This window comes from Paenimyroides aestuarii (assembly GCF_024628805.1).
Taxonomy (GTDB): domain Bacteria; phylum Bacteroidota; class Bacteroidia; order Flavobacteriales; family Flavobacteriaceae; genus Flavobacterium; species Flavobacterium aestuarii_A.
The window spans coordinates 403,322-460,992 of sequence record NZ_CP102382.1 but is presented as its reverse complement, the minus strand read 5'-3'; the positions used below and the strand labels follow the sequence as shown (position 1 = coordinate 460,992).

The following is a 57,671-nucleotide window of genomic DNA, read 5'->3' as shown; positions in this document are numbered from 1 at the left end:
TTGCGGATATAATCATTGTATGCAGCCATTCCCAAGCTTTTCCAATCATCTACCAAGCCTAAATCTTGTATCTTTTTGTCGTATAAATAGTATAATGCTACTAAATCGGCACGCCCTTCTTCTAAAGTAGATGCGTAGCTTTTTAGTGTTTCTTTGGGAGTGCCCACTCCAGGATTTAGTTGCCCTGATGCATGCCCAATTACTTCGTGCAAAGCCGTGTGCAATTTATCTGCCAATTCGCTGTATCGTTCCGATAATTGTATTTCATTTTCATCGAAGGCAAATTCTTTTAATTTATCACTTCCGCCTGCTTTGTTGTATGCTTCAATAATGTTTCCTAACGAAATAGATTTAGATCCATGCTCAGCACGAATCCAATCGGCATTGGGTAAATTCACTCCAATCGGTGTTGCGGGAGAGGTGTCGCCACTTTCTGCTGCCACAATAACTGTTTTATAAGAAACGCCTACCACATTTTTCTTTTTATGTTCGGGCATTAAAGGGGAATTGTCTTCAAACCACTGCGCACTTTTAGAAATCACTTCCATTTTAGCAGACATATCAAAATCTTTTATCTGCACAGTTGATTCATACGAAGCTTTGTGACCCAATGGATCGTTATACACTTCTATAAATCCATTGATATAATCGATATTTCCTTCGGTTGCTTTTACCCACGCCACGTTGTAATCGTCCCATTTTTTAAGGTCGCCAGTTTTGTAAAAATCAATCAAAATATTTAAAGCTTCGGCTTGTTCTTTATTTTCTGATACTTTTACAGCTTTTTCTAACCAAAAAACAATTTTGTTGATAGCAGCACCATACATTCCGCCACTGCGCCAAATGCGTTCTTCTATTTTGCCCGATTCTGTTCGTACCAATTTTGAATTCAATCCAAAAGAAAGGGGGCGCAAGCTATCTGGTTGCGGCATGTTGGCATAGAATTTTTCTACGTCGGCCGCATTTAATCCTTTGCCATAAAAATTTACAGCCGACCCTTGTACCAAACCTTTCGATTCGTTTAGGTTGACTTTCTTGGCATCTACATCGTTAAAAAGGATTTCCACAATGCTTGCACTTAGGTTTGTTTTGGTGTCTTTTAATAGTTTTTGAAGATACGTTTGCGGAAAACCTGGTTTTATTTTATCGTTGGAATAATGATGGTGAATACCGTTTGAAAACCAAATTCGTTTTAAATAGGTTTCAAATTTTTTCCAGTTTTCACTAGATCTATCGCCTTTGTAGTTGGTATAGATGTTTTCTAAGGCTGTGCGAATTTTTAGGTTGTATTTGTAGTTTTGATCCCAAAAAATATCGCGACCCGAATATCCTGCTTGTGCCAAATAATAGACTAGTTTTTTTTCTTTCAGGGTTAGTTTTTCCCAACCCGGAATATCGTATTTCAACACTTGCACATCGGCAAATTGCTCGGGTTGAAACTGAATGTTTTTCAAACTGTCTATCCTGCGCGTTTCATGCTGCATTTTGTCTTCTTTGTTGCAAGCAGTTATCGAAGCAACTGCCAAAGCTATTAGGGCAAATTGATTAAATTTCATAGATGAATACGTGTTAATAAAACAAATATATTAATAATTATATGGAATTTTGTTTCCATAGATAAGAAGTTTTGCTTTTGTTGAGATAGGGAAAAGCGCGAAACAATTCATAATCGTGTTGCATTTGAAAATTGTGGCTGTGCATTTCTTGATTTTTCAGGGTGATTTTGATTTGGTTGGATACACCGATGGAAACCGAAGGATTAAAAACCGATGTTTTGTTGTATTTACCTAAAAAATCATGGTGCGTGAATTGTATCTGCTGTATTTCACCATAGGGTATGAATTGATGCTTTAAGAGAATACCTTCGTTTGAAAAAGTCAGCGCGCCTGTAAATGTGCCTTTTGTAAAGTAAAATCGTTTGTAATTGGTTGCTAAATAATAGGCAATATAGCCACAAAGCAGCATATTTATGAAAAACACAATTGTTTTGAAAGTTTTGAAAGCAACAGGTGTTGCGCAAAAAAGCAGCATGCCCGCAAACAGTGCTGCAAACCATTTAGCAATGGCAGGCAATGGTTGTTTGGCGGCTGGATGGAAAAGTTGAAAACGGTACATAAAAAAAGCCTTGATAAAAATCAAAGCGTTAATTTTGCGGTAAAACGTTTTTTAAAAATTCGTTTAATTGATCAAACAAATCTTTTGGACTGTTATATAAAATATGAAAATTGCTTAGGGCAAAAAGCAGTTCGTTGGTATCGGCTTCGGCTTTTTGCAGATAAACAATTGGTTTGCGCTTTGCTTTGGCATAACCCAATTCAATACAGGAAGTTACGTTTACTTTTGTAGCTTCAATAATCATAAAATTACTAGAATCGATTTCTTTCATTGCTTTTTGCATCAATTCGGCTTCCTGACCTGCTTCAAAAGGATATTTATCAACAAAAATAAATTGCTCTACATTTGCAGAACTCATTGCCATACCCAATGCAATAATTTCTTTTCCTAACGTTTTTCTTGTTTCGGTATCAACCGAGATGTATGCTTTCATTTAATTTGGCAGTTTTTTTTTTGTAAAGGTAAGTAAATTAATAAAGAAAATTATTCTGTGGCAACACTTTCGCGGTTGCTTTCTTCATTTTTTCCTTCCTCAATCATTTCATTTATATCTTCATAGTCTTCTTTTTCGATAGGTTCCACTAAATCTTCTTGATCATTGTTTATTTTGTCGATAAAAAAAGAGCAGTATAAGGGCAAATGATCCGAACCAATAGGTTGCAATGCCTTTAGTTTTTCCACAAAAATATCGGTAGTATGAAACATTTGATCAATCGGAAAACGCAATAATTTATAATTTGCGTGAAAAGTTGATATAAAACCACGACCAATTCGGGGGTCAATCGTTTCAGAAGTTTTTCTAAACAAAACCGATGATTTTGCCCATGCCACATTATTAAAATCGCCAATAACCACCGTAGGTTTTTTGTTTTGCTTTACTTTTTTTGCAACAGCTAATAATTCGCCATCTCGTTCTTTGGCATTTTCTTCTTCGGTAGGGCTTGGCGGTGGCGGATGCACACCAAAAAACACAAATTCAAAACCGTCGTTGGTTTTAAACGCAGCTTCAATGCTCGGAATATCATCTGCCATGAAATAGTGCTTTTGGCAGTTGGTCATTTCAATTTTAGAATAAAGATGCATTCCATAAGTATTTTCTAAAGCAATTTCACAAAAATAAGGATATTGTTCTTTTAAAGGTTGCAGAGCATTTTCCCAATCTTGATTCGATTCCATGGTGAGAATAATATCAGGATTTACCTCATTAACAAGGTTTAAAAACCGATGGTATTCTTTGTTAAACTGATAAATATTGGTGGATAAAATAGAAATACTTTTAGATGAATTTTGGTTTTTAGTTTTTGTTTCGATATTATAAAGTGGGGTGTAAGGATACAACAAATACATTTCATAAATCATACAACCCATTAGCGCTGCTTGCATGATATAGAAGTTTGTAGATTTTGGCAGCAGAAACCACGCCGCAATAAAAACAAGAAGTTGCAGTACTAAAATTTGGACTTTACCAAAATCGAAAATTCTGAAAAACCAATGCTGATTTTGTATAAGAGGTACTAATGATGCAAAAACCAAAAGCGCCGAAAAACAATAAAAACCAATTTCCATTTCCTACTTTTTTACAAATTTAGAGTTTTAAAACCAAGCAGTTCATAAACATTTGTGAATACTTGCGAAGGTTTTGCTGTTAAATAAATGCGTTGGTTGCTTTGCGGATGGGTAAACGCTAAACTGTGCGCATGCAGCAACATGGTTTTCATGCCAAATTTCTCCAGCCACAATTTGTTCTGTTTGTTGCAACCATGCGGACGATCGCCAATAATTGGGTGTAAAATATGTGCCATGTGTTTGCGTATTTGGTGCATGCGTCCGGTTAATGGCTCGGCTTCAATTAAACTGTAACGAGATGTTGTGTGTTTTCCATGAGGTAAATCAATTTCGGCTTTTTCTAGTGTTTTTATTTTGGTAACAGCATCTTGCAACACACCATCATCACGATGCAAAGCATAATCAATCGTTAATTCATCGGTGCAAAATCCACGAACAATTGCCCAATATTTTTTTTCGGTTGATTTGTTGGTAAACTGTTTCACTAAATTTCTGTTGGTTTCTTTATCCAAAGCAAAAAGCAAAACGCCCGATGTTTTTCGGTCTAATCGATGCACGGGAAACACTTTCTGGCCAATTTGATCACGCACTATTTGAATGGCAAATTCTTCAGCGTTTCGGGCTATTGACGATTGATGAACCAGTAAATCGTGGGGCTTGTTAATGGCAACCAAATGCTCGTCTTGATAAATAATTTCGAGTGGATTCATATTGTAAAGTTAATTTTTATATTTTTAGGAAAAACAAACCATATGAAAAAACTACTATTATTATTTGTGCTTATTGTTCAAAATACGTTGTATGCACAAACATATTATGATGCCGATAATAACAAAATTGATAAGAAGACATTTGATAAATTCCTTGCGGGTAAAGAATATTATCATGTGGAAAACGATTCTTTGAAAGCATTTAAGTTAATGTATCTAAACAACAGAGGCGAAAAGGGTTCTTTGGGGGATACTAAAAAATTATTCCAAGAATTAAATGAAAAACTCCATTTAAAACTCGATTCCATTAAACCTTTGATTATTTATTATTATCCAGGAAAAGATCCGTGTAATTCAGGTGGTACAGCAACTCTAAAAAGTCAAAATCAGTGGGAGAAACAATTGGCTAAAAAAGTAAAAAAAATAGCAGATGTCAATACGCTCAGAATTTACAAAAATGAAGACGGCTTAAAAACAAAAGGAGTTCTTGAATGGAAAAAAGATCCAAATGCGCTGATTGAAAATTTATTTTTTAATTATCATTACGGTTGTGGAAGTTTTGTCATTATCAACAAAGAAAAATATTTAGCTGTTTTTGGAGAATACGGCCACACTCAAGTAACAGAAAGTTTAAAAGAAATCTTGAAGGAATAAAAAAATCGCCCCGAAAGGCGATTTTTCAATTATGAAGAAAGTTATTATTTTGCTTCAGCATATTTTTTTGCAACAGCATCCCAATTAATCACATTAAAAAATGCGTTAATATAATCGGGTCTGCGGTTTTGGTAGTTTAAGTAGTAGGCGTGTTCCCAAACATCTAAACCTAAAATTGGTGTGCCTTCGCAACCAATTCCCGGCATTAAAGGGTTGTCTTGGTTTGCAGTAGCACACACTTCTAATTTACCGTTTTTAACACATAACCAAGCCCATCCCGACCCAAACTGTGTTGCAGCTGCCTTTGCAAATGCATCTTTAAAAGCTTCAAAACTTCCAAAAGCTTCGTTGATAGCAGTTGCCAAATCGCCAGTTGGTTCGCCACCAGCATTTGGTGCCATAACTTCCCAAAACAAATTGTGGTTGTAAAAACCACCGCCGTTGTTGCGAAGCGCTTTATTGTTTAAATCTAGATTTTTTAAAATGTCATCAATCGATTTTCCTGCTAAATCAGTTCCTTCAATTGCTGCATTCAAATTGTTGGTGTATGCTTGGTGGTGTTTCGAGTAGTGAATTTCCATTGTTCGTGCGTCAATATGAGGCTCTAAAGCGTCATAAGAATAAGATAATTTTGGTAATTCGAAAGCCATAACTATTATTTTTTTAAAGATTAGTATTATTTTTATTCCAAATTTACGCAAAAAAACACAGCTATAAAAATTATTATAGCGGCGGTTTGTTAACATTTTTATAAATTATCTTGGAGAAAAAAGCCTTTACCATATACAATGCATCGGCAGGTGCCGGAAAAACCCATACGCTTGTAAAAGAGTATCTTAAAATTTTATTGGGATATTCGAACAAAGACGATGCCTACCGAAATATTTTGGCAATTACCTTTACCAACAAAGCGGTAAACGAAATGAAATCGCGCATTGTATCGTGTATTTACGCATTTACTTTGAACGAAATTCCTGCGAAAGAATATCAACTATTGGAACAAATTGTTGCCGAAACAACTTTTACCGAAGCATATATCCGCGAAAAATCGAAAAAGATTTTAAAGAACATTATTCATAATTATGCAGGTTTTGATATTTCTACCATTGATAAATTCACGCACAAAGTAATCCGGTCGTTTGCATTTGATTTGAATTTGCCTTTTCATTTTGAAGTTTCTTTGGATACCGAAGCATTGCTGCAAGAAGCGGTTGATGCCTTAATTGCTCAAGCTGGCGTTAATGAAGAACTAACGAAATTGTTGGTCGATTTTTCAATAAGTAAAGCCGATGACGATAAAAGCTGGGATATATCAAGGGAATTAATGGAAATTGGGCGTTTGTTGCTCAATGAAAACAACAAACAAGAGTTGGAAGCATTTGAAAATATTGATATGCAAACGTTTTTGTCGTTAAAAAATTGGTTGCATCATCAAATAGATCAACTCAGCAATCAAACCGTTTTATTGGCTACTGAAGCATTACAATTGTTAGAAACGAATGGAATCAACCTAAAATCGTTTAGCAGAGGCACATTCCCCAATTATTTACAGCGAATCAGTAATAGAGATTTTACTAATGTAAATAAAGAATTTTCTCAACCAGAACATATATCGATAAATAAAACAGCAAAAGATACAAATGCAATTGAGCAATTAATTCCCGATTTGTTGGCAATCACCAAAAAAATCTATCCATTGTTTGGAAAAATCTATTTTTACGAAGCATTTCTGAAAAATCTGGTGCCACTTTCGTTGTTGAATTCCATCAGCAATGAGATAAAACGCATTCAAAACGAACAACAGATTCTCTCCATATCACAATTCAACAAAATAATTTATGAAGAATTAAAAAATCAGCCTGCACCTTTTATTTATGAACGATTAGGCGAAAAATACCGCCATTTTTTTATTGATGAATTTCAGGATACATCCGAAATGCAATGGCAAAATTTAGTGCCTTTGATTGATAACGCGCTTTCCGGAGCAGACGATTACGGCAAAGAAGGTTCGCTAATGATTGTGGGCGATCCCAAACAAGCTATTTATCGCTGGCGTGGTGGCAAAGCAGAACAGTTTATGCAGTTGAGCGATGGCGAAAATCCGTTTTCTAATCCTTCCAAAGCTACTGTTAGTTTAGATACCAATTACCGCAGTTTTTCGGAAGTAATCGAATTCAACAACAGAATTTTCAAGTTTTTGGCAAATCAGTTTAGTAACGAAGCCTATCAAAATCTTTACGAAAACTATTCGCATCAAAACACCACAGCCAAAAAAGGCGGCTTCGTAAATATTTCGTTTCTAGATCAAAACTTATTATCGGAAGAAAACGAAGTTACAAAAACCGATTTGTATTTAGATGAGGTGCTAAAAACCATAAACAGTGTGTTGCAACAAGGTTTTTCTTTGAGCGATATTGTGGTTTTAACACGCAAAAGTAAAAATGGAGTGGAAGTTGCCAATCATTTAACCAAAAATGGAATCCGCATTTTATCATCGGAAACCTTGTTGATTAATAATGCTACCGAAGTGCAGTTGCTGCTGAATTTATTGCGTTTTTTGAAAAACAACCACGACAAAGAAGCAAAAGCACTGATTTTATATTATGTGGGCAGATTTATTGTGAACGATACACCAGTGCACGATGTGATTGTACAAGGAATGGCAATGGATAATGAAACCGATTTTCAGCGTTATCTTCAGTCGTTCGGTATCGAAATCAATTTTTCACAATTGCGAAAAAACAATCTGTATGTAGCTGTGGAATTATTAGTTGCGGCGTTTCTTCCAGCCAAAAAAACCGAAGCATATGTGCAGTATTTTTTAGATTTAATATTAGAACGAACCGTTAAAAATCAATCAACCGTAGCCGATTTTCTGAATTATTGGGAGCAGAATTATCATAAATTAAGCATTCCTTCGCCCGAAAACGAAAATGCGGTTCGATTGATGACGGTACACAAAGCCAAAGGATTAGAATTTCCAGTGGTGATTTATCCCTTTGCCGATGACGATTTCTCTAGATCGCGCGATAAAATTTGGGTTGATTTAGAAGAAAACGAGCAGTTAACCATTCCCAAAGCTTTGGTCGATTTAAAAAACGACGTGAAAATGTATGGCGCAACAGCCCAGCGATTATACGAACAAAAAAAACAAGAAGAATTGCTAGACAATTTAAACGTGTTGTACGTGGCATTGACCCGCGCCGAAGAGCAGCTCTATATCATTAGCGACTATAAACGCAACAAAGACGGGACATTAGCAAACACCTTGGCACGTTTTTTTGTGACCTTTTTAGAAGATTCAGGTCGGCTTGCTGAAAACGAGTTGCATTATCCATTTGGAAATCCTGCCAAAGTTTCTGCGGAAAAAAAGCATCAAGAAAAACCAATCATTATTCAATCGGTAGAAAAGCCTATTACTTCATCGGTGATAAAAATTGCCAAACGCGAAGCGATTATGTGGGATACCAAACAGCAGCAAGCCATTGAAAAAGGAAATTTAATCCACGAATTGCTTTCTGAGATTTTTACTGCAGATGATATCGATTTTGTAATTCAACGCGCAGTTTCAAAAGGAATGATTACTGCCACAGCAACCGATGAGATTCGTGAAACTCTTGAAAAAATTGTATTCCACGAAGCTCTTCAGCCGTTTTTTAACAAAGAATACATCATTTATAACGAGCGCACCATTTTGCATCAGTCCTATAAAAATAGCAAACCCGATCGCGTGGCAATCAACGGAAAAAAAGCATATATCATTGACTACAAAACAGGAGAAGAGCAATCGAAATATGCCCAACAAGTAAATGAATATGCCTTGGCAATCGAAGAAATGGGCTATGAAATTGCAAAAAAAGTAGTGTTGTATATTCAAGACGATTTAAAAATAATACATTTGTAACACATCAAATTTTAAACAAAACAAATCATATAATTATGTACGGAGCAATTAAAGAATTTTTGCAAAACGAAATCGACACCATTAAAGAAAATGGTTTGTATAAAAAAGAACGTATTATCACATCGCCGCAAGGAGCCGAAATTAAAATCAATACCGGCGAAACGGTTTTGAATTTTTGTGCAAACAATTATTTGGGATTATCATCACACCCAGAAGTGGTGCAAGCCGCAAAAGATGCATTAGACAGTCATGGTTTTGGGATGTCATCGGTTCGGTTTATCTGCGGCACACAAGACATTCACAAACAATTAGAAAAAGAAATCGCCGATTTTTACGGAACAGAAGACACCATTTTATACGCAGCTGCTTTTGATGCCAATGGAGGTGTTTTTGAACCGTTGTTAGGAGCCGAAGATTGTATCATTTCGGATAGTTTAAACCACGCCTCGATTATTGATGGCGTTCGTTTGTGCAAAGCAGGTCGCTACCGTTACGAAAATAATAATATGGAAGATTTGGAAAAACAATTGCAGCAAGCAGTTGCCGATGGCCGCCGTTTTAAATTAATTGTGACCGATGGCGTTTTTTCAATGGATGGATTAGTAGCTCCGTTAGATAAAATTTGCGATTTAGCAGATAAGTACGATGCAATGGTAATGGTTGATGAATGCCACGCAGCCGGCTTTATTGGTGCAACTGGCAAAGGAACTTTAGAAGCGAAAAACGTAATGGGTCGTGTAGATATTATTACCGGAACCTTAGGAAAAGCTTTAGGAGGTGCAATGGGCGGATACACCACAGCCAAAAAAGAAATTATTGATATTTTGCGTCAACGTTCTCGTCCGTATTTGTTTTCAAACTCTTTAGCGCCGTCAATTGTAGGAGCATCTCTAAAAGTTTTTGAACTATTAAAAAAAGACACCAAATTTAGAGATCAATTAGAATGGAACACCAATTACTTTAAAAAGGGAATGAAAGCAGCAGGTTTTGATATTATTGATGGCGATTCTGCAATCGTACCAGTGATGTTATACGATGCCAAATTATCCCAAGTAATGGCTGATAAATTGTTACAAAAAGGCATCTATGTAATTGGCTTTTTCTTTCCTGTGGTTCCAAAAGATAAAGCGCGTATTCGTGTGCAATTATCGGCTGCCCATACCCAAGAACATTTAGACAAAGCCATAGAAGCATTTACCCAAGTGGGCAAAGAATTAGGTGTTATCTAAAAAAATCTTATAAAAATGTTAAAGGTTTCAAGAAATTATTTTGTATATTCGTTGAAACAATTTATTTTTGTCAAAATTACGTAAAGTAGAAAATTGAATAGTTATGAAACAATTAAAAGTATTTGCAGCTGCTTTGCTATTAGCTGGTACAGCTACGCAAGCACAGAATGCTGATCAACCATGGGCGATTACCGTGGGGGTTAATGCTTTGGACGGTGGACGTTCAAGTGTTGCAACAGACTTTCCTGATCGTTTTGGTCAATATTTCCAAACAGATAACTGGAGTATTTTACCATCTGCCTCTGTATTGAACGTATCTCGTTATTTAGGTGCCAATGTATCATTTGGTATTACAGGGTCTGTAAACAAAATGAAAAAAATGGTAATGGCCGATGGTTTTGAAAACTTGCAAAGACAAGGCTCAAGAGTTATTGGTGGCGATTTTAACGGTCAAAGACGCGTAGATGGAACAGATTTAATGTACTATGGTGTTGATGGTCAATTCCGTTACAGCATTGGTGGATTAATCGGTTCTAAATGGTTTGATCCTTCAATTCATATTGGTGGTGGATATGCATTCTTAGGAAAAGCATCTTCAGGAAACGTGAACGGAGGTTTAGGTTTAACATTTTGGTTCTCTGAAAACATTGGTTTAAACTTATCATCTACCTACAAACACCAGTTTGAAGATGGACAAGATGATTTATTCAACTTTGAAAGAGGTCAAGATATTTCTGTACCAACCCATTTACAACACACAGCTGGTGTAACGTTCCGTTTTGGTGGAAAAGATACTGATAATGACGGTATCTTAGATAAATATGATGAGTGTCCGGAAGTGGCTGGTTTAAAACAATTCAAAGGTTGTCCGGATACAGATGGCGACGGTGTGGTTGATCATTTAGACCAATGTCCAGATGTATTTGGTTTAGCTGAATATAACGGATGTCCTGATACAGACGGTGATGGTATTCCAGATAACCAAGATGCTTGTTTTGATGTACCAGGTTTAGCTGAATTCAACGGATGTCCTGATACAGATGGTGACGGAATTACAGACGCACAAGACGAATGTCCAGAAGAAGCAGGTCCAAAAGCAAACAACGGTTGTCCTTGGCCAGATTCAGACGGTGACGGCGTTTTTGATAAAGACGATGAGTGTCCTGAAGTTGCTGGTCCAGCATCTAACAAAGGATGTCCTGAAGTAAAAGAAGAGCATATCAAACAATTAAATGATTACGGAAAAACAATCTTGTTCAACACAGGTAAATCAACTTTCCAGGAAAAATCATACGAAGTGTTAGATAATATGGCTAGAGTTATGAATCAGTTCCCGAATGCGAAATTTGCAATCGAAGGTCACACTGACAGCACAGGAACAGATAAGATTAACGACCCATTATCAAATGATCGTGCAAACGCAGTAAGAGAGTACTTAATTTCTAAAGGAATTTCTGCAAGCCGTTTATCTTCTCAAGGTTTTGGTTCAAAACGTCCTATCGACGATAACAGTACAGCAGCCGGTCGTGCAAACAACCGTCGTACAGAAATTAAATTAGTAAAATAATTTACTTTTAAATAATACCTTAAAACGTCTCGATTTGTCGGGACGTTTTTTTATTTTTATCAAATGGAAGCACATTGTTTTTTAGATAAATTGGCACAAGAAATTGTGCGTACCCATCAGGTTGATTTTTCATCAGTAGTTATTGTTTTGCCCAATAAAAGAGCGCGTTTGTTTTTGTTGGAAAGTTTTAAAAAAGCAGCAAATCAAACTTTTTTTGCCCCTGAAATTATCAGTATTGAAGATTTAATAGGTACTCTTTCAAAAATAAATGTTTTAAACAGCGTAGAACTTTTATTAGAATTTTATGAGGTTTATAAAGAAATAACCGCCGCAGAAGCGCAACAGGATTTTGAACAGTTCAGTAATTGGGCTAAAATGCTGTTGCAAGATTTTAATGAAATAGATCGTTATTTGCTCAAGCCATCACATGTTTTTGATTACTTAAAAGAAATCGATATCATAAACCATTGGTCGGTTAAAACCGAAGATCACACCTTGCTAATTGATCGGTATTTAACTTTTTGGAACCAATTGCCTGCATATTACAAAGCACTTCAAAAGCATCTTTTAGAAAGTAATTGCGGTTACCAAGGAATGGCCTACCGATTGGCGGTGCAAAACATCGATGCATTTATTCAGCAAAACAGTTCCAAGATGTACTATTTTGCCGGTTTTAACGCATTGAATCAAGCAGAAGAGCAAATTATTCAAAAGTTACTAAAAAATGCAATGGGCAAGGTTTTTTGGGATACCGATACACATTTTTTAAACGATTTTGACCACGGAGCTGGATATTTTGCGCGTCGTATCAAACAAAATTGGTCTTATTACAAATCGCATCCTTATGAATGGATGGTTAATGAATTTGGTCAACATAAAAACATCGAAATCATCAGCACACCCAAATCGGTTGGTCAGGCGAAAATCACGGGGCAACTGGTAGAAGAATTGCAAAAAAATAATCCAAATCTGCAAAATACGGCTGTGGTTCTTTCGGAAGAAAATTTATTAATTCCGGTTTTATACGCTTTGCCCGAAACAGTTAGCTCGCTAAATGTAACGATGGGTTACGACAGCAAATCGAACCCTGTACAGTTGTTTTTTGCCAAGTTTTTTAAAATGCACACAAACGCATTAAACCGCGGTAAAAACAAGGCTGTTTTTTACCATAAAGAGGTGTTAGATGTGTTGTCGCATCCATTAGTAGCGCATATTGCAGCTACTAAACCAATGGTTGATGAAATCAACAAACGAAATTTATCTTTCTTTGAATTTAAAAAGTTGGATGCTTCAAGCACCGCAACCGACTTGTTGCAGCTAATTGCGATGCCTTGGACAGATGCTGTGCCTGAAATTTTGGAACGTATAGAACAATTGGTTTTTAAGATTCGGTTGCATTTGCGAGAAACCAAAGACGATGTTTCCTTGGTTTTTTTATATGCTTTTCATCAAGTAATCAATCAAATTAAAAACTATCAGTTAAAATATCAAGTAATAACAAACGCACAACAATTAGTAACGATTTACAAACAAATTGCCGATTTGGCTGAGGTTTCTTTTGAAGGTGAACCTTTAGAAGGTTTGCAAATTATGGGTGTTTTGGAAAGTAGGGTGTTAGATTTTGAAAATGTAATCATCACATCGGTCAACGAAGGTAAATTTCCAGCAGGTAAATCAATGAACTCGTTTATTCCGCACGATGTAAAGGTAGAATTGGGATTGCCAACCTTTAAGGAAAAAGATGCTATTTATACCTACCATTTTTATCATTTATTATTGCGGGCAAAAAACATTTATTTGTTGTATAATTCTGACGCAGAGGGATTAGATGCCGGCGAAAAAAGTCGATTCATCACCCAATTAACTTTAGATCCACATCCTAAACATTCGGTGAAAATACACAACTATTTTGCTAAAGCACCTGAAACTGTTTCCGAACCGCTTTTTATTGAAAAATCACCTTTATTGCAAGAGCGATTGAAAGAAATTGCTTGTGGAAAAGGTTTTTCCCCATCGGCACTTGGTAATTATCTGCGCAATCCGATGCAATTTTATATGCAACGGGTGTTGGGTATTAAAGAAGTGGATGAAGTAGAAGAAAACATAGCTCTCAATACTTTAGGAACCATTATTCATGGTGCTTTAGAGAATTTATACCTTCCATTTGTGGGTAAAAAGCTATCAATAGCTATGATTGAAGGAATACTGCAAGATTCCGAAGAGGAAATCGCCAAGCAGTTTGAAATCAATTATTCCGACAATGCAGATAAACACGGAAAAAATCTTTTGGCCTTTGAAGTAGCAAAACGGAATGTATATCATTTTTTAATGCTTGAAAAATCGATGTTAGAAAACGGTGATGATGTTGCAATCATTGGGTTGGAGCAAAACTTAGAAACTATTTTAATGCATCACAAATTACCTTATACCATTAAATTATCTGGAATTGCCGATCGAATTGAAATTCGAAACAATGTGCTACGCATTATTGATTACAAAACTGGGAAAGTAGAGCAAAATCAAGTACAAATAACGGAAATCAATGGAATTGCCAGCGATGTGAAATTTGAAAAAGCCATTCAATTATTATTATACGGATTGATGTATTTTGATAAAACCAATTTGCCAATACAAGCTGGTATTTACTCTTTTAAAAATAGAAAATCGGGTTATTTACTTTTTGGTTTGAAACAAGATAGAATGGTGAACGAGTATATTACGCAAGAGTTGCTGAACGATTTTACAGATGAATTGGTGGAACTGTTAAGCGAAATTTTAAACCCAAATGTGGTATTTGAAGCAACGGAAAACTAACCGTTTTTCTTTAAAAAAGCGGATAAAATATCAAGCACCTTTTGGAATTGTTCAATGGTTGAAACATGTCCGCCAGGCACGATTTCAAGTGAAACATCAGTGTTTTCAACTTGTTCTTTTATATCTTTTATAGGAATAATGGTGTCGTTTTCGCTGGCAATCATCAATTTGGGATAAGGTCCAAAATGCAATAAAGCTTCGCGGTCCATTCGGGTTTTCATTCCTTCTAAAGCAGCAATAATGCCTTGTACGGGAGTTTGTAAAGCTTGGGTTGTAAAAACAGCTATTTCCTTTTTAAACTTTTTATGTGCTTTATCATCAAATAAATTGCGTGTGGCCATTTGTATAAACGCATCGCTGTTTTTCTTTACCACCTCAATGGCACGCCCCCGATTGATTTTTCGCTCTTCTGAATCTGCTTGTGCCGATGCGTTCAATAAGACCAATGAGCGTACATTATCAGGATACAATTCAGCAAAAGCTAAAGCAACATATCCGCCCATAGAATGCCCCACGATAGAGATTTTTCGCAAGCGAAGGTGCGAAATCAAAGCAAAAAGCATATCGGCTTGGTCTTCCATCGTATGAATGTAACCATAACATTCGCTTTTACCGTGTCCTAATAAATCAACAGTAATCACACGGTAGCGTTTCGCTAATTCCTTAGCTGTTTTTTGCCACATACTGGCATCTTCCAAAAAACCATGAACCAATACCACCGCATTACCTTTGCCGGTATCAGTGTAATGAATAGCGGTATTTTTGTAATTGAACATTGGAAAATTTTCAGCAAAAATAAGAAACTAAGCCTGAAAACTAAAATTTTATCGTTTCGAAACAAAATTGTATTTTTGCCCGAAATATAATAGAACTTATGAAAACAAAACTTTTTTATGTACTTTTTTGTACATTCTTCACGCTTTTTGCACATGCACAGCAATCAATAAAAAACGACACCATTTACAGAGAAATTCCTGTTTATAGAGAAGTAGATGTAATGGCGAAATACCGTGGTGGCTATCAAGTATTATTAAAGCAAATTGAAGATGGTACCCGAAAATGCAAGCGTGGTTCAATGAAAGGAAAAGATGCCACGCTTCTTATAGATGTGTTGGTTACAGATAAAGGAAAAGTTGCAAAAGTTGATTTTGTGAAGGCAGATGTAAGCATATGCAACGACGCAATTAAACAAATTGTGGAACAATCAAACCAATGGATACCTGCGAAAATCGGTAACAAACCGGTGAATTCGTACCTGCAACTAAATATTAATTTAAACAACGGACACGACAGCAGCGGTAAAACAGTAGTGCAACGATTGCAATAAAAAATTAAAAAAACAGGCATACTGTTTTTTTATTTAAAATATTGTTCTAAATTAGTAGAACTAATTCTAAAAATATAGAATATGAAATTAACAGCAGCCGAAGAACAACTCATGCAATATATTTGGAAGCGCGGAGATGTGGTTCTTAAAGATTTAATTGATAGTTACAACGATCCAAAGCCAGCAAAGACAACAGTGGCAACTACTGTAAAAAAATTAATTGATAAGGGTTTTGTGGGATACAACGAAATTGGCAATACTCGTTTATACTATGCAATTGTAAAGAAGGAAAACTATTTTTCTAAACAAATGAAAAATATGATTAAACAGTTTTTTGATAATTCTACCTCGCAGTTTGCTTCTTTCTTTGCAAAAGATGCTTCGTTAACAAAAGAAGAATTACAAAAACTTCGCGATTTGATAGATGATGAACTTAAAAATAAGTAGTTATGGTTTTGTATATTTTTAAATCAACATTTTTATTGTTTATTTTTTGGTTGATTTACAAAGGAAGCCTTGAAAACAAAAAATCATTAGTGTTTATAAGATATTATTTGCTTATTGCTGTTTTTACAGCATTGCTGATTCCCATGTTTCAATTTACGTTTTTCGTAACAGAAAATTCAGTAGTAAAAACGAAAGAATTTGTCTATGAAAGCATTTCAGAATTGCCAGTTGAAATAACGCAGCATTCTGCAGCAGATTTATCTGTTATTTCTCTAATTTATCTGTTGGTTTGTAGTGTTTTTTTAATGAAGTTTGTTTTCAATTTATTAAAAATCAATCAATTGAGTAAAAAGGGTGTGCTGGTTAACACCATTTATGGTAAAGTGATTACGAATCAAAAAGTAACTTCACCTTTCTCGTTTTTCAATTGTATTTATGTAAATGCAAATGAATGGAATCAAAACAAAATAAACACATCCATCTTAGTGCATGAACAAGCTCATATCACACAGAAACACACTGTTGATATTTTATTGATAGAGTTGATAAAAGTTTTATTCTGGTTTCAGCCCTTTGTCTATCAGTATAAGAAACTTATCCAAGAAAATCATGAATATTTAGCAGATGAAGCTACTTTAAAGCAAACAAACAACCTGAAGCAATATCAAGAATTAATCTTAAACTATTATAGCAAAAACGAATCAATTGTAGCGTTGAGCAGTGCTATACATTTCAAAAATTTAAAAAAACGATTTATTATGATGAAAAGCAAAACAAAAGCAAAAATTTGGATACCGGTATTTTACTCCTTTATTATTTTACTAACCTACATTGGGTTTGTGGGAATGGAGGCGCAAGCAACTGAATTAAAAAAAATGGAAGATACGCTAACCAATGTAATTGAAAACGCAGTTCAAAAACCAACTTTAAAAGAAACCTTAGAAACACCAAATGGTTCAAAGCAATCTGTTGATCAAGAAATAATCATTTTGAAATATATCAAGGGCAAAGAAAGTTCAGGATATTTTCACAACCCGAAAGACAAATTGGTGTATTACTACGTGATTAGTCCAGAACAGCAAGTTTCAATTTACAACCGTTATGGAGTTCTGCAAGAAAATAAGAATTTTACATTTCGATTAGAAGAAATTAAAGCCGAGGAGCAAACCGAAAATCGAAATAATGAATTGAATTCGGCTACTAACGCAGCTAATCAAGATGGTGAACAATTGCACAGTTTTGTAGATAAAAAAGCACAACCTAAAGAAGGCCTTCGGTCTTTCTTTGATAATTTTATGACATCTTTTAATACTGAAACGATTCATTCAAACGATTCATTAATTTCAACCAGATTAAAATTCATAGTAGAAAAAGATGGTAGTTTTTCCAATATTGTAGCAGTTGGTGGCGGCAATGAAGAAGCGTCTAACGAAGCCATTCGGGTTTTAAAAACAATGCCTAAATGGCAGCCTGCAGAACACGAAGGAAAAGTGGTGCGATCTACGTTTACCATGCCTATAAAAATTAGGTTGAATCAACAGCCGGAAGAAGCAGAGGAGTAGATGAAAAGCGGGATGTTACTTTTTGTAGTATTTTTTGTTTCTTGCAAAATCAATCAAACTAAAAACGGGTTGCCTGTGGGCAGATGGAAATACAGTACTACATCTAAAACCGAGCGCAGTGTAATTAAGGCGAAATATGATGCGAACGGTAAAGAAAAAGGCGTTTGGAAATATTACAGCAACGACACGCTTACCCGATTAGAAAAATACTATTACCCTTATTCGGTTGATGTCTTGTACCATAAAAACGGCAAAATAAGCGAAATAGGCAAAAGCTTTACTACTAAAAATTCATGGACAAAAGTAGGTACATGGTTTTTGTTTAATGAAAACGAACAGCTTATTGATTCGATAACCTTTGAAACACAAGAGGCTGTCCAAAAAGGGCAGTCTTTTTTTTATGCGGCTAATTTTTGATAGTGAAAATTTTGATGATTATTTTTAGTTGAAGAAAATTCTTGATGCTTAAAAATGAAAATTTCAATTTCAAAAATCATTTTTGAACCTCGTTTTGCGGTTTTTACAACAATTTTCTTAGAAGTCGCTCCTTTAGCCACCATTTTTCTAAAATTATGTCCAAGAGCCATCAGTAGAAATTCTAATTCTACTTTTTCTAATCCTTTGAATGTAAATCTGTTAAATTTATTATTGCTTTTGAGTTGACCAAAGACAGCTTCTACTTCTATCGGGCGTTTGCTTCGGTGTTTTAAACCTTCTTCGCTAGTTAATAATGTTTTAGCCTTGTGTTTTAATTCATTTAATCGGTGGTTGACTTCTATTTTTCGGTTGCCTTTTGCATTGAAACATTCCCCTCGAAGCGGACAATTGTTGCAGTTTTTAGCTTGATAATAAGACACTTGCGATTCGTATCCGTTGCTCGAAATTCGTTTGCCTTTGCCTATATTTTCCATTCGTTGACCCATCGGACAAACGTAAAAATCTTGTTCTTGGTTATAGAATAAATTCTGAACCAAAAACGGATTGTTTTCCATCTTCTTTTTCTGTTCTGCATGAAAATAATTATACTTCACATACGCTGTAACGCTCTTATTTTCAAGCATTTCGTAATTCTCCTCACTTCCGTATCCTGCATCGGCAACCACTTCTTTGCTTTGTTTTTTGTAAGCATTTTCAAAACCTTCCAAATGAGATTCTAAAGTGGTGGTGTCACCAGGTTTTTGATGGATAGAGATGTGTGTAATAAACTGGTTTTCAGTTGAAATCTGCGTATTATAAGCCGGTTTAAGCTGTCCGTTTTTCATGTGATCTTCCTTCATCCGCATAAAAGTAGCGTCGGGGTCGGTTTTGCTGTAAGAATTCCTATCGCCTAAAGTTTCTAGGTCTTTTTCGTATTTTTCTAATTTTGGAAGATGCTCATCCTGAAGTTTTTGTAGCTCTTTTGCCTGTTTTTTGGTAGGTTCTTTTAGTTTTTTGTTCAATTCAGATAACTTCTCTTTTAGTTCTTCGGAATTGATTTTTTTGGGCAGTTCTTCCTTGTTAAGTTCTTGATTATCTGATTGAATACTGTTTTCAATATCTGAAAGAATCGTATTGATTTTAACTTCTAATTTTTCTTTGTACTTTTCCACAGAACCCCGCCAAACGAAGGTGTATTTATTGGATTTTGCCTCAATTTTTGTGCCGTCAATATACTGAATATCAAGGCTGATGTAGCCCAATTCTACCAGCATTTTCACCACTTCGGCAAACAAATCTTTGATTTTCTCCTTCAAAATTTTCCCTCTAAATTCGTTGATGGTTCTAAAATTTGGCGTAGAATTTCCCGAAATGTACATAAAATGAATGTTTTCGGTAAGGGCTTTGGCGATTTTTCTACACGAATAAATGTTGGACAAATAGCTGTAAAACAACACTTTAATCATCATTCTCGGATGATATGCAGAGCAACCTCCGCCTAAGTAAAGATTTGTAATATCGCTGATATCCAATTGATTAACCACCGAATCCACCAACCGAACGGGGTGGTCTTCTGGAATCAAATCAAAAATATTGATAGGGAAAAGTTCTGGAGAGTTGCCTGTTTGATTTTTAAATGTTACCTTAGCCATAGTTGGGTTTTTTGTTCAACTCTAAAATACGAATTTTTTAGAGAAAACACAACAAAAAAAGGGCTGCCCAAACTTTTTGGACAGCCTCTTTTTTATCCATGAACGGTTTCTTTTGTGCCGTAATTTTGAATCAATTGTCCTTCAAATTCCAGCCATTCTTTCCAACGCTTGTCCACATTGGTTCGTTCGGTATATTTTTTAGCAAACTTTATAAAAGTGGTATAGTGTCCCGCCTCAGAAATCATTAAATCTCTATAAAATTTAGCCAACTCTTCATCTTTAATATTTTCAGAAAGCACACGGAAACGCTCACAACTTCTGGCTTCAATCATTGCAGCAAACAACAAACGGTCAATAAAAGCATCGTTTCTAGAACCGTCTTTTTTCATGAATTTATACAATTGGTTCACATAATCATCTTTTCGCTCTCGGCCCAGCGTATAACCACGTTGCTTAATGATATCATGCACCATTTTAAAATGTTCCATTTCTTCAATCGCTATTTCGGTCATTGCCGTCACCAAATCTTCGTGTTCTGAGTTGTATGTTATAATTGTAATGGCATTTGTAGCCGCTTTTTGTTCGCACCACGCATGATCGGTTAAGATTTCTTCTATATTACCTTCAGCAATATTTGCCCAACGCGGATCGGTCAATAACTTAAGTCCTAACATTTGGTAGATTTTTTTGCAAATTTACAAATTAATTAAACAGTTAGTATCTTTTAAAGATAACTTCGATATTTGCCTTATGAACAACCGTATTTTAATCATAGGTTTGGTGTGGCCTGAACCCACTTCATCTGCAGCCGGCTGGCGCATGTTGCAATTAATTGATGAGTTAAAGAAAATAGCCACCGATATTCATTTTGCTTGTGCGGCTGCTAAATCGGTAGCCTCGCATCCTTTGGCAAATGAGCAAATAGTAGAGCATTCGATTGTTTTGAACGATTCCTTGTTCAACGATTTTGTGCGGGAATTGCAACCTAGCATAGTGGTTTATGACCGATTTTTAATCGAAGAACAATTTGGTTGGCGTGTGAAGCAAGAATTGCCCCATGCATTGACGGTTTTAGACACCGAAGATTTGCATTTTGTTCGCAGAGCCCGAACAGTTGCTTATAGGAACAATACGGAAATTGATTATGATACGGCAGATTGCCACCGCGAATTGGCGGCTATTCATCGATGTGATGTGTCGCTTATTATTTCTCCATTTGAATACGATTTATTGGTTCATCAATTTCAGATTCCTAAAGTACAATTGCTGTACCTGCCTTTTATAGAGCAGCATTTGTCTGAAGCCTATTTTCAATCATTGCCCACATTTGATCAACGAAAAAATATAGTGTTTATAGGGAATTTTATCCACGAACCCAATTATGAAACGGTGCTTCAACTAAAAAAGATGTGGCCGCTTATTCGCAAGCGTTTAAAAAATGTGGAACTACATATATACGGTGCTTATCCATCACAAAAAATCAACCAACTACAAAATACATCCGAAGGGTTTATCATAAAAGGGGCAGCAGAAAATGTGAATACAACCATGCAAAATTATAGGGTTTTAGCAGCACCCATTCCTTTTGGCGCAGGTTTAAAAGGCAAGTTTATCGATGGTTTTAAAAACAATTTGCCCAATGTGACCACTTCAATAGGAAGTGAAGGCATTGCCACTGCAAATTGGGCAGGGTTTGTAGCCGATCAACCAGAAGATTTTGTAAATGCAGTTTGTGAATTGTACAATAATGAACGCATTTGGAACGAATCGGTTTTGAATGGATACCGAATCATAAATCAGTATTTTTCAAATCAAATTTGGAACGGAGTTTTAGCAACAACCCTTTTATCAATCCAAAAACAAATTTCCATCCACAGAAAAAAGCTGCCTATTCAAAAAATGTTGTGGCACCACAGTTTGCAGTCTATCAAGTACATGAGCTTATGGATTGAAACAAAAAACAAACTCCATAACAACCGTTAAAGTTTATTGCAAAGCAAGTTGGTTTTATTTAATAGCCGTATCTTTATTAAAAGAAAATTTTAATTGTTATGGAAAATCCTTTAGTAACCCAAGTGAAACAGTACATTTCGCCAACTTTTATATCAAGTTTGGCAATTAGTACCAACGAGAACGAAACAGCTATGCACAATGCTTTTGATGTAGCCATTCCTGCATTACTTCTAAAAATGCACTACAAAGGCGATGCGTATTTAAGAGCAATGTTTACCGAAGTGCAGCAAATTTTTAACAATGCAGCAAATGATTACAGCTTTAAATTTGATAAATCAGAAACCGTTCTGCAAGACTTTTTAGGAACAGATAAACATGATTTTGCGGATAAAATTTCCAGTTTTTCTAATATTTCCGATGAATCTGCTCATGCAGTTTTGAAGACTGCCTTTGTGGGAATTATTGATTATTTTCAAAATTTGGATGCCCAATTTGAACTAAGTAGTATTCAAACGGTGATTACAAATAATTTAAGTTCGCTGAAAGCGATGATTCCGGCCGGTTTGGGAATGTTAGAAACAGTAAACACTACGGTAAATGAACCAACACCTATTCATACCGAAACACGTGAACACGCCGATAGTACCATTCATAATGTGGTAAACAACAACGAAGAAAATCAGTTTAAAACAAAAGAATCTGCTTATGAAGAACCTCAAAAAGGCGGCACCGCAAACTTGTTTAAATACGCATTAATCCCTTTATTTTTAGGTGTTGTTGTAATTTTTTTTCTTTACCGCGGATGCAATCGCGAACGAACCATTGAAGAAGCAGTGATGCACAACGACAGCTTGGAGAATCATAGCGACAACTAAACATACCATTGATTTTTGCATGATTATTTAATATTTTATTGCAAGGGATAAAAAAATGCTAAAAAAGATAGTATATTTGCGATGTTTTAGTGATTATCAAAAAATTAAATATTATGAATAACGGTCAAGACAAAAGCGGAAATGCATTCAAATACAGTTTAATACCTTTAATGTTAGGTGTGGTGCTTATTTTCTTTTTATACAGAAGCTGTGGAAATTCTGTTTTTGAAGCAAAACCTTCAAAAGAAACACCAGCTGTTATTGTAGAAGACGAATTGTCGCCAGAACAACCTTTGGTTAAAAAAGATACAGCAAGTGCGCCCGCTGAAGCAGTTGCACCGGTAGCAAATGATACGGTACAAACTGCTGAATAATTAAAGATTACTTGATAAAAAAAGAGGCTGTCCAAAAAGTTTGGGCAGCCCTTTTTTAGTTGTGTTTTCTCTAAAAAATTCGTATTTTAGAGTTGAACAAAAAACCCAACTATGGCTAAGGTAACATTTAAAAATCAAACAGGCAACTCTCCAGAACTTTTCCCTATCAATATTTTTGATTTGATTCCAGAAGACCACCCCGTTCGGTTGGTGGATTCGGTGGTTAATCAATTAGATATCAGCGATATTACAAATCTTTACTTAGGCGGAGGTTGCTCTGCATATCATCCGAGAATGATGATTAAAGTGTTGTTTTACAGCTATTTGTCCAACGTTTATTCGTGTAGAAAAATCGCCAAAGCCCTTACCGAAAACATCCATTTTATGTACATTTCGGGAAATTCTACGCCAAATTTTAGAACCATCAACGAATTTAGAGGGAAAATTTTGAAGGAGAAAATCAAAGATTTGTTTGCCGAAGTGGTGAAAATGTTGGTTGAAATGGGCTATATCAGCCTTGATGTTCAGTATATTGACGGCACAAAAATAGAGGCAAAATCCAATAAATACACCTTCGTTTGGCGGGGTTCTGTGGAAAAGTACAAAGAAAAATTAGAAGTTAAAATCAATACGATTCTTTCAGATATTGAAAACAGTATTCAATCAGATAATCAAGAACTTAACAAGGAAGAACTGCCCAAAAAAATCAATTCCGAAGAACTAAAAGAGAAGTTATCTGAATTGAACAAAAAACTAAAAGAACCTACCAAAAAACAGGCAAAAGAGCTACAAAAACTTCAGGATGAGCATCTTCCAAAATTAGAAAAATACGAAAAAGACCTAGAAACTTTAGGCGATAGGAATTCTTACAGCAAAACCGACCCCGACGCTACTTTTATGCGGATGAAGGAAGATCACATGAAAAACGGACAGCTTAAACCGGCTTATAATACGCAGATTTCAACTGAAAATCAGTTTATTACCCACGTTTCCATCCATCAAAAACCGGGGGATACCACGACTTTGGAATCGCATCTCGATGGTTTTGAAAATCTCTACGGAAAACAAAGCAAAGAAGTGGTTGCCGATGCAGGATACGGAAGTGAGGAGAATTACGAAATGCTTGAAAATAAAAACGTTACAGCGTATGTGAAGTATAATTATTTTCATGCAGAACAGAAAAAGAAGATGGAAAACAATCCGTTTTTGGTTCAGAATTTATTCTATAACCAAGAACAAGATTTTTACGTTTGTCCGATGGGTCAACGAATGGAAAATGTTGGCAAAGGCAAACGAATATCGAGCAACGGGTACGAATCGCAAGTGTCTTATTATCAAGCTAAAAACTGCAACAATTGTCCGCTTCGAGGGGAATGTTTCAATGCAAAAGGTAATCGCAGAATAGAAGTCAATCACCGTTTGAATGAGCTTAAAGAAAGAGCGAGAAATTTATTAACGAGCGAAGAAGGTTTAAAACACCGAAGCAAACGCCCGATAGAAGTAGAAGCTGTCTTTGGTCAACTCAAAAGCAATAATAAATTTAACAGATTTACATTCAAAGGCTTAGAAAAAGTAGAATTAGAGTTTCTACTGATGGCTCTTGGGCATAATTTTAGAAAAATGGTGGCCAAAGAAGCGACTTCTAAGAAAATTGTTGTAAAAACCGCAAAAAGAGGTTCAAAAATGATTTTTGAAATTGAAATTTTCATTTTTAAGCATCAAGAATTTTCTTCAACTAAAAATAATCACCACAATTTTCACTATCAAAAATTAGCCGCATAAAAAAAGACTGCCTTTTTGGACAGCCTCTTTTTTAATTCTTTGAAATAATAATTGTTAACTGGTTTATTTCTGTAATTCCTTAATAAACTAAAAATGAAAAATTTAAGTGTTTTCTATTTCGTTAAAAAGTTATACTTTTACGAAAACTAAACTATATTTTGTATGAAAATAAAATACTTATTGTTAATACTTTTTTTTGTTAACACCTTCCAGCATCAAGCACAAATAAATTCTCACATTGTTATTCCTTACGCTGAGAGAATCGACACGGATCTTACAATGAATAAAAGCATTTATTCGATTGTAAATTTTAAAACACCAACATATACCATTCAAAACCAAACTATAAATAATGGAAGTAATATGGTGGCTAATGGAGCATTGGCATATGATACCGCTATTTTAAAATTTGATACAAATTTTTTACTAAATCATTATTTCCATTTTAGCGGTAGTGGTTCAGAGGCTATCTCTGTTGTACATGAGGATGATAATAACAATTTATACGCTATAATAGAAGCAAACGGCCCTGTGACAATTGATAATACTACCTATCCGATACCTGCATCGGGTTACCAATCTCTAATAATTAAAATTAATAGTAACGGACAGGTTGCTTGGGTGAAAAAGGTTGATCAAGACTTAGCGCAGTGTAAAATAAAGACAATTAATAATGAAGTATTTATTGCCGGGCGCTATATTGGAATGAGCTTAAAAATTGAAAATACAACGGTGTTAGGAAATCAAGTTCATTCACAGTTATCTGAAACATTTATTGCTAAATTTAATGCTACAAATGGTTCGCTACAATGGTTAAGATCTTCAGAAACTACATCGGGTGTTAATCAAAACAAAATGGGTACACATTTTGTTGATTTAGAATTAGATCAGAATGGTAATGCTGTTTTAATTGCTAACTTATTTTCACCGGCGGTACAATTCGGTACTACAAATGTATCTTTTGTGACCAATAATGCTAGTAATAATGCTGTTACTGTTATTGCAAAGTATAGCAATGCAGGAAATTTATCTTGGGCTAAAGCACCAACTGTAATGAATAATAGATTGTTGCTGGCTGAAGATTTAGATATTGATGCCACAAACAATATTTATATATCCGCAAACGCAACCGGTGGTGTTAATTATTGGGGAACATCAGTAAACCCTTCATTTACTACTACTGGAATGTATGGGCATTTGTTTAAATTAAATGCATCGGGAAATTTTCAATGGGCAAAGGCTAATACAAATATACAAGGCGGTTTAACAATTTATGGAATCAAATGCGTTAAAAATGACATTATAGTTACATATCGAGCATTAAATCCTCAAATTATAGATAACCAAACCATAAATATAAGTAAAACTTCTTCAATTTTAGCTGTTTTTGGTAATAATGGAGCTTTAAAAAATTATAAATTACTTGTGCCTGATAATTCTGATCCAAATCTATTTTCAATAACAAATATTCTACATTATAATTCGGCAGGTTATATTCTGTCGGGTAATCAATATGAAGATATAATTTTGGATAATTCCTATTCAATGCCAATGCCAAATCCTGCAATATTCGATAATATTTTTATTATAAAATCTGGGGAATTTGCATCATCTAAAAAAATCGTAGTTGATAAATGGAAAATATATCCGAATCCTGCTAAAGATAAAGTTTTTGTAGAGGGTGAAGAACTTTCTTTAAAATATAAAATATATGATTTAAGCGGAAGAATAGTTGATGCTAATTCATTAACTAACTCAAGAATTGATTTGTCAAATTTATCAAACGGAATTTATATAGTTGAATTAACAAATGATGAATTTACGCAAAGTATAAAGATTATAAAAGAGTAAAAGAAATCCACTTCATACATTGAAGTGGACTTTTTTTTGGGTGTTATTTAGACATTTCAGTGAAATATTTATAAAACAATGGAATGGTTTCAATACCTTTTAAATAATTGAAAATCCCGTAGTGCTCATTTGGTGAGTGTATCGCATCCGAATCTAAACCAAAGCCCATCATAATGGTTTTCGATTGTAATTCTTTTTCAAACAAAGCCACAATAGGAATGGATCCGCCCGAACGAACGGGAATCGGAGTTACGCCAAAGGTGTCGGTATATGCTTTCGATGCCGCTTGATAACCAATAGAATCAATAGGCGTAACATAACCTTGACCGCCATGATGTGGTTTAACGACCACTTTAACCGATGCCGGAGCAATGCTTTCAAAGTGTTTTTTGAACAGCTCAGTAATTTCTTCCCAATCTTGATTAGGAACCAAGCGCATTGATATTTTTGCAAACGCTTTAGAAGGAATCACTGTTTTTGCACCTTCGCCGGTATATCCACCCCAAATTCCGTTAACATCTAATGTAGGTCTTATCGAGTTACGTTCGTTGGTGGTGTAACCAGCTTCGCCGTGAATATCGTGGATATCCAATGCTTTTTTATAATCATCTAACGAAAAAGGACGTTTGCCCATTTCATCGCGTTCTTCTTGCGACAATTCTTCTACTTTGTCATAAAAACCAGGAATAGTTATGTGATTGTTCTCGTCGTGCAACGAAGCAATCATGTTGGTAAGAATGTTGATAGGGTTTGCCACCGCACCGCCGTATAAGCCCGAATGCAAATCGCGGTTTGGTCCAGTAACTTCCACTTCCACATAGCTTAAACCACGTAATCCGGTAGTGATAGAAGGTTGGGTGTTGGAAATCATTCCGGTGTCGGAAATCAAAATCACATCATTTTTTAATTTTTGTTGATTTTTTGCAACAAACCAAGCCAAAGATGCCGACCCAACTTCTTCTTCTCCTTCAATCATAAACTTCACGTTGCAAGGCAATGTGTTGGTTTGCATCATTAATTCTAATGCTTTAACGTGCATAAACATTTGCCCTTTATCGTCACATGCTCCGCGGGCAAAAATAGCTCCGTCTGGGTGTAGTTCTGTTTTTTTGATAACAGGTTCAAAAGGTGGGGAGTCCCATAATTCGATAGGGTCAGCAGGTTGTACATCATAATGACCATAAACCAAAACAGTAGGTAAATTTTCATCGATGATTTTTTCGCCATAAACAATAGGATAACCAGGCGTTTCGCAGATTTCTACTTTGTCGCAACCGGCTTTTTCTAAAAATTCTTTTACTTTATCGGCAGTGTTTAAAACATCTTGTGAGTAGGCACTATCAGCACTAACTGAAGGTATTTTTAATAAGTCAATAAGCTCATTTATAAAACGTTCCTTGTTTTGCTGAACATAATTTTTAATAAGTTCCATTATATGAATTAAATGATTTGTATTGTTTACAACAAATATAACGATAAAAATTTAATGATTTTTTGTTGCAGAATAAAAAAGCATTTGTATATTTGCACCGTCTTACAAGAACAAATAGTTCTTGCCAAACCGCGGGTGTGGTGAAATTGGTAGACACGCCAGACTTAGGATCTGGTGCCGCAAGGTGTGTAGGTTCGAGTCCTATCACCCGCACTTTTAACCCTGACTTTTATAAGTTAGGGTTTTTTATTTATAGTTTAAAATTGCTTGTTTCTATACTAAAAACAAAATCCCAAACGTTAAAGTGCTAAAAAATAATTATATGCGTTTATTTCTATTATTATTTTGCATCATAACATTCAAAGGGTTTGCTCAACAAAAGCAAAGTTTTTATTTTAATTATAACGAAAGTGAATTCTCTCTAACTGAAAAACAAAAAATTGATGACTGGATCAAACACTATCCCAATCTAACTGTTTTTAGGGTGGAAGGTTTTTGTGATTGGGTAGGAAATAATCAGTACAATAACGAACTTTCAGACAAAAGAATTCAAACTGTGTTAAACTATTTAAAAGACAAGGTTGTAATTGATAAAGCAATTACTAAAAAGTCTTTTGGAAAGCAGTTTAAGCAAAACGAAACCCAGGATTTGAATAGAAGGGTTGATGTTTACTTTACTTATGCAATAGATGAAGATGAAAAGGAAAAAAAATTGGATAAAGAACTAGATGCTGCTAAAGCGGGTGAAAAAATAAAATTAAAAAACCTGAATTTTAATGGTGGAACAGCAGTTTTTAAATCTCATTCATATCCAGTTTTAAAAGAATTGCTACAAATAATGAGATCAAACCCGAATTTGAAGATTGAAATTCAAGGGCATATTTGCTGCTATACTGAATCAGATGAGAATGATGTTTCAGCAAAAAGAGCTTTAGCTGTTTATAAATACCTTATTAAAAGCGGAATTGATAAAAAGCGATTAAAGTATAAAAGTTTTGGGGGATCACAACCTATTTATACTATTCCTGAGCAAAACGAAGAAGAACGAGAGGCTAATCGAAGAGTTGAAATTTTAATACTAGAAAAATAAAACAGCATAGCTTTTCCAAATACTTTTTAGTTACTTCGTATTTTAATTTTTTAAAATGAAATTTACTTCACACGAATACAACCTTCTTAAAAGCATCATTGGTAAGGCGCTGGAACAAAACAGTTCTTTTGCAGATAATGATAGTAAAACAAAAGTACTGAAAGATTTATACGAGCGATTAGATTCTGAAAAAATGGTCTCGGGTGTTTATCTGCACGAGTTAAATATGCAGGTTAGAATCTATCTGATTCAGAATGAATTGGCTGATGAGGTGAAAACTCAATTGGAAAATCTATCGGCAAAAATGAAACGAAAATCGCATGCCACTCGATAAGTTTATCAAAATGAAAAGTTAGTTGCGTAAATATTTTTAAACATTTCCTTTAACTACATTATCTTTGCAAAAATTGTATTTGTTGTAAATGAACACAAAGATAAAGAAAGGGCTTATATTTACCGGTATTGCTTTGGTAGCAGTGGTTGGTTTACTTTTGATTGCACCGCTGCTGTTCAAAAAGCAGATTGAACAAGCCGTGAAAGACGCTGCAAAAGAATTCGTGGTTACTCCTGTGAATTTTACCGATTTAAACGTATCGTTTTTTACCAATTTCCCGCATTTAAGTGTGTCTTTGCAGCAGTTAAGCATTCAGGCACCACCTGCTTTCGGTACTATGCAAACAGTAGAAAGCAATTCGGTTGATTTGGGAATTGATGTGTTTAGCTTGTTTTCTGACCAAATTAAATTCACAAAATTGTATGTGAATGAGGGAAAAATGAATGTAGTAACCGACAATTTGGGCAATTTTTCGTTTGCTATTTTTAAATCTTCTGAAGAGCCTTCCACTGATAGTTCTTTTTCTTTGGCATTGAACAAAATTCATGTTAAAAACACAGATGTTTTGTATCAAGACGATCCATCGAAAATTAAAATTCAAACCAAAAATACCAACATCAACGGCGATGTTCAGGTAACCGACAAATACATTCATTTGGAAACCGAAACCGATATTAAATCGCTTTTTTTTCAATTGGATAAAAGTGTTTTGGTAGATCACAAACCTTTGAAAGGTGCTATAAACACCAAAGTGCAACTCAATCCAATGGTTGTTGAATTTAAAGAAAACAAGCTGCAATTGGCGCAGTTGCCATTAAATGTGTTGGGGAAAATAGCTGTTCTTGAAAAAGGAATCGATTTTGATTTAAACGTGCAATCAAATAAAGTATCGTTAGAAAATTTGTTTTCGCTGGTTCCGCAAGAATATCAAAAATGGTATGATGGCATGGTGTTTAAAGGCACATCAACCATTCATTTATTATTCCAAGGATTGCTGCAAGAAGGCGTTTCAAAGCCCAATTTAAACATTAAGCTGGATGTTGCCAATGGAAGCATCGCAGCAAAACAATTTCAAGATGTGCCTGTAACCAATTTGCAAACAAAAGCAGTATTACATCTGCCACAATTAAACCCCGATTCCTTGGCAATTAATGTGTCTAACTTTACTTTTAATTTAGGCAAAGGTTTTGCAAAAGGCAAGGCTTTATACCGCTTTCCGATGTATGTGGATGCATCTGTAAACGCAGATTTGAATGTGTCGCAACTTTGGCAAACACTTGCTGTTTCGGGTATGCAGTTGAAAGGTGATGTGGTACTAAATGCAACAGCAAAAGGAAATTATACCACTAAAAGCAGTACCAACAAACAAGGTGTTGCAACTTCAGAAATCATTGAAATACCAGCGTTTAACATACAGGCAAATTGGCAAAAAGGCTATTTTCAATGGACTGAGATGCCTTTGGCAATCAATAATTTGAGTTTTGATTTAGAGGCTGAAAATACCAGCGGAAACTATAAACACACCAAAGTTTTTATACAGAATTTAATGGCACAAGCAGCATCGAATTTTGTAAAAGGTACCTTGAAAATAGACAATTTAATTGATTATACGACCGATACCGATTTGCAGGCAGTTGTAAATTTGGCCGATATAAAAAAGATTTTCCCGATAAAAGAAGTCGATTTTGGCGGTGAACTAAAGATTAACACCAAAGCAAAGGGCAGTTTTAATTTAGAACAAAACAAAATTCCGGTAACCCAATCCATTGTAAAAATGAAAAACGGTTACTTGCGATACAATAGTTTGCCCGATTTACCATTAGAGAAAGTAAATATAGAAACGCATATTTCATCGCCAAGCGGTTCGTTGAATGATTTGCGTGTGAACGTGTTACCTATCTCGTTTGTTTTGGCAGATGAGCCTTTTAAAATCGATGCCAATTTGTTCAATTTCAACAACCTCACTTTCGATTTGGGTACAAAAGGAAAATTAAATTTGGGCAATTTATACAAGGTTTTTGCAATTGATGGATTAAGCGTTACCGGAGAATTGGAAACCGATGTGAAACTGAAAGGAAAAGGCACTGCAAACGATCCTTCATCATTGAATAATCGCGGTTTTGTGCTGTTGAAAGATATTCACATTAAATCGGAATATTTTCCACATGATTTTGTGTTTACCGAAGGTGTTTTTAAGTTTTATAAAAAGCAAATGAAACTAGAAAATATCAAAATGAATTATGCCAAACAAACCTTTGTTTTAAATGGCGATTTAGAAAATTATATCAATTATTTTTTAACTCCGAATGCAACTTTAAAAGGAAAATTGACCGTTAGTTCGCAGTTTATCGATGTAAATTCGTTTATGTTGCCAGCAAGTTCCACTGCAAATAAAAATGCATCAGCAACCTCCAAATCGGGTGGAAGTGTGGTGTTGGTTCCAGATAAAATCGATTTTGAGCTCACCGCAAATGCCCAAAAAGTAAAATTCAACGATTTGCAATTAGATGATTTAAGCGGTGTTTTAAAAGTTTATGATCAAAAACTTGCACTGCACGAAGCAAAATTTGGTTTAATTGATACGCAGTTTTTGTTAAACGGAACATATCAACCTATTAACAGTCAAAGTGCCTTGTTTGATTTTGCGATCGATGCCCAGCAATTTGATATTCAAAAGGCATATAAACAGTTGAATTTATTCAGAGAAATGGCTCCGGCAGCAGCAAATGCTTCAGGACAGGTTTCGTTGAAGTACCAGCTACAAGGCGTTTTGAACAAAGAAATGTATCCCGATATGAAATCGATAAAAGGTTCGGGCGATTTAATTTTAGAGAATATTCAGTTCAAAGGTTTTAGGTTGTTTAATGCCGTTGCCAGCGAAACAAACACCGATGCTTTGCGCGACGCCAATGTAAAAAATGTGGTGGTGAAAACAGCCATTGCCAATAATGTGATGACTATTGAACGAACCAAATTTAAGATTGCAGGCTTTCGTCCGCGAGTAGAAGGTAAGGTTACATTAGACGGAAAAATGAATTTGGGTATGCGTTTGGGTTTGCCCCCTTTCGGAATTATTGGCATTCCAATTACGGTAAACGGCACAAGTGATGATTTAGACATTAAATTGGGCAAATACAAAGAAGAAAATCTAACCGAAGACGACGAAGATTACGAAGCGTATAAAAAATCAATCGACACCTTAAATCAACAATAATTATTAAACCCATGAAATTTATCTTATTAGCCTTATTTGCTGCCATTTCTTTTAATTTAAAAGCACAACAAACCAACGCCATGCCTTTGGGAGGATATGAAGAATTCCTAGACAACCTTTTTGAAGAGGTGACTATTCCAGATGAAATGTACAATGCCAATAAAGGTTTTATTAAAATTTCTGTTGATAGCTTGGCAAGTGCCAAACTGCTTACGATAAAGCCATACCAGAAAGAGTTTTTTGTGGAACTTCAAAAATTTATAGCAGCCAGTAAATGGACAGCCGCTGTTGAAAATGGAATGACAAAAAACAGTATTGTTCAAATTCCGTTGGCTTTTAAAGATAGCTCTAAACCTCAAAATACCAAAGCAACACCTAAAACCAGTAGTCATGAATTTTACAGCTATTTTGCGAAGAATATAAATCCGAAAATTTTTAAACAAAATGAAATTATTTGTAATGCCAAGTTTTCAGTACATAAAGATGGAAGTTTAGAATTAATTTCAATTGATGTAAACAGCGCAGTATTATTCGATGAGCTGAAAAGATTATTTGCAGGAGCTGAAAAGTGGAATCCCGAAATAAAAAACGGCATACCTGTTACCTCTATAAATAACTTTAAATTAACAGTCAGAAAATGAAACACTTAGCTACAAGCGTTTTTTTGTTTTTATCATTATTATCTTACGCTCAAGATACTACTACTATTTATTCAGAAATAATTTGGAATTATTGGCACAATCTATTGCGAATAACATGCGAATTCCATGCGAATTCCATTAAACTATTACGAAAACAAGGGATTTACTATTCAAATAAAAGTAGATAGTTTGGCAAATGCACAATTGACTTCTTTAGATCCTTACATTAGTGGTTTTTATAAAGAACTTCAAACTTTTGTGAAAGGTACGGCTTGGATTGCCACTAAAAACAATTCTCAGATATATACTTTACCTGTTAAATTAGATAAGCAAAAGATTGCAAATATGGAAAAAGCGCAGCCTAAAGAAGGAATAAATGCGTTTTATGAATCATTTATGAAGTATATTTTTTCTACTTACTATAGAAATTTTAAATATTCGTCGTACAAAATAAATTTTGAGGTTGATGATAAAGGAAAAATCTCTATTTATGAAATCACACTTGCTGATGGAGCCTTTCGTTTTGAGGTAAAACGTTTTTTAGAACGAAAAGCAGGTCTATGGATTCCAGCAAAAATTGACGGAAAACCTGTGAAATCTACTTTTACCTTACCTATTAAATTTCAGTGATTTAGTGTGTATTTTGAAAGAAAAATAAATATATTTGCAAAACATTAAATGGTTTAAAAAATGAAAACATTAAAAGGAATATCATTATTATTTATGGCTGCTGCTTTTATGGTAAGCTGTAAGCAAACATCAAACGAACAAAAAGAAAACGCTGCTGAATCAACTGAAAAAGTAGCATCAACAGAAGTTGCTGGAACTATGCAAAAAGCTACTTTTCAGGTAGAAGGTATGTCTTGTGCAGTGGGTTGTGCAAAAGTTATTGAAGGCAAATTGGCAAAAATGGACGGTGTGAAAACCGCTACTGTTGATTTTGACTCTAAAACTGCTACTGTAGAGTTCGACGATGCAAAGCAGAACACAGACGCTATTAAAAAAATGGTGGAAGAAATTGCTGATGGTGCATACAAAGTGGAGAATTTAACTGTTGCTAAAGAAGTGGCAATGGTTTTTCAAGACGATAAAACAGCACAAAAAAAATGTTGTTCTTCTAAAAAAGACGGAAAATCTTGTGGCGACAAAAAAGAAGGCAATAAGAAAAAAGACGGATGTTGCAGTAAAGACAAAAAAGATAAAAAAGCAACTACAAAGCAAAATATCATCTAAACGAACAAAACTCTTGAGCAATCAAGAGTTTTTTTGTTATTTGTTGGTCCATTCCAGCGATTCCATAATTTTTTTCATATCTTCTTCAATGTATTTTGTTGCCGGATAGATCGAATCAAAATTGGGCTTAGCATAAAAATATAAAGTACCCACAACAAAATTTTTAGTGCTGTCGGTTGCGTAAAATTGCACATTAGTGGCGGCATCGCCAATTACCCGATAAAACATTCCATATACCTTTTTTTCAGGATGTTCGTACACCGATTCTTGTATATCATCTGCTTTAATGGTATGGTTGTAGGTTAATTTTTGTGCATCTTTCAGAAGCATCGTTAAGTTGTTTTCAACTGGGCGATAATTCATATAAATACTTGCCTTCATTTTTGGGTAATCAATCTTAAAAGAACAAGCTTCTTCTGGGCTTATAACTGCCGATTGGTTTTTACTGAACTTAAAATTACAATTAGGATACACATAGCTTTCGTAAGTCGCTGTAGGATATTCTAAGCTTAAAAAACCATCGGGTTTTGGAGTAACATTTTCTGTGCAACTTGCAAAAAAAAGCGCTGTGATAGAGGCATATAAAAAAGAAATTTTTTTCATGGATTGGTTAACTTAATATTCTGTGAATAAGTGTTTTGTAAATGATAACCGCTGCAAAAGAGCATCTTGTGTTAAAAAGGTAAGTCATTCAATTTGTCGTAATCTGCAATTTTCGGAATTTCAAAATTGTTCAAACGGTCGTCGTCAGCGTGTTTCATTGCTTTTGTTTTAGAATCAATATCTTTTTTAATGGTTAAAAAGATAAATTCTGTAACCTGAATTTCGGTAGTGTGTTTGGTGGTTCCGTCTTCGGTTTGCCAATGGCGCGTACGAATTTTTCCTTCCACGTAAATTTTATCGCCTTTACTTAAATATTTTTCACACAATTCGGCCGCTTTGTTTCTAAAAACCAAATTGTGCCATTCGGTAGATGTAATTTTCTCGTTGGTGGTTTTGTTGATATAAACTTCGTTAGTTGCAATAGAAAAGCGAGCGATTGAGTTACCACCTTCAAAATAATGCATTTTCACATCGTCTCCTAAATGCCCTATTAAAGTTACTTTGTTTAAAGTTCCGTACATGATATTATTACTTATCAACCAAAAGTACTAATTTTTTTCAAGCTTAAAAAAATCTTTTAGAAAATTCCAAATCACAATAGGGTATGCATATTTGTGCAAATCGTTAAGGGAAACCTTTTGCTGGTTTGGTGCAAATGCAGCTATATCTATTTCATAAAAATTAATATGCAGTTGCTGATGTGATAGTTTGTGTTTAATGCTGTTTGCAGTCACTTTTTTTATGGTGCTGTTCGGAAATCGGTTGGATAAATCGGTAAAAAGTTTTTCTTCGTTGTTTGAAGGTGTTTCAATAAGAGGCAGTTCAAACAATTGTTGCCAAATGTCTTTTTCGGTGCGTTGCTGAATCACTATTTCATGGTTTTTTCTTAAAATAAGATAATTCAAATACCTGTTTTTAATACTGATTTTTTTGTTTTTAGTAGGAAGGATACTGGTTTCGTTTCTTAAAAAAGCCACGCAGTTTACATTAAAAATACAGGTGCTGCATTTCGGGTTTGCAGGCAAGCAAACCATCGCTCCAAAATCCATAATGGCATGATTGAATAAATCAGGCTCTTTCTTTGAAATCAATTCATTTGCTAAATTTTGAAAAATGGTGCGGTTTTTAGCAACAGCTGTGTCTTCGTAAATTCCAAAAAATCGAGCCAAAACCCTAAAAACATTACCGTCAACCACAGCTACGGTTTCTTTAAATGCAAATGAGGCAATGGCGGCGGCTGTGTAAGGTCCAATTCCTTTCAATTGAATAATATCGCTGTATTTTTCAGGAAACCGATTGTTTAAATCAAAATAAATGGTTTTAGCCGCAGCGTGTAAGTTTCGGGCACGTGAATAGTAGCCCAAACCTTGCCACAATTTCAAAACAGCATCTTCGTTTGCCGTTGCCAAATCTTTTAATGTAGGAAAATTTTCAATAAAAGCTTCATAGTACGGAGTGCCTTGTTCCACCCGAGTTTGTTGCAAAATAATTTCAGAAAGCCATATATAATAAGCGTTTGTGGTGTTTCGCCACGGCAAATCTCGTTTGTTTTTTTGATACCAATGTAGCAGTTGGTCGGTAAAATCCATGCGTATTATTTTCAGGTGTAAAGGTAGTTTTTTTAGCTGTTTTTGTAGTAAAAATCCATTTAATTTAAAATGAGTAACTTTGTGTAGAGTAGAAACAAAAAATAAAGTTATGCTAAAAATCAAGACATACAGTCAAGAGAACACACCGAATACTAATGAAAAGGAAGCAATTTTAAACTTTCTCTACAAAAATTTAGAGCAATACGGCGATCCCAAGCAAGACATTGAAAAGTGTATGAATTATGCCTTAAAAATCACACCTTCTTTTGGCGGATTTGTGGCTACGGCTACTTTAGACGATCAAATTGTTGGTGCTGTGATTGTAAACGAAACCGGTATGAAAGATTATATTCCTGAAAATATTTTGGTATATATCGCAACAGATGCCACCCAACGCGGAAAGGGTATTGGTAAACAATTAATGCAACACGCGATTGAAAAAGCCAATGGAAATATTGCCCTACACGTGGAACCAGATAATCCTGCTATAAAACTTTACGAAAAACTAGGCTTTACAAACAAGTATTTAGAAATGCGTTTAACCAAATAATTGTTATGGCAGTTATAACCTTACATAAGGAACACCTAGCTTACAACTTTGAACGTTTAGATTATTTTTTTGACTTAAAAAATATTCAATGGTCAGTGGTTACCAAAATGCTATGTGGTAATAAATTGTTTTTGAAAGAAGTGTTAAGCTTGCAACCCACGCAAGTGTGCGATTCGCGGGTAAGCAATTTAAAAGCCATAAAAGAAATCAATCCAAAGGTTGAAACCATTTATATTAAACCCACGCCCAAACGTTCGGTGGCATCGGTAGTGAAATATGCAGATATCAGCATGAATACCGATATTACTACCATAAAACTACTTTCGCAAGAAGCCCAAAAGCAAAACAAAACGCATAAAATTATTATTATGATTGAATTGGGGGAACTGCGCGAAGGAGTTATGCGTGAAAATGTGATTTCGTTTTACGATCAAGTGTTTCAGTTGAAAAATATCGAGGTGGTGGGTATTGGTACCAATCTTTCGTGTTTGTATGGCGTGTTGCCAAGCACCGATAAATTGATTCAATTGGCATTATACAAACAGCTAATCGAAGCAAAGTTCAATAAAAAAATTCAATATGTTTCAGGTGGATCATCCGTTACCATTCCATTGATTTTTCAAAACAAACTGCCATCTGGTATCAATCATTTTCGAGTGGGGGAAACCCTTTACCAAGGTACCGATGTGTATAAAGATGCACCCAGTAATTTACTGAAACAAGATGTTTTTACCCTAAAAGCAGAAATCATTGAATTAATTGAAAAACCAATGGTGCCCGAAGGTGATTTTGGAACCAATTTAGAAGGAAAATCATTTACGTTTGATGAAAAAGAAATCGGAAAAAAATCATTTCGTGCCATTTTAGATTTAGGAATTTTAGACGTAGATCAAACCAATATTTTTCCAAAAGATGGTGATATCCGCTTTTTTGGCGCGAGTTCGGATATGATTATTGTAGATTTACAAACAAATGAAAAAAACTATAAAGTAGGCGATTATTTAGAGTTTTCACTGAATTATATGGGAACATTACGCGCAATGAACTCTTCTTATATCGAAAAAGTAGTGCAATAACCCCAGAAAAAACAACCTAAATAGCTATTAGTTTAAAATTTAATGGTTTGAAATGTAGATATTATAATAAAATTAATATATTTGCAAACTCAAAAAACAGACAACAAATTAATTTACAAAGAGATAATGACTAAAGCAGACATTGTAGCTAAAATTTCAGAGAAATTAGGGCTTGAGAAAGGTGATGTGCAGGCAACTGTGGAATCTTTTATGGAGGAAGTAAAATCTTCTTTAGAAAGTGGAGATAACGTATATTTAAGAGGTTTCGGAAGCTTTATAATTAAAACTAGAGCAGAAAAAACGGGTAGAAATATATCTAAAAATACAACAATTAAAATCCCTGCTCACAACATTCCGGCTTTTAAACCAGCTAAAGTGTTTGTGGAAGGTGTTAAAACAAACACAGACGTAAAATAATTACTAACTTAAAAACTACAAGATTATGCCAAGTGGTAAAAAAAGAAAAAGACATAAGGTAGCTACGCACAAACGTAAAAAAAGAGCGAGAGCTAACCGTCACAAAAAGAAAAAGTAGTTTTAAACTACTTTTTCTTTTATTTCAAATTAAAAAGTTCTTTGAAAAATCTTTTAAATACACATTTAAAAGAAACCGGGTAATACCTGTTAATGTTTAATCCATCTGTATTTTTGGTTTCAAGTTTTTATTGTTTCAAGTTTTTAATAAACTTTAAACCGTAAACCTTTAAACTAAACTCAGCAGATAAAAATGTACCAAGTGAACAAAGAGTTAATTATTAGGTCTGGTTCCAATACGGTAGATTTTGCCTTATTAAAAGATGGAAAATTAGTAGAACTACACAGAGATAGGGAAGACGAAAAAGGCTTTTCGGTGGGCGATATCTTTATTGCCAAAATCCGCAAACCCGTTCCTGGACTAAATGCTGCATTTGTAAACGTAGGCTTCGATAAAGACGCCTTTTTGCATTACCACGATTTAGGTCCCAATCTTCCTACGCTCATGAAGTTTACAAAGCTTGTAACTTCAGGTAAACTAAATGATTTCACTCTTAAAAAACTTCCTTTTGAAACCGAAATTGATAAAAACGGCGTCATCAACGATGTGTTAAGTGCCAATCAATCAATTTTAGTGCAAATAGTTAAAGAACCCATATCCACAAAAGGGCCGCGAATAAGTTCTGAACTTTCGCTTGCAGGTCGCTATTTGGTGTTGGTTCCTTTTTCTGAACGAGTTTCTATTTCACAAAAAATAGAATCAAAACAAGAAAAAGATCGTCTTAAAAAGATGATGTTAACCATTAAACCAAAAGGATTCGGGGTTATTGTGCGAACAGTAGCCGAAGGCAAAAATGTTACCGAATTAGAAAAAGACTTGCAAAGTTTAATAGACAAATGGATATTGCTTTGCAAACGTTTAACTACAGCTCATCATCCATCAAAAGTTTTTGGCGAAGTAAACAGAGCATCAAGCATTTTGCGCGATGTTTTTAATGACACTTTTACGGGAATTTATATTGATGATGAAGAATTGTACTACCAAACGAAGGACTATCTGCAAGAAATAGCCCCTTCAAAAGTTTCCATCGTAAAGCATTATAACAACAAAGAAGTGCCGTTGTTCGAAAAGTATCATATTGAACGACAAATAAAAACTTCCTTCGGTAAAACCGTATCTATGAGCAAAGGAGCCTACCTTATTATAGAACATACCGAAGCATTACACGTTATCGATGTAAACAGTGGAAACCGCTCGAACAAAGCTCAATCACAAGAGGATACGGCTCTTGAGGTAAACATGATCGCAGCATCAGAAATTGCACGCCAGTTAAGATTGCGCGATATGGGCGGGATTATCGTTGTTGATTTTATAGACATGAGTAATCCTGAAAATCGTAAAGTATTATATGATTTCCTAAAAGAAGAAATGAGCGATGACAAAGCAAAACACAAAATCTTGCCTCCTAGTAAATTTGGATTGATTCAAATTACTAGACAACGCGTTAGACCCGAAGTTTCTATCAAAACAAAAGAAGAAAACCCTGACCACAACGGTGAAGGTGAAATAGAGGCTCCTATTTTAGTTATTGATAAAATATCGGCTGACTTAGAACGAATTATTAAAGACCACAGAAATGTGGTTTTAAATGCGCATCCATTTATTGCTGCGTATTTAACCAAAGGATTTCCATCGGTACGAAACAAATGGGTGTTGGAACACAAACGCTGGATAAAAATCATTCCACGCGATGCCTATACCTACTTAGAATACCATTTCTTTGATAAAGAAGGAAACCAAATAGAATAGTAAAAAGCCGAACAAACGTTCGGCTTTTTTTATACCCGCTTTTTAAATAGTTGTCAAAAAAACTTTGTTAAATCATTTTAATTGTTATTTTTGTTAGAAACAAAATTTTTAAAACAATATTTATGAGAAAAATTACGATGACCCTTTTAGGGTTGGTTGCGTTTTCTACAAGCGCATTGGCACAGCAAGAAGTAAAATTTGGTCCTAAAGCAGGGGTTAACTTTGCTAATTTATCAGGATTAGACAATAGTGAGATGAAAATAGGTTTCCATGTTGGAGCAGTAGCAGAGATAAAATTTAACGAAAAGTTTTCTATTCAACCAGAGGTGATTTATTCCACTCAAGGAGCAAAAACTTCTACAACAACACCATTAGGTTCTTTTGAAAGTGAGATAAAGAATGACTATATTAACGTACCCATTATGGCGAAATATTATATAGTTGATGGTTTTTCTGCTGAATTAGGGCCTTATGTTGGTTTTTTAATGAAATCAGAATCGGAAATTGGTAATCTTACTGGTGACTCTAAAGACGCTTATAAATCTGTTGATTTTGGTTTAGGTGTTGGTTTAGCTTATGACATGCCAATGGGCTTTTTTGTAGGAGCTCGTTATAATTTGGGCTTATCAAAAGCTAATGAAGATATTTCTGCAGCAAATGGAAATGTAACTTTTCAAACAAGTGATTTAAAAAACGGAGTAATCCAAGTAGGTGTTGGATACAAATTCTAACAATTACAATATTTAGTGAAAACCGCAACGATTTGTTGCGGTTTTTTTGTGGAAAAAAGTTACAGTTTATGCTTGAACTAATAGCGTTTTTATGTTATTTTGAGTAATTTTAACTTTGGTTTAAAATTTGATAAACATAAAAAAAGATCTATTCTATGAAAAAGTTATCTAAAATTACAACGGCACTTTTTTCGGCGTTTTTATTTACAAATGCAGTTAGTGCGCAAGATTTTACCTTCGGTCCCAAAGTTGGTTACAACAATGCCAAATTAGCAGGAAGCAGTTGGCAAGAATTTCACGACAACAATTCCATCAACGGATTTCATATTGGTGCGTTTGCTGAAGTTCGTTTTGACAAGTTTGCCATTCAACCCGAAGTGTATTATTCATCAGCAGGTGGTAAATGGAAAACCACTTTTGAAAACAACACCTTAGAGCATGATTTTAATTTAAGTTATGTAAACGTGCCAGTGATGCTAAAATATTATTTAACCAACGGAATCGCAATTGAAGCAGGTCCACAAGCAGGATTTTTAACCGATTCTAAAGTAAAATGGTCTGATTTAGATCCAAAAAGCCCTAATTTCAATGACTTTGATTTTTCTGTAAATGTAGGCTTAAGCGTAAACATCATTGATTTTATGATTTCTGCCCGATACAATGCAGGTTTAACCAATGTAATTGATAATCCCGATGTGGATTGGAAAAACAGGGTCATGCAGCTGTCTGTGGGCTATCGTTTTTAAACAGTAATACTCTTTCGCAAAAAATATAAATTTAACTTGTCATTCCGACGAAGGAGGGCACGAGCAATAGCGAACTGGCGAAGCAATCTTAAGGATTCTTCACTTCGTTCAGAATGACATTTTATCTTTTATTCTGAAAAAAAGTCAGCATCAATGCGCTGCATTCTTTTTCTAAAACGCCATAAATAATTTCGGTTTTAGGATGCAGTTTTCCACCCATAGTTGTAAACCCCCGTTTATTGTCTTGTGCGCCAATAACAATTTTAGAAATTTGGCTCCAATACAAAGCACCTGCACACATTTGGCAAGGTTCAACGGTTAAATACATGGTGCAATTTTTTAGATATTTGCCTCCAATAGCATGTGCTGCTGCCGTGATAGCCTGCATTTCTGCATGTGCCGTAACATCGTTTAAACTTTCGGTGAGGTTGTGGGTTTTAGCAATGATTCGATCGTTTGCAACGATTAGGGCACCAATGGGAATTTCATCTTTCTCAAAAGCTTCTTTCGCTTCTGTTAAAGCAATTTGCATGTAATATTCGTGGTTCAGCAGCATACCAATCAGTAAATTATTCGTCAAAAATAAGATATTATTGTAAATTTGCTCTATATTTTTAAAACGAATGGCTCCGATTTTACCCACTATTGAATTTCCTGCCGATTTAAAATCGAAAACAATCGAGCAACTGCAACAGTTAGCTGCTGAAATTCGCAGTTTTATTATCGATGTGGTTTCTGTAAACGGCGGTCATTTGGGGGCAAGTTTGGGAGTAGTAGAACTTACCATTGCGTTGCATTATGTGTTTGATACACCCATTGATAAATTGGTTTGGGATGTGGGACATCAGGCATATGTGCACAAAATTCTAACAGGAAGAAAAGAGCAGTTTGCTAGCAACCGACAAAAAAACGGATTGAGTGGTTTTCCTAAAATCAGTGAAAGCACATACGACGCTTTTGGCGTAGGGCATTCCTCTACATCAATATCGGCCGCGCTTGGCATGGCAATGGGCAGTAAGTTAAAAGGCAATGCACACACACAGCATATAGCCGTGATTGGCGATGCGTCTATTGCTTCGGGAATGGCATTCGAGGCGTTGAATCATGCAGGTGTTGCCAATGCGAATTTAATTGTGGTTTTAAACGATAATGCCATTGGAATTGACCCGAGCGTGGGAGCTTTAAAAAGCTATTTAATGCAAGTGAAGCAAGGTGAAAATCCAAAGGTGAACAACATGATTAAATCGTTGAATTTTAAATACGTGGGACCAATTGACGGACACGATTTAAAAGCCTTAATCCATGAATTACAACGATTAAAAAGCAAAACAGGTCCGCAGTTTCTACACATCATCACTACCAAAGGAAAAGGACTAAAACAAGCCGAAGAAAACCAGGTGGTTTATCATGCTCCCGGAAAGTTTGACAAGATTACAGGCGATTTGCTTGAAAATAAAGCGCAAAAACGCACCAAATATCAAGATGTTTTTGGATTGACATTGCTGGAATTAGCCCAACAAAATGCTAACATATTTGCCATTACCCCAGCAATGCCCACAGGGAGTTCGTTAAAACACATGATGGATGTTTTTCCGGAACGCGCCATTGACGTGGGTATTGCCGAGCAACACGCCGTTACCTTGGCAGCTGGTATTTCACTAAGCGGTTTCACTGTTTTTTGTGCCATTTATTCTACGTTTTTGCAGCGTGCATACGATCAATTGATCCACGATGTAGCATTGCAAAATATTCCAGTGGTTTTTTGTATTGATAGAGCAGGCTTGGTGGGCGAAGATGGTGCCACGCATCAGGGTGTATTTGATATTGCGTATTTACAAGCAATTCCCAATATGAAAATTCTTGCGCCAAAAGATGCAGTGGAATTGCGACAAGTGCTTTATAACCTTCAAAATAATCGATCACAGCCGGTTGCAGTTCGCTATCCGCGGGGCTATGCAACTATTCAAGAATGGAATGTTCCTTTTGAAACTATTGATTTTACTACCATTCAATCTATAAGAAAAGGAAAAAGAGCAGCGGTTTTATCCACCGGAACCATCATCGAAAATGTGTTAGAAGCCTTAAATTTTGATGATGATTATTTTTCGGTGTATCATTTCTTGCAAATTAAACCTTTGAACAAAAAAGCAATTTTAGATTTAGCAAATACCTACGAAGTATTGCTCACGATTGAAGAAGGTGTTGTAAAAGGTGGGTTTGGCAGCGTTGTGAATCAAATTGTTTCAGAAAGTAAAACCAACACGCAAGTGATCAATTTGGGAGTGCCCGATGCGTTTATAGAACATGCCACCGTTCATGAACAATGGCAACAATGTGGTTTAGATGCCGCATCTATCCAACAAATATTAAAAAAAATCAGTAATGTTTAAATTTAAAATAGTTGTTTTTTTTCTAATGATTTCGGCGATTGGTTTTTCACAACCTGCTGATACATTGTTGGTAAAGAAACCAAAAATAGATATTGATACATTTTACAGAACACAATTTTCGGTTTTTGATACGTTGGTAAAGAAAAACGATACCATTTTTATACGTCCGATCACTGTTGAACCTAAAATGGTGCTGCAAGATTCGGTTTTAACTAGTTTCTCGGCGGGCAATGTGCACCAAGTGGTTCTTTCTACCTTTGAAGTTACAAAACGCAACAAAAACAGCGATTTGGCCTATTTTTTAATCCCTAAACCAGAAGGAATGGTGTATGACCGTACACCCCGTGCCAACTCCCAAATTTTGTATGATGCGCTTTCGCCTGTTCGGTCAGAAATGAGTTTTTGGAAGAAAACAAATACGCTTGGATTAGATATCAACCAAGGAACATTTTCCAATTGGAATGCAGGTGGTTTTAGTTCCATTTCGGGTATTGTGAAAGGCGATTTTTCCCGGAATTATGAAAGAGGACGCACTATTTGGGTAAATGAATTAAAGGTGCGGTACGGATTGAATAAACAAGAAAATTTAGAACTGCGCAAAACCGACGACGTTCTAAACATTAATTCCTCGTTTGGGTATAAAACATCGGTAAAATCGAATTGGTATTATTCTGCCAAAGTTACGCTGAACACGCAAATGGCAAACGGTTATGCTTATCCCAATGTAGAAGTGCCCATTTCGCGCGCTTTTGCACCCGCTTATTTATTTGCCGGTATTGGTTCTGAGTATTCCAAAAATAATTTTAAAGCCTATATTTCGCCCTTAACATTAAAATCTACTTTGGTTTTAGATGATGCTTTGGCAAATAGTGGTGCTTTTGGTTTAGAAGGCGGAATATTTGATGCAAATGGAAATTTGTTGCAACCGGGCAAAAAATCGAGAAACGAATTGGGTTTTTTGTTTACTACCGAATGGAATAAAAACATAATGAGCAATGTGAATTTAAAGAACAATCTTACCTTATATACCGATTATTTGAATAATTTTGGAAATATAGATATCGACTGGCAATTGCAATTAGAAATGAAAATCAACAGTTTGCTAAAAGCCACTTTGGGCGGTCATTTGATTTATGATGATGACATAAAAAACAAGCGCGACGTTGATGGCGTGCAAATCACCGAAGGGCCGCGGGTGCAGTTTAAACAATTGCTAAGCGTTGGTTTGGTTTATAATTTTTAGTGTAGATTTGTTTTTTGTTGGTATTTCTAGGGTGACGATGAAGTGTGTGGAACGTTAGTATTGCTAACACAACTTGTCTTGAACATTTTGAAAGGCTTTGATGAACGGATGTGATTTTCTTTGGAAGTTGGATTGTTTTATAATTTGTAGATGATGAAAAAAATTTTTAGCATATTGCTTCTTTTGGTTTCTGTACAAGCATTTTCGCAGGCAACAGATACCATTCCAGAATTGGAACGCACCATAAAAGTTACCGATCCTTTTTATCGGGAAGACCAGTTTTATGTGGGCGTAACCCACAGTTTGCTACTAAAAAAACCCAATGGTATCAACCAAAGATCTATTTCCATAGGAACCAATTTTGGCTTTTTGAGAGATTTTCCAATCAATAAACAACGCACTTTGGCCATTGCACCGGGCGTGGGTTTTGCATTTTATAATTTGCGACACAATTTGGCTTTGGTTGATGATGCTTCGATTGCCTTTGAAATAGACGATAATCCAGATAAAAACGTTCAAAAACTCTCGTATATCGAAATACCAATCGAATTTCGCTGGCGCACTTCCAAAGTACATTCACATAAATTTTGGCGTATTTACACAGGAATTAAATACAGCTATTTACTGAATTCTACTTCAAAATATCGAGGCGATTTAGGGAATTATACCTTCAAAAATCCCCATTTTTTCTCCAAATCAAATCTTGGCGTTTATGTTTCGGCAGGTTTCAATACATGGAATTTTTATGCCTATTATGGCTTTAAACCCTTGTATGTCCAAAATATTATCGACAGTGAAAGTCATTTTAATATGTTGAATCTGGGGCTGATGTTTTATATTTTGTAAGGCTCCTTCAAAATTTTAATTAATAATTTTAAGGTATTTTAAGGTATTTTAAGGTGTTTTAAGGTGTTTTAAGGTGTTATTTTTGAAAAAAAAAGTAAAATTGTTTTGATAATTGTATTTTTTTATTAAATTTGTTTTAACAAAAAATACCTACACTTATGAATACTTCGTGAAAAATCAAGATTAAATTTCTTTTATTTAATTTACAGTAATCCTTACATTTAAACTTATGAAAAAAAAAATATTCGTAATCCTTCTAGGAATTTCGGTCAATGGAGTATCTTCCCAAACACTTGAATTCACTTATGATGCAGCAGGTAATCAGATTCAAAGAGAACTAGTTACTTTAACAGTTAATTCAGTAATGAGTACTAATAGTGTGGAAACGGAAAAGGAAGAAGATACGATGCTTCCTAAATCAAATTCCCTTAACGAAAATTCAACAGCAATCGAATTCTATCCTAATCCTGTGGTAGATTTATTAAATGTTGAATGGAAAAGTAGCTTACAAATTACACAGATAATACTTTTTGACGGCACGGGAAAGATGCTGCAGTTGAAAAAAGTTAATGAAGGGACAACGATAGAAACTTTTAATTTATCGACTTATTCTTCAGGAACGTACTATATCCGACTTTTTGATGCATTTCAGCAAAGCAAATCTTATAAAATCATAAAAAAATAAACACTATGAAACATTTTTATTTTTTGTTTGTATTGTTCGCAGTGCATTCAGCAATGGCCCAGCAGCATAATATCAGTGAAGTTGGTATACCTGTTGATGGGTTAGTGAAAGAGCCTACAATCGTTCAAAATACAGCGCTCATTGGGGATAATCAAAATTTACAGAAGCAACAATCCATTACTATTCCGACAGGTCCTATATTATCTGAAGATGTAGATTTTGTGGGTGCATCCAAAGGAGAATTTTCTGTGTCTTTGTCTGGGCAAGCTACGTATAATTTTCCAATAGAAATTCCCATTGGAATAAATGGTATCATGCCCAATATAGGAATCTCATATTCAAGTGATGCGCGTAACGGGCTTGCCGGATATGGCTGGAATATTTCGGGTTTAAGTGCTATTAGTAAAACAGGTTCTAATAAATATCTAGATGGTAAAGCTAGCACGATAACCTATGGTGATGATGATCAATTTATGTTAGATGGGCAAAGATTAATTATAAAGTCAGGCACATATGGAGTAGTTGGACAGGATGTAATTTATGAAACTGAAAATTACAGTAATTTAAAAATTTCAGGTGTTGGCACAACTTACAATCACAATCATGATTATTTTAAAATAGAATATCCCGATGGCTCAGTAGCTTATTATGGGCAAGCTTATGGTGGATTAAGTCCTTCTTCAACGAAAAATAATAACACATACGCATTAACATATATCACTAATCCCCAAAACATTATTATTAAATTTACATATATAAATGATAATGGGAACTTATTAATTTCTGGTATAAGTTATGGTTATAGAAGCTCTAACCCGTTATCCGAAATTAATATTGGAAATAGCAACAATTATATTAGCTTTTTATATAAAGATAGGGCGAGATCGGAAAATGGATACATTCATACTGATGCAACAAAATTAACTAAAATCCTTGATAAGATAACAGTAAGAGGATTTGCAGAAATGTTTAGAACTTATCAGTTAACCTATAAAACTACATCATTAGGATATGAACAATTGCAAAAAATTACAGAAACATCTGGGGATGGAACTCAGACAAAAATTCCCGTTACATTCACATATGGAGCAGATGCTGCTACAAATCTTTTAACTGAACAATCATCAGTTGACGTCACGGGTAGTGGGATTTCATTAAGTCAACTTACTGCGCGTAATACCAAGACCATACCAGGTGATTTTAGTGGTTCAGGTAAATTAGGTTACTTAATGTACCATACAACTTACAATGATAATCATCAATATACAGAAGGAGATGTACTTCGCATATTTGATCCGAGCTCAAATTCGTTATACAGCGCAGCATTTCCAACGCCATTTAATGAAGTTGTAGCAACAAAAACTTTAAATTATCAAAACATTTTATTACCAAATCAGGGATTTACTACGATTACGAAGACTAACACAGTTCCGTATGGTGGATATTTTACGTTTAACTTTGATAGTTTTATATTTATGCCTGATTATTGGGGCCAAATGGCATTGATAAGTACAAAAAATTTTAACCTTAGAGATTTCGGTCCTACAAGAGATAATTTCATTAGTGCAGATTTTAATGGCGATGGTATTTCAGATATAATCAGAACAGAACATCCAAAAAATTATGTTGATAATACCTATAATCAATACAATACTACTTTGGAAATAATTGATTTAAAAAATAATCAGATATATAACAATCAAACCCTACCTATTGGATTCAATTATCAGGTCGCAGATACAGACGGCGATGGTTATGATGAATTTATAGTTTATAGACATGGTGCCATTCTAATCCATAAGTTTAACCAAGATTTGAATAAATTAGAGCTTTCTAAATCTATTTATTCTACAACAATTTCCTATACAGCAAATGATAAAAGACCTGTTTTCTCTGGAGATTTTAATGGAGATGGAAAAATGGATTTTGTTGTGCCAAATGGTGTTAATTCAAGTACCTGGACTTTTTTTATTCAAACAGGAACCTATTTTAATACTATTGTTAAAGATTTAGGTATTTTTTATAATATTAATAAAGAAACACCATTTTCTCAAGGAGGATTCCCATCAACTGTTAGGTATGTTAATGTAGATGAATACAACTATATCTTTACAGATATAAACAATGATGGTAAAACAGATATTATTAAAACGTACGATTATTGCAAAGTAATTAATAATACTAGTAATGATTATGCTAATTCTACTCAGATGTGGGTTTGTGAAAATTTAAAATTTGGTGAAACACCTGTCGATATTAACTTTTCTGTCAATCATTACCCTATAGCTACTCCGAATAGAAGAAGTCCAATTTATACTGTTTCTAATTATAATGATAAAAATTATAAAACGGATTTAGCTGTGATAACTAATAAAAGTTTACGATCTTTCAAATACAATCGTAACAATGTGCTTACACAGCAGTTGAAATCTATAAATGAATTTGATGTAACTACTAGAATAATTTACGATGTCTATGATGAGAAAAAGAATAATCCAGCGATTGATGGAGAAGATTTAGTTTTACCTTTTGCGTCATTTGAGCAACCAATGTCAGTTTACCCTAAAGTAGATATTGATGTTGCACCAGGCCTCTATTTAGTAAAAAAAGTCACCTATGATACTCAAAGTTTTAAGTTTGGGGAAAGTGCTACCGAACGTAAACAACTTTTTTCTTATGCAGATGCAACTCTTAGCCATAACGGAAAAGGATTTTTGGGCTTTAAAGGGCGAATGGGTACTAATATTTATAGAGGAGGTCCTTACATTTCGAATTTGCAAGATCAGGTAAAAAATATAACCATTTTTGACTTAGATAATAATGGGTTGGTTAAAGAAGAATATGTTGCACATAGTATTGATTGGGCAAACTTCTTTACCACTCCGGTAAATTACCTTACTAAAAAAGTACATAGCTATAATATAACCAATTTATCAAATAAGGTTTTTAAAGCACAGAATACTCAGTCTATTATTAATGAAGGTTTAACAGGTATTCAACGTACCATAAATAGTACGTATAATGCCTATTCCAATCCACTTTCAGTAACAGAAACTGTAAATGGAGACGGAGAAACGTCTGTTTTGAATACTGTATTTACTTACAATCACAATTTAGTAAATGGTAATTATTATGTTGGTCGTCTGGCATCGAAGATACTAAAGATGAATAATATACAAACTTCAAAAGAAGTCTATACATATTCAAATCATTTACTTACCGCTATTAAAAAGCAAGCTGCAACAGGTTCTACAGAACTAACGGAAAGCAATCAGTATGATATATTTGGGAATGTTGTTCAAAAAACCATTTCTGCAAATGATATCCAACCGCGTATTGCAAGTTCTGTATATGACACTACTGGACGTTATATAGAAAAAGCTACGGATATTGAAGGATTAGAAACTACTTATGTTTACAATAAAAACAAAGGTTGGTTACTATCTCAAACTAATCCTTATGGATTAACTAGTTCTTTTGGTTATAACGCATTGGGAATGACTGTTTCAGAAACAGATTATCTCGGTAATACAACTAATTTTGCGTATAAAACCAATGCTATGAGTGGTTTGGGTTCCTCTTTTGTACGAAAAGAAACTAATTATCCTGACGGACGAAAAGAAAAAGTTTCTACAAACGGTTGGGGTAATAAAACATATGAAGGTTATACAGACATTGATGGTAATTGGGTTGGTATCTCTTACAGTTATGACTCACAAGACCGATTAGTTAAGAAAAGTGAACCTTACACAGGCACAGCTAATCTATTTACTACCTTTGAATACGACAATTACGGACGTGTTATAAAAACTGTTTTGCCTACAAGTAAAGAAATTTCAGCGACTTACAATGGTTTGTCATCTACAGTAAACGATGGTGTTAAAACTAGAACTGAAACAAAAAACGCAAATAACCAAACCAAAAAAGTAGTTGATAACGGAGAAACCATCAATTATAGCTATAATGCAAATGGTACATTGCAAAATACTAATTATGGCGGAACGGTAATCAGCTTTGAGTACGATAGTTGGGGTAGGAAAACCAAAATGACTGATCCTTCGGCAGGTATTTATACTTATCAGTACAACAGTATTGGTGACCTATTGCAAGAAACCACACCAAATGGTACTACTACCCATACTTATGACGCGACAGGTAAAATTCTGAACACCACTTATTCTGATGTAAATATCAACTATACCTATAATGCAGACAAGTTATTAGCCAATATTACTACAACAAATACAGCAGGACAGTATCAGGAAATTTTTACTTACGATGGATACAAACGTACAACTTCCAAACAATATACAACTCCTTTAGGATTTAGTTATACGTATAATTATACTTTTGACAACCTTGGACGAGCTTTAACAGAAGAAAAGAAAGTTACAGGTGCCAGCGGAACAGATGCCGTAAAAACCAAAAACGTATATAAAAATGGTTACTTATGGAAATTACAAAACGCACTTACGAATACTGATTTAAAGGTTTACAATTCTTTTAATCAAAGAGGACAAGTTACAAACTTTACATTCGCTAACGGTTTGGTAACCAACCGTTCGTATGACCAATTTGGTTATCTAACCCAAAACACAGTATCTAAAAACAGCATCGAACAGTTTGCTTTTACCAATACTTGGGATGTGCTGCGTGGTAACTTATCTGCACGTACCAACAGTTTGTTTACAGGTGGTATCAATGAAACGTTTCAATACGATACGTTTGATCGTTTAACAAACAATATTACTAAGCAAGGAGCTACTATTATTGCACAAGAAGCCAATACGTACGATGGTAAAGGACGTATTTTAAACAACAATGTGGGCGATTACAATTATGATTCTGCTAAAGCATACCAACTGCAAAATGTAGAGAACTTGAATGATTTGGCATATTATCAGAACAACCCGTTGCAGCAGGTAACCTATAATACCCATAAGGCACCGCTAACCATAAAACAGCAAGGTAAAGAAAACATTTATTTTAAATACGATGGTTTTGATAATCGCGTAGCAATGTATTATGGCAATGAAGCTGCTGATGAAGCTGCTTCTTCAAAAGTACGCTACTATTCTCCGGCAGGCGATATAGAGGTTAATTTTGATAAAACCACCAATAAATACATTGTGAATATCTATGTAGATGGCGATCCGTATTCGGCAAGTATTTTGCAGCGCAAAGAAAACAATGCTACGGCATTTTATTATTTGCACCGTGATTATTTAGGCAGTATCTTGGCTGTGACAAACAGCACGGGAGCTATTGTAGAAAAACGCCATTTTGATGCTTGGGGTAATGTATTGTTAATACAAGACGGCTTGAACAATAATCTGGATAAATTAACGTTCTTAGAAAGAGGATACACAGGACACGAACATTTGCAAGGTGTTGGTTTAATAAACATGAATGCCCGCTTGTATGACCCTAAATTGCATCGTTTCCTTGCACCGGATAATTTTATACAAGACCCAAGTAATTCACAGAGCTATAATCGTTATGGGTATGTATGGAATAACCCTTTGAGATTTACTGATCCAAGTGGTGAAATCGTATGGCTGGCTGTTATAGTAGGAGCTGTAGTAGGAGCATATCTGGGAGGCAGTGCCGCTAATGATAACTTTAATCCATTTCAATGGGATTGGAGTGCTGGGAGTACTTGGAACGGTATGCTTGGAGGTGCTATAATTGGAGCAGTAGGTGGTGCAACCGTAGGTTTTGGATTAAAATCTGTAGTTGGCCTTGGATATTCTTCTACTTTTGTAAAAATTGCAGGTTACACTGCTTTTGCAACGAGTGCTATTAGTACTTTAACCACAGCGGCAAGCTTAGTTTCAAATTTTGATAATGGTATGCGAATTTTTGCAGGTAAATTTTATATTGACGAGAATAGAGGTTTTTGGGGAGGAATGCTACAAAGTTTAAGTCGTGCTACTTGGGAAGGATTTCAAAGTTGGGCAGGTTACAATTTAGGGCATTTCAGAAACATGGTAGGTAAGGTCGATAGAGTTGATTATTTCGGAGGAGCAACATTTATTACCAATGAAAATGCTTCAAGACGAAATGGTGTTTCACTTGGTGGATTTATAAATATTAATATTCAGGGAACAATACCATCTAATGTAAGTTTTGAACAGTTTATGTTAAGTATACCGTTATATATGCACGAATACGGTCACACATTTCAAAGCGAACGTTCCGGTTTTGGGTATCTTTTTGCTTATGGAATACCAAGTTTAATAAGTGCAGCGAAAGATGAAAAAAGAGGTCATGTACATGATGACTTCGGTACAGAAACATCTGCTAATCGTTGGGCAAGAAGGTATTTTGATAAACATTATAAGGGTCTCGTAGATTGGTCGCAATACTTAAATCCTGACGGAGTTTATTATCCATTAAATTAAAAAATAATATTATGTATCGTTTTAAAATCATCTCATATTTTGTAATAATCACAGCTTTAATAAGTTGTGAATTTCCTGATAAAGAATACGTCATTTTACTAAAGAATCAGAGTAATCATGGAATAAATTCTTATGAAAACAGGTTACTAACAAAACCTATCTATCCTGATACTTTAATAGTAGAAACTAAATTTGTGTGGGATATAATCCCAGGTGAGAACTTTAGTTTTACATCAAAGAAACCTTGGGAAAAAGTTTTTGAAGGGTTACCGTCAGATACACTATCAATATTTATTTTTCATACAGATACTATTAAAAATAATACGTGGAGTTCAATTATAGATGAATATAAAGTATTAAAGCGTTATGATTTGAGTATAGAAGATATTCAGCTATTAAATTACGATATTCCATATCCGCCTACCGAAGTGATGAAAGATATGCGCATGTATCCGCCTTATGAAGAATAAAGATTTAACGTTCTTAGAAAGAGGATACACAGGACACGAACATTTGCAAGGTGTTGGTTTAATAAACATGAATGCCCGCTTGTATGACCCTAAATTGCATCGTTTCCTTGCACCGGATAATTTTATACAAGATCCAAGCAATTCACAGAATTACAACCGTTACGGATATGTAATGAATAATCCGTTAAAATTTCTCAATATCAATTTGAAAAGAGTGAAGTGCTTAGGTCTTTTTTAGAAACAATCTACTTTAAGCAAATACAGTTGGGAAGAAATTCAAGAACAAAATTTATACGATAAACGTTACAGTTTTACGTTAGATGAAATAAACGCCATGAATTGGGAAGTAGTTTACGATGGTAACTAAATTTATAAAGGAGTGGATATAGTCCGTTCCTTTAATTTTTTAAAGAACCCCAATAACAAATGCTACATACTATAAAACAAAATAAACGACGGCACAAAACCAATTAACGCACCAACGATGATCTCTACATTGGTATGTGCCCTTAAAAACAAGCGCGAACTGGCGACTAAACCAATTAAAAGCAATAAAACGGGTAAAACAAAAAACGGATTTAAGTAATAAGTAGTGGTTTGGTTTACAAAAAGCGGTATGGCACTGCACAGACTGGCCACGTGCACACTGTATTTACGTTTTAAAAGCACGCTGAAAAACAAAATGCTGTAGGAAATACAATAGCCAATAAAAAATACTTTTAAAGAGCTGTTGGAAACATCTGCCCAAATTTTAAAGATTAAAACGTTGATAATTAAGATGTTTACAAAAATAGGTGCGCTGCGTTCGCGCACATTTCGAATCATAATCGACGATTTCAGCAAACCCAACGATTTTAAAAAGAAATAAATGCAAATAGGCAGCAAAAAAGTCATTAAAAAGGCTTGTCCGGTGGCTACAAAACAATCAATAGGTAAAAAAAAGTCGGCATTTAAGAAGTAAAAACATCCTGTGATTATGGTTGGAATAAAAACAGGATGGAATAGTATAGATAGTATGTTTGCAACATGCTTCATTAAATTTTTTTGCGCATACGGGCTACCGGAATATCAAGCTGTTCGCGGTATTTTGCAACCGTTCGGCGGGCAATTGGGTATCCTTTTTCTTTTAACATTTCTGCCAATTTATCATCGGGCAATGGTTTTTGTTTGTCTTCATCTTCAATAATGTTTTGCAAAATCTTTTTAATTTCTATGGTAGAAACTTCTTCGCCTTGATCGTTCATCATTGCTTCAGAGAAAAACTCTTTAATCAGTTTGGTGCCATAAGGCGTGTCCACATATTTGCTGTTGGCAACCCGCGAAATGGTTGAAATGTCTAAGCCCACCATATCGGCAATATCTTTTAAAATCATCGGACGTATTTTAGTTTCGTCGCCGTCTAAAAAATATTCTTTTTGATATTCAATAATCGCACTCATGGTCACAAAAAGGGTTTCTTGGCGTTGTTTAATGGCATCGATGAACCATTTGGCACCGTCTAACTTTTGTTTAATGAATTGCACAGCATCTTTTTGTGCGCTTGATTTTTGATTGGTTTCTTTATAGGTTTGCAACATTTCCTGATAGTCTTTTGAAACGTGCAATTCGGGAGCATTTCGGCTGTTGAGCAATAGTTCAATTTCGCCATCATCAACCTTCACGGTAAAATCGGGAATAATATGTTCAATTGCTCTTGAACTGCCCGAAAAACTTCCGCCTGGTTTAGGGTTTAATTTTTCAATTTCATCAATAGCTTTTCGAAGTTGCGATTGGGTTACATTGTATTTTTGCAACAATTTATCGTAATGTTTTTTGGTGAAAGCCTCAAATTGATTTTCAATAATATCTTTAGCCAAATCGATCGATTCATTGGGCGTTTTGCTTTGCAACTGTAGTGATAAACACTCTTGCAAATCGCGTGCACCCACGCCGCTTGGTTCCAATTCGTGAATAATGTTTTCAAGAATTTGCTGCACTTGTTCTTCACTGGCGTAAATGCCTTGGGTGAATGCCATATCATCTACAATATCTTGAATATCGCGGCGAATATAGCCCATATCGTCCATGCTACCTATCAAGAACTCGGCAATAATTCGTTGTTCGTCGGTTAAAATAAACGTGTTTAGTTGCTCAATTAAACTTTGATGAAAACTAATTTGTGCTTCGATAGGCATGAACGTATCGTCATCGTCGTCGCTGTAATTATTGCTTTTTAATTTATAATCAGGAATTTCATCATCGCTTAAATAATCATCGATATTGATGTCATCTGTGTCGATATGCTCATTGTCGAATTCATCAAATTCATCTGAATTATCCTGAAAATCATCGGCTTCGTTGGTTTCTTCTTTGCCCGATTCTAAGGCAGGATTTTCTACCAACTCTTCTTTTAAGCGTTGTTCAAAAGCAAGCGTGGGCAATTGAATCAGTTTCATTAACTGAATTTGCTGCGGCGATAATTTCTGCGATAATTTTAATTGTAAGTTTTGCTTTAACATTTATAATGCCTCCTATCACTTTATTAATAAAAAAAGTTTGACACGAACTAATTTCATCAAAAATAACAAATAATTAGTCTTGTGTCAAACTTAAAGGGTTGTAAAAAATTGTTTTTTTATTCTTATCTTAAGAACCCCATCTCACGTATATTTTTGTGGATAGCAACAATATCTTTTGGTATTTCAGCGTGTATTAGCCAATTAACGTCGAGCCCGTTATTGATGGCTGCATTCATAAAACCGGGGTTTTCGCCGATATAGCTTCCTAATTGGTTTAAGCTTTCAGTGAATTCGTACTGTTCATCTTCGTGAAATTTTGCAATATTCATCAAAATTTTAAAAATTCGGGCTAAAGCAGGAACATAAAATTTATTTGCTTTTTGTGGCGGATATGTTTCTAATTTTTCATTCAGTTTTGGTATTAAACTGTTTAAAAGATAAAGATTTAGATAAGGATCGCCAAATTTATCTTTGGTAATTTGAACGTGTTCGGTAATCATTCCACTCATATAGCGCACATCCATTGATAAATATCCAGGTGAATAAAAATGTTTAATCGCTCGGTCTATTTCTAAAGATAATGATTCTTCTAATTTTTTTCGCTTTTCTTCAACGGTTTCTGTACTCACTAATTCAAAAAGCAAACGGTTAGCCAACGCTAAATCTTTTTTTAACAACCGAAAAATGAGTTTGTCTTTTTCGGTTGATGACAGATGTGATATAGCTTCTTTAAGTTCTTTTGGTAAAATCATTTATAATAAAATTTAAAATGGTAAGTTAATAAAAAAACGCTCAAACTTTTTTTAAGCTTGA

49 protein-coding genes, 1 tRNA gene and 2 pseudogenes (1 of these 52 cut by a window edge) are annotated in these 57,671 nt (G+C 34.8%); 35 read left to right on the top strand and 17 right to left on the bottom strand.

The window, feature by feature from the left end; genetic code table 11:
• Positions 1-1,556: the 5' portion of a dipeptidyl peptidase 3 gene (locus tag NPX36_RS02180; RefSeq protein WP_257499802.1), read on the bottom strand. The gene continues 484 nt to the left of window position 1, outside the view; the window shows 1,556 of its 2,040 coding nt (coding positions 1-1,556); it begins with the start codon at positions 1,554-1,556; its stop codon lies off the left edge, out of view.
• A 37-nt stretch (positions 1,557-1,593) separates the two neighbouring features.
• The gene (locus tag NPX36_RS02175) at positions 1,594-1,965 is read right to left on the bottom strand and encodes a hypothetical protein (protein ID WP_257499801.1); all 372 of its coding nucleotides are present in this window, start codon (positions 1,963-1,965) and stop codon (positions 1,594-1,596) included.
• 4 nt (positions 1,966-1,969) lie between these two features.
• Here NPX36_RS02175 and NPX36_RS02170 point away from each other — a divergent pair, with 4 nt between their 5' ends.
• Complete coding sequence (locus tag NPX36_RS02170; protein WP_257499800.1) at positions 1,970-2,104, top strand: hypothetical protein; 135 nt, start codon at positions 1,970-1,972, stop codon at positions 2,102-2,104.
• A 39-nt stretch (positions 2,105-2,143) separates the two neighbouring features.
• Here the strand turns inward: NPX36_RS02170 and NPX36_RS02165 are convergent, their stop codons facing one another.
• From NPX36_RS02165 to NPX36_RS02155, 3 genes are read right to left on the bottom strand one after another with little or no spacing between them, the layout of a single operon-like run.
• A complete protein-coding gene (locus NPX36_RS02165; protein WP_257499799.1) occupies positions 2,144-2,548 on the bottom strand; it encodes a hypothetical protein in 405 nt (134 codons plus the stop codon).
• A gap of 50 nt (positions 2,549-2,598) precedes the next feature.
• Complete coding sequence (locus NPX36_RS02160) at positions 2,599-3,681, bottom strand: endonuclease/exonuclease/phosphatase family protein (RefSeq protein ID WP_257499798.1); 1,083 nt, start codon at positions 3,679-3,681, stop codon at positions 2,599-2,601.
• 11 nt (positions 3,682-3,692) lie between these two features.
• The gene (locus tag NPX36_RS02155) at positions 3,693-4,391 is read right to left on the bottom strand and encodes a pseudouridine synthase (RefSeq protein ID WP_257499797.1); all 699 of its coding nucleotides are present in this window, start codon (positions 4,389-4,391) and stop codon (positions 3,693-3,695) included.
• Positions 4,392-4,433: 42 nt separating this feature from the next.
• Between NPX36_RS02155 and NPX36_RS02150 the strand changes: the two genes are divergently transcribed.
• Entirely contained in the window at positions 4,434-5,045 is a 612-nt protein-coding gene (locus NPX36_RS02150) for a hypothetical protein (RefSeq protein WP_257499796.1), read from the top strand.
• A gap of 44 nt (positions 5,046-5,089) precedes the next feature.
• Here the strand turns inward: NPX36_RS02150 and NPX36_RS02145 are convergent, their stop codons facing one another.
• Entirely contained in the window at positions 5,090-5,695 is a 606-nt protein-coding gene (locus NPX36_RS02145; RefSeq protein ID WP_257499795.1) for a superoxide dismutase, read from the bottom strand.
• Positions 5,696-5,802: 107 nt separating this feature from the next.
• Between NPX36_RS02145 and NPX36_RS02140 the strand changes: the two genes are divergently transcribed.
• The 4 genes from NPX36_RS02140 to NPX36_RS02125 all read left to right on the top strand — a co-directional run bounded on the left by NPX36_RS02140 (position 5,803) and on the right by NPX36_RS02125 (position 14,559).
• Entirely contained in the window at positions 5,803-8,949 is a 3,147-nt protein-coding gene (locus tag NPX36_RS02140) for a UvrD-helicase domain-containing protein (RefSeq protein WP_257500710.1), read from the top strand.
• 35 nt (positions 8,950-8,984) lie between these two features.
• Positions 8,985-10,178, top strand: coding sequence for a glycine C-acetyltransferase (gene kbl / locus NPX36_RS02135; protein WP_257499794.1), 1,194 nt, complete (start codon positions 8,985-8,987; stop codon positions 10,176-10,178).
• Positions 10,179-10,281: 103 nt separating this feature from the next.
• On the top strand, positions 10,282-11,745 hold the full coding sequence (locus NPX36_RS02130; protein ID WP_257499793.1) for an OmpA family protein: 1,464 nt from the start codon (positions 10,282-10,284) through the stop codon (positions 11,743-11,745).
• Positions 11,746-11,808: 63 nt separating this feature from the next.
• Entirely contained in the window at positions 11,809-14,559 is a 2,751-nt protein-coding gene (locus tag NPX36_RS02125; RefSeq protein ID WP_257499792.1) for a PD-(D/E)XK nuclease family protein, read from the top strand.
• Here NPX36_RS02125 and NPX36_RS02120 read toward each other — a convergent pair.
• Positions 14,556-15,335, bottom strand: coding sequence for an alpha/beta fold hydrolase (locus NPX36_RS02120; protein WP_257499791.1), 780 nt, complete (start codon positions 15,333-15,335; stop codon positions 14,556-14,558). The genes NPX36_RS02125 and NPX36_RS02120 overlap by 4 nt on opposite strands.
• A 98-nt stretch (positions 15,336-15,433) precedes the next feature.
• Between NPX36_RS02120 and NPX36_RS02115 the strand changes: the two genes are divergently transcribed.
• The 4 genes from NPX36_RS02115 to NPX36_RS02100 all read left to right on the top strand — a co-directional run bounded on the left by NPX36_RS02115 (position 15,434) and on the right by NPX36_RS02100 (position 18,312).
• Positions 15,434-15,886: an energy transducer TonB gene (locus NPX36_RS02115; RefSeq protein ID WP_257499790.1), complete on the top strand. Its 453-nt coding sequence runs from the start codon at positions 15,434-15,436 to the stop codon at positions 15,884-15,886.
• 81 nt (positions 15,887-15,967) lie between these two features.
• Positions 15,968-16,333: a BlaI/MecI/CopY family transcriptional regulator gene (locus tag NPX36_RS02110; protein ID WP_257499789.1), complete on the top strand. Its 366-nt coding sequence runs from the start codon at positions 15,968-15,970 to the stop codon at positions 16,331-16,333.
• Between the two features lie 2 nt (positions 16,334-16,335).
• Positions 16,336-17,895: a M56 family metallopeptidase gene (locus tag NPX36_RS02105; RefSeq protein ID WP_257499788.1), complete on the top strand. Its 1,560-nt coding sequence runs from the start codon at positions 16,336-16,338 to the stop codon at positions 17,893-17,895.
• A complete protein-coding gene (locus NPX36_RS02100) occupies positions 17,896-18,312 on the top strand; it encodes a hypothetical protein (protein WP_257499787.1) in 417 nt (138 codons plus the stop codon).
• Between the two features lie 77 nt (positions 18,313-18,389).
• Here NPX36_RS02100 and NPX36_RS02095 read toward each other — a convergent pair.
• Positions 18,390-19,964: pseudogene (locus NPX36_RS02095) on the bottom strand (IS1182 family transposase); the annotation flags it as partial.
• A 92-nt stretch (positions 19,965-20,056) separates the two neighbouring features.
• Positions 20,057-20,638: a tRNA-(ms[2]io[6]A)-hydroxylase gene (miaE, locus tag NPX36_RS02090; RefSeq protein WP_257499786.1), complete on the bottom strand. Its 582-nt coding sequence runs from the start codon at positions 20,636-20,638 to the stop codon at positions 20,057-20,059.
• Positions 20,639-20,714: 76 nt separating this feature from the next.
• On the opposite strand from miaE, the gene NPX36_RS02085 reads away from it, so the two are divergent.
• From NPX36_RS02085 to NPX36_RS02065, 5 genes and pseudogenes are all read left to right on the top strand, one after another.
• A complete protein-coding gene (locus tag NPX36_RS02085) occupies positions 20,715-21,947 on the top strand; it encodes a glycosyltransferase (protein WP_257499785.1) in 1,233 nt (410 codons plus the stop codon).
• 68 nt (positions 21,948-22,015) lie between these two features.
• Positions 22,016-22,792 carry a hypothetical protein gene (locus NPX36_RS02080; protein ID WP_257499784.1) on the top strand — a complete coding sequence of 259 codons (777 nt, stop codon included), beginning with the start codon at positions 22,016-22,018 and terminating at the stop codon, positions 22,790-22,792.
• 113 nt (positions 22,793-22,905) lie between these two features.
• Positions 22,906-23,166: a hypothetical protein gene (locus tag NPX36_RS02075; protein WP_257499783.1), complete on the top strand. Its 261-nt coding sequence runs from the start codon at positions 22,906-22,908 to the stop codon at positions 23,164-23,166.
• A gap of 111 nt (positions 23,167-23,277) precedes the next feature.
• Positions 23,278-24,852: pseudogene (locus NPX36_RS02070) on the top strand (IS1182 family transposase); the annotation flags it as partial.
• 258 nt (positions 24,853-25,110) lie between these two features.
• Entirely contained in the window at positions 25,111-26,799 is a 1,689-nt protein-coding gene (locus NPX36_RS02065) for a T9SS type A sorting domain-containing protein (protein ID WP_257499782.1), read from the top strand.
• A gap of 43 nt (positions 26,800-26,842) precedes the next feature.
• Here NPX36_RS02065 and NPX36_RS02060 read toward each other — a convergent pair whose 3' ends face one another.
• Complete coding sequence (locus tag NPX36_RS02060) at positions 26,843-28,231, bottom strand: dipeptidase (protein WP_257499781.1); 1,389 nt, start codon at positions 28,229-28,231, stop codon at positions 26,843-26,845.
• 131 nt (positions 28,232-28,362) lie between these two features.
• Between NPX36_RS02060 and NPX36_RS02055 the strand changes: the two genes are divergently transcribed.
• From NPX36_RS02055 to NPX36_RS02025, 7 genes are all read left to right on the top strand, one after another.
• Positions 28,363-28,444, top strand: a tRNA-Leu gene (locus NPX36_RS02055).
• Positions 28,445-28,553: 109 nt separating this feature from the next.
• Complete coding sequence (locus NPX36_RS02050) at positions 28,554-29,321, top strand: OmpA family protein (RefSeq protein ID WP_257499780.1); 768 nt, start codon at positions 28,554-28,556, stop codon at positions 29,319-29,321.
• A gap of 55 nt (positions 29,322-29,376) precedes the next feature.
• Positions 29,377-29,655: a hypothetical protein gene (locus NPX36_RS02045; protein WP_257499779.1), complete on the top strand. Its 279-nt coding sequence runs from the start codon at positions 29,377-29,379 to the stop codon at positions 29,653-29,655.
• A gap of 88 nt (positions 29,656-29,743) precedes the next feature.
• Positions 29,744-32,869: an AsmA family protein gene (locus NPX36_RS02040; protein WP_257499778.1), complete on the top strand. Its 3,126-nt coding sequence runs from the start codon at positions 29,744-29,746 to the stop codon at positions 32,867-32,869.
• A gap of 11 nt (positions 32,870-32,880) precedes the next feature.
• Positions 32,881-33,510: a hypothetical protein gene (locus NPX36_RS02035; RefSeq protein WP_257499777.1), complete on the top strand. Its 630-nt coding sequence runs from the start codon at positions 32,881-32,883 to the stop codon at positions 33,508-33,510.
• Between the two features lie 126 nt (positions 33,511-33,636).
• Positions 33,637-34,140, top strand: a complete 504-nt coding sequence (locus tag NPX36_RS02030) for a hypothetical protein (RefSeq protein WP_257499776.1) — start codon at positions 33,637-33,639, stop codon at positions 34,138-34,140.
• Between the two features lie 60 nt (positions 34,141-34,200).
• Positions 34,201-34,743: a heavy-metal-associated domain-containing protein gene (locus NPX36_RS02025; RefSeq protein ID WP_257499775.1), complete on the top strand. Its 543-nt coding sequence runs from the start codon at positions 34,201-34,203 to the stop codon at positions 34,741-34,743.
• Between the two features lie 36 nt (positions 34,744-34,779).
• On the opposite strand, the gene gldD is transcribed toward NPX36_RS02025, so the two are convergent.
• From gldD to mutY, 3 genes are all read right to left on the bottom strand, one after another.
• Complete coding sequence (gldD, locus tag NPX36_RS02020; RefSeq protein ID WP_257499774.1) at positions 34,780-35,346, bottom strand: gliding motility lipoprotein GldD; 567 nt, start codon at positions 35,344-35,346, stop codon at positions 34,780-34,782.
• Positions 35,347-35,417: 71 nt separating this feature from the next.
• On the bottom strand, positions 35,418-35,867 hold the full coding sequence (locus NPX36_RS02015) for a single-stranded DNA-binding protein (RefSeq protein ID WP_257499773.1): 450 nt from the start codon (positions 35,865-35,867) through the stop codon (positions 35,418-35,420).
• 27 nt (positions 35,868-35,894) lie between these two features.
• On the bottom strand, positions 35,895-36,935 hold the full coding sequence (gene mutY / locus NPX36_RS02010; RefSeq protein WP_257499772.1) for an A/G-specific adenine glycosylase: 1,041 nt from the start codon (positions 36,933-36,935) through the stop codon (positions 35,895-35,897).
• 109 nt (positions 36,936-37,044) lie between these two features.
• On the opposite strand from mutY, the gene NPX36_RS02005 reads away from it, so the two are divergent.
• The 6 genes from NPX36_RS02005 to NPX36_RS01980 all read left to right on the top strand — a co-directional run bounded on the left by NPX36_RS02005 (position 37,045) and on the right by NPX36_RS01980 (position 42,322).
• Positions 37,045-37,485, top strand: a complete 441-nt coding sequence (locus NPX36_RS02005) for a GNAT family N-acetyltransferase (protein WP_257499771.1) — start codon at positions 37,045-37,047, stop codon at positions 37,483-37,485.
• 5 nt (positions 37,486-37,490) lie between these two features.
• Entirely contained in the window at positions 37,491-38,561 is a 1,071-nt protein-coding gene (locus tag NPX36_RS02000) for an alanine racemase (protein ID WP_257499770.1), read from the top strand.
• Positions 38,562-38,642: 81 nt separating this feature from the next.
• A complete protein-coding gene (locus NPX36_RS01995) occupies positions 38,643-38,978 on the top strand; it encodes an HU family DNA-binding protein (protein WP_257499769.1) in 336 nt (111 codons plus the stop codon).
• Between the two features lie 319 nt (positions 38,979-39,297).
• Positions 39,298-40,845, top strand: coding sequence for a ribonuclease E/G (locus tag NPX36_RS01990; protein WP_257499768.1), 1,548 nt, complete (start codon positions 39,298-39,300; stop codon positions 40,843-40,845).
• Between the two features lie 122 nt (positions 40,846-40,967).
• Positions 40,968-41,576, top strand: coding sequence for a porin family protein (locus NPX36_RS01985; protein WP_257499767.1), 609 nt, complete (start codon positions 40,968-40,970; stop codon positions 41,574-41,576).
• A gap of 155 nt (positions 41,577-41,731) precedes the next feature.
• Positions 41,732-42,322: a porin family protein gene (locus NPX36_RS01980; RefSeq protein ID WP_257499766.1), complete on the top strand. Its 591-nt coding sequence runs from the start codon at positions 41,732-41,734 to the stop codon at positions 42,320-42,322.
• Positions 42,323-42,443: 121 nt separating this feature from the next.
• Here the strand turns inward: NPX36_RS01980 and NPX36_RS01975 are convergent, their stop codons facing one another.
• On the bottom strand, positions 42,444-42,878 hold the full coding sequence (locus tag NPX36_RS01975) for a nucleoside deaminase (RefSeq protein WP_257500709.1): 435 nt from the start codon (positions 42,876-42,878) through the stop codon (positions 42,444-42,446).
• Positions 42,879-42,945: 67 nt separating this feature from the next.
• Here NPX36_RS01975 and NPX36_RS01970 point away from each other — a divergent pair, with 67 nt between their 5' ends.
• From NPX36_RS01970 to NPX36_RS01940, 7 genes are all read left to right on the top strand, one after another.
• A complete protein-coding gene (locus NPX36_RS01970; protein ID WP_257499765.1) occupies positions 42,946-44,712 on the top strand; it encodes a 1-deoxy-D-xylulose-5-phosphate synthase in 1,767 nt (588 codons plus the stop codon).
• Complete coding sequence (locus NPX36_RS01965) at positions 44,705-45,955, top strand: DUF3078 domain-containing protein (protein ID WP_257499764.1); 1,251 nt, start codon at positions 44,705-44,707, stop codon at positions 45,953-45,955. The genes NPX36_RS01970 and NPX36_RS01965 overlap by 8 nt, the downstream gene beginning before the upstream one ends.
• A 153-nt stretch (positions 45,956-46,108) precedes the next feature.
• A complete protein-coding gene (locus NPX36_RS01960; RefSeq protein WP_257499763.1) occupies positions 46,109-46,801 on the top strand; it encodes a porin family protein in 693 nt (230 codons plus the stop codon).
• Positions 46,802-47,030: 229 nt separating this feature from the next.
• Positions 47,031-47,486: a T9SS type A sorting domain-containing protein gene (locus NPX36_RS01955; RefSeq protein WP_257499762.1), complete on the top strand. Its 456-nt coding sequence runs from the start codon at positions 47,031-47,033 to the stop codon at positions 47,484-47,486.
• A gap of 5 nt (positions 47,487-47,491) precedes the next feature.
• Positions 47,492-53,890 (top strand): RHS repeat-associated core domain-containing protein, encoded by a 6,399-nt coding sequence (locus NPX36_RS01950; protein ID WP_257499761.1) that lies wholly within the window; start codon positions 47,492-47,494, stop codon positions 53,888-53,890.
• An 11-nt stretch (positions 53,891-53,901) separates the two neighbouring features.
• On the top strand, positions 53,902-54,360 hold the full coding sequence (locus NPX36_RS01945; RefSeq protein WP_257499760.1) for a hypothetical protein: 459 nt from the start codon (positions 53,902-53,904) through the stop codon (positions 54,358-54,360).
• The gene (locus tag NPX36_RS01940) at positions 54,350-54,598 is read left to right on the top strand and encodes an RHS repeat domain-containing protein (protein ID WP_257499759.1); all 249 of its coding nucleotides are present in this window, start codon (positions 54,350-54,352) and stop codon (positions 54,596-54,598) included. The genes NPX36_RS01945 and NPX36_RS01940 overlap by 11 nt, the downstream gene beginning before the upstream one ends.
• Before the next feature lie 191 nt (positions 54,599-54,789).
• Here NPX36_RS01940 and NPX36_RS01935 read toward each other — a convergent pair whose 3' ends face one another.
• From NPX36_RS01935 to NPX36_RS01925, 3 genes are all read right to left on the bottom strand, one after another.
• Positions 54,790-55,395 carry a hypothetical protein gene (locus tag NPX36_RS01935; protein WP_257499758.1) on the bottom strand — a complete coding sequence of 202 codons (606 nt, stop codon included), beginning with the start codon at positions 55,393-55,395 and terminating at the stop codon, positions 54,790-54,792.
• Positions 55,395-56,858 carry an RNA polymerase factor sigma-54 gene (rpoN, locus tag NPX36_RS01930; RefSeq protein ID WP_257499757.1) on the bottom strand — a complete coding sequence of 488 codons (1,464 nt, stop codon included), beginning with the start codon at positions 56,856-56,858 and terminating at the stop codon, positions 55,395-55,397. Before rpoN ends, NPX36_RS01935 begins: the two co-directional genes overlap by 1 nt.
• Before the next feature lie 122 nt (positions 56,859-56,980).
• Complete coding sequence (locus tag NPX36_RS01925; RefSeq protein ID WP_257499756.1) at positions 56,981-57,610, bottom strand: hypothetical protein; 630 nt, start codon at positions 57,608-57,610, stop codon at positions 56,981-56,983.
• Positions 57,611-57,671: the final 61 nt, after the last annotated feature.

Excerpts from the sequence above, each read along its gene's own strand:
- NPX36_RS02050 (WP_257499780.1), top strand. The coding sequence starts at position 28,554 with ATGCGTTTATTTCTATTATTATTTTGCATCATAACATTCAAAGGGTTT.
- NPX36_RS02000 (WP_257499770.1), top strand. The coding sequence starts at position 37,491 with ATGGCAGTTATAACCTTACATAAGGAACACCTAGCTTACAACTTTGAA.
- NPX36_RS01940 (WP_257499759.1), top strand. The coding sequence starts at position 54,350 with ATGAAGAATAAAGATTTAACGTTCTTAGAAAGAGGATACACAGGACAC.
- NPX36_RS02015 (WP_257499773.1), bottom strand. The coding sequence starts at position 35,867 with ATGTACGGAACTTTAAACAAAGTAACTTTAATAGGGCATTTAGGAGAC.
- NPX36_RS02105 (WP_257499788.1), top strand. The coding sequence starts at position 16,336 with ATGGTTTTGTATATTTTTAAATCAACATTTTTATTGTTTATTTTTTGG.
- NPX36_RS01975 (WP_257500709.1), bottom strand. The coding sequence starts at position 42,878 with ATGCTGCTGAACCACGAATATTACATGCAAATTGCTTTAACAGAAGCG.
- NPX36_RS02045 (WP_257499779.1), top strand. The coding sequence starts at position 29,377 with ATGAAATTTACTTCACACGAATACAACCTTCTTAAAAGCATCATTGGT.
- NPX36_RS02040 (WP_257499778.1), top strand. The coding sequence starts at position 29,744 with ATGAACACAAAGATAAAGAAAGGGCTTATATTTACCGGTATTGCTTTG.
- NPX36_RS02165 (WP_257499799.1), bottom strand. The coding sequence starts at position 2,548 with ATGAAAGCATACATCTCGGTTGATACCGAAACAAGAAAAACGTTAGGA.
- NPX36_RS01945 (WP_257499760.1), top strand. The coding sequence starts at position 53,902 with ATGTATCGTTTTAAAATCATCTCATATTTTGTAATAATCACAGCTTTA.
- NPX36_RS01960 (WP_257499763.1), top strand. The coding sequence starts at position 46,109 with ATGAAAAAAATTTTTAGCATATTGCTTCTTTTGGTTTCTGTACAAGCA.
- NPX36_RS01950 (WP_257499761.1), top strand. The coding sequence starts at position 47,492 with ATGAAACATTTTTATTTTTTGTTTGTATTGTTCGCAGTGCATTCAGCA.
- NPX36_RS02075 (WP_257499783.1), top strand. The coding sequence starts at position 22,906 with ATGAATAACGGTCAAGACAAAAGCGGAAATGCATTCAAATACAGTTTA.
- NPX36_RS02025 (WP_257499775.1), top strand. The coding sequence starts at position 34,201 with ATGAAAACATTAAAAGGAATATCATTATTATTTATGGCTGCTGCTTTT.
- NPX36_RS02110 (WP_257499789.1), top strand. The coding sequence starts at position 15,968 with ATGAAATTAACAGCAGCCGAAGAACAACTCATGCAATATATTTGGAAG.
- miaE (WP_257499786.1), bottom strand. The coding sequence starts at position 20,638 with ATGTTAGGACTTAAGTTATTGACCGATCCGCGTTGGGCAAATATTGCT.
- NPX36_RS02085 (WP_257499785.1), top strand. The coding sequence starts at position 20,715 with ATGAACAACCGTATTTTAATCATAGGTTTGGTGTGGCCTGAACCCACT.
- NPX36_RS01935 (WP_257499758.1), bottom strand. The coding sequence starts at position 55,395 with ATGAAGCATGTTGCAAACATACTATCTATACTATTCCATCCTGTTTTT.
- NPX36_RS02120 (WP_257499791.1), bottom strand. The coding sequence starts at position 15,335 with ATGTTCAATTACAAAAATACCGCTATTCATTACACTGATACCGGCAAA.
- NPX36_RS02005 (WP_257499771.1), top strand. The coding sequence starts at position 37,045 with ATGCTAAAAATCAAGACATACAGTCAAGAGAACACACCGAATACTAAT.
- NPX36_RS01985 (WP_257499767.1), top strand. The coding sequence starts at position 40,968 with ATGAGAAAAATTACGATGACCCTTTTAGGGTTGGTTGCGTTTTCTACA.
- NPX36_RS02065 (WP_257499782.1), top strand. The coding sequence starts at position 25,111 with ATGAAAATAAAATACTTATTGTTAATACTTTTTTTTGTTAACACCTTC.
- NPX36_RS02125 (WP_257499792.1), top strand. The coding sequence starts at position 11,809 with ATGGAAGCACATTGTTTTTTAGATAAATTGGCACAAGAAATTGTGCGT.
- NPX36_RS02060 (WP_257499781.1), bottom strand. The coding sequence starts at position 28,231 with ATGGAACTTATTAAAAATTATGTTCAGCAAAACAAGGAACGTTTTATA.
- NPX36_RS01970 (WP_257499765.1), top strand. The coding sequence starts at position 42,946 with ATGGCTCCGATTTTACCCACTATTGAATTTCCTGCCGATTTAAAATCG.
- NPX36_RS02130 (WP_257499793.1), top strand. The coding sequence starts at position 10,282 with ATGAAACAATTAAAAGTATTTGCAGCTGCTTTGCTATTAGCTGGTACA.
- NPX36_RS02170 (WP_257499800.1), top strand. The coding sequence starts at position 1,970 with ATGAAAAACACAATTGTTTTGAAAGTTTTGAAAGCAACAGGTGTTGCG.
- NPX36_RS02175 (WP_257499801.1), bottom strand. The coding sequence starts at position 1,965 with ATGCTGCTTTGTGGCTATATTGCCTATTATTTAGCAACCAATTACAAA.
- NPX36_RS01955 (WP_257499762.1), top strand. The coding sequence starts at position 47,031 with ATGAAAAAAAAAATATTCGTAATCCTTCTAGGAATTTCGGTCAATGGA.
- NPX36_RS02150 (WP_257499796.1), top strand. The coding sequence starts at position 4,434 with ATGAAAAAACTACTATTATTATTTGTGCTTATTGTTCAAAATACGTTG.
- NPX36_RS01980 (WP_257499766.1), top strand. The coding sequence starts at position 41,732 with ATGAAAAAGTTATCTAAAATTACAACGGCACTTTTTTCGGCGTTTTTA.
- NPX36_RS02160 (WP_257499798.1), bottom strand. The coding sequence starts at position 3,681 with ATGGAAATTGGTTTTTATTGTTTTTCGGCGCTTTTGGTTTTTGCATCA.
- NPX36_RS02145 (WP_257499795.1), bottom strand. The coding sequence starts at position 5,695 with ATGGCTTTCGAATTACCAAAATTATCTTATTCTTATGACGCTTTAGAG.
- NPX36_RS01925 (WP_257499756.1), bottom strand. The coding sequence starts at position 57,610 with ATGATTTTACCAAAAGAACTTAAAGAAGCTATATCACATCTGTCATCA.
- gldD (WP_257499774.1), bottom strand. The coding sequence starts at position 35,346 with ATGAAAAAAATTTCTTTTTTATATGCCTCTATCACAGCGCTTTTTTTT.
- kbl (WP_257499794.1), top strand. The coding sequence starts at position 8,985 with ATGTACGGAGCAATTAAAGAATTTTTGCAAAACGAAATCGACACCATT.
- NPX36_RS02030 (WP_257499776.1), top strand. The coding sequence starts at position 33,637 with ATGCGAATTCCATTAAACTATTACGAAAACAAGGGATTTACTATTCAA.
- NPX36_RS02080 (WP_257499784.1), top strand. The coding sequence starts at position 22,016 with ATGGAAAATCCTTTAGTAACCCAAGTGAAACAGTACATTTCGCCAACT.
- rpoN (WP_257499757.1), bottom strand. The coding sequence starts at position 56,858 with ATGTTAAAGCAAAACTTACAATTAAAATTATCGCAGAAATTATCGCCG.
- NPX36_RS02035 (WP_257499777.1), top strand. The coding sequence starts at position 32,881 with ATGAAATTTATCTTATTAGCCTTATTTGCTGCCATTTCTTTTAATTTA.
- NPX36_RS01965 (WP_257499764.1), top strand. The coding sequence starts at position 44,705 with ATGTTTAAATTTAAAATAGTTGTTTTTTTTCTAATGATTTCGGCGATT.
- NPX36_RS02155 (WP_257499797.1), bottom strand. The coding sequence starts at position 4,391 with ATGAATCCACTCGAAATTATTTATCAAGACGAGCATTTGGTTGCCATT.
- NPX36_RS02115 (WP_257499790.1), top strand. The coding sequence starts at position 15,434 with ATGAAAACAAAACTTTTTTATGTACTTTTTTGTACATTCTTCACGCTT.
- NPX36_RS02100 (WP_257499787.1), top strand. The coding sequence starts at position 17,896 with ATGAAAAGCGGGATGTTACTTTTTGTAGTATTTTTTGTTTCTTGCAAA.
- mutY (WP_257499772.1), bottom strand. The coding sequence starts at position 36,935 with ATGGATTTTACCGACCAACTGCTACATTGGTATCAAAAAAACAAACGA.